Source organism: Pseudomonas rhodesiae, from assembly GCF_007858255.1.
Taxonomy (GTDB): domain Bacteria; phylum Pseudomonadota; class Gammaproteobacteria; order Pseudomonadales; family Pseudomonadaceae; genus Aquipseudomonas; species Aquipseudomonas rhodesiae.
Map to the genome: position 1 here is coordinate 1 of NZ_VFEU01000030.1, position 57,283 is coordinate 57,283.

Below are 57,283 nucleotides of genomic sequence, written 5' to 3' on the forward strand. Positions count from 1 at the left end.
CCGTACGCCTATCTAAAGGATGTTCTCACGCGTCTACCGACGCAGCGGGCGAGTGAAATCGAGCAGCTGCTTCCGCATAAGTGGCAGCCGGTTTAATCACGCAAGACGTGTTGCCCGGACGCATACCGATCAACGTGAATCCTGTAGGAGCTTCTTGCAGCATGCGGTTAAAGTCTCCAGTGAATGCAAGGAGCTTGTTTCTTGCCACTTTAACCTGCGTGTCTAACTGTGGAGTGAAATACTCCGCATGCGACTTGGCTTCTGCAGTGCGAGCAATCAGGTTGGAAAGCGAGTCTTTCTTGAGCTCTAAGCGCTCCAGGTGCTCTGAAACGATTTCAGGTTTTTCTACCAGGAAGCTTTCACGCGTTTTGATTTCGTTATGCATTTGCTCGAGGCAGTGAGCAGTAACGCTCCATGAAATGATCTCTGCGGCGAGGAATTTGCGACGATTGGCTTTTGGCACAAGGCTTTCAGGCGATGCTCCATTCCTTTTAGACTCAGCGATATAGGCCTCCAGCTCGCTACACTCGTCAGTTAGCACACGAATGTGACCGTATATCCTTGGCAGGTGGTCGACAGTTTTGACCGAGTAATAGCAGCCCCCGCACGGCATACTTATCCCAGGAATGGCACCCAGGTCTTTAACGACGTCCGCTGGGCAGCGATTACCAAATGGGCAGATATGAGTGGGCATAAAGGCCAGCGAGTCGATGGGGCGCTGCCTTGTCTCCCTGACACCCGAAACCACATCATCCTTGGTCTCACGGTCAAAAGAGATCGCACCGAAGTCAATCAGAGACTTCTCCTTGTCTCGCCGGAAAGCCTGCTGAAGCTTCGATGCAACGTCTTCTGCTTTGATGTTAGACATTGCTGGGCGGTCAACTAGCCATCCATGCTCAATACTCAATTTTTGATACTGGGCAACCGATTTTAGGTATGCAGGGTCAACTTTTGCGTAATACATTACATGTTCATCACTGGCATGGCCGGTAATAAATGCGCCGATGATGTGTGGCGGCAAAATTGGGATGTATTCAGATACAACTGATACTCGGCAGGAGTGCGGGGTATGTTCGATTAATTTGCAGGCCTGTCCCTCAAGTTTGATCACGGTGAGATAGTCGTGAGGATCATTAATAGATTCCAGATCCCCCACAGCCTCTGGCATTGCGTTCGTCGCCTCAATGCCCAGCTGAAACCTGCAGAACAAGTCAAAAGAATAAATTAGCCTTTTGAAATATTTCGCATAGGCCTCCGGAGTCAGCACGCCAGGACTTGTTCCCTTCGGAAATAGCGTGATGATTTTGCCATGCTCATTTTCTTCATGGTAGTCATACCAGGTTTCGACATCCATTGCGGGATCGTTAAACCAAGGGATCATGGCTTTTTGACGATCCAGCAGTTCAATTACCGTCTTCGAAACAGTAGCGTCCCAGGGGCCGTTTACTTTGTCAGTGTTGATGCGTAACTTGCAAAGCGCAGGCAGGGGTCTTGAACGATCAATTCGCATATCATAGGTTCGCCTCTCTAGCCAACGTATGTGAATACTACGAACCCCTGTCTCCAGTGCGATGATATTATGTCTGATGTAATTGAGCTGAGGATAGAACACCCACTTCCCTTCGCGTTCAACCGAGTGTTCAATAATTGGCACGACAAACCTTGGAAGAAGTCGCAGCGCCTCATACTTCATGGGGCGATTATCTTCGGATTTAGGCTGCGAAGCGTCAAATGATGGGTTCCGGTAGAACACAATTGGAACGTACCCAAGTTTTTCAGTTTGAACGATTTTTTGGGTGTTGTTCCAATCCTTTGTTTCAATATCTGCCCTGAATTGTTTGTCGAATAGGTTTATTTGTTCGTGATATACCCTTTCGGCTAGGTGAGTTGTGAAAGACTCTATCGCGTAGCAGTATTGGAGAAGGTATGGGAAATGCTCAGAATGAAATGCAGGCTTATTAGAGCTATTCCTTCTTCGCACGATGGGGAAATCGAGCTCAAGTATGGGGCAAACAAAACCAGAAAGTTTCTCGTCGGCGCTCGAGTGAGCCGTCAAGTAGTTGAAAAAGCTGGTGATGTGGTACATGATCTGCTGGATCGTTGAGTTTGACCTGCCTCTGCGAAGAAAAGTGAGGAAGCCTATGTATCCATCGCCCTCCATGTGCGTCCGATTAAGCTCACTTGGGTGAGGAGGAAGCAATCCCGTGGCAGTAGGGTATTCGCCAAACAACCAGGTATTCAGAACTGAGAAGCTCTTGCTGTAAGCGTCGAAAGACTTAATACCCCGAGACTTTTGTAAGCCGGTGTATTTGTCCTGATATTTCAACCACGACTCGACACTTTCCTTGTGCTCATCAGGATAGTCATATTCGCCAGAGGCCAGAGCTTTTCTACTGGCGTGCAAATCATTTTTAGGGCGGACGGCGACCTGGCTACATCTGTCAGAATACAGCCTCTGAACATAGTTCCAAAACGCGGCTGGGGCGATGGGGTACTGGAACCAGTCAACGTCATTTCTTCGCATTAAGACCAAGTGGTCGGCGAGGTCAGCGATGTCATCTGGATTGATGTCTTCGATTCTATGCCAGTCTGTGCAACGAATCATGCGCCATGCGTACCATCCAAAGTTTTTGACGGCACTAGGCTTCATTACGGAGGTAATGTCCGGAATGTCTTCGTAGGGAACATGCGAGACAAACGGTTTGCTCACAAATGCAAGCACCTCGGTATAGGATGCTGCAGCAAACTCATAGAAGTTGGTTCCTTCGTCCTGATTGTGAACCGTGGGCTTCCTAAGGTCAGCCGGGAGCAGGACAGCTCGCTCCTGCCAGAGAAAGTGAAGAATTAAGACGCAGTCTTTACTCAGCCTCTCCAAGGAAGACTTGTTGAGCCAGTCAATAGAGGCCTTCGGAACGACCTGCTTCGCAATTTCTATCGGCGCAGTCTTTTTCGTGCAAGCTAAAGCATTACGCACCCACACTTCATCATAAATAGGTGCATTTGACACGTTCAGGTGGTCATCAAACAGGCGCACGATGGACGCGTTGTAATATTCGTTACGAGCGCCGCTTGTTACCTTACTTGGAGAGATATAGTTCGTGCCAAACAGCTCTTTGCAGACGCAAGCCTTGGCTTTCGTGATCGCCTCTTTAATGGAGCTATCAAGAGGCGCTCCAGTTTTGATAATCTGAATATCCTTAGTCAGGTTAATCATGTTGCGTCCCTTGAATGCGATTCGCCTCGTCCTTCAATACTTCGAGCTGGCGCAGATAAAACTCCTCGCGAATTGTGGTAAAGGAGGCATCGCCTCTTTGCATGACGTACTGGTTAGCATGTTGAATGTATGCTTCGATGATGTCGGTGTCGTGCTTCGCGTACTTCATCGTGGATGTAACGCTGGCATGGCCCATCAGGATCTTCACGTAGGTAATGGGTAGACCAGGAAGGGTTTGACCAGGAACTGGCATGTAATTAAGCGTGTAGGTTCCGTACATATGCCTCAGAGAGTGAGTGCTGATGCCTGTGACGTCCGGCAAGCCTGCCTTCAAAGAGTATTTCTTGAAGGTTTTGTCACGGCTGCTCCTGTCGCTTGCGAAGAAGGGCCTGCCGTCAGAGTTCTGAAACAAGAAATCATGTCCAACGCTAGAGTTGTATTCTAGGGTCAGGTACTTCTCAAGGCTCTCCCAGAATATTTTAGCGAATGGTTCAATCATGAAGGTGACCTCGGTCTCCCGACCTTTCCAGGAGAGAAGCTTATGCTCTTCTTCAGTAATACCAGGCGCTTTCCTCGCAAAGGGGTCGCGTAGGAACACTGCAAAATCGTCATCGTCGATGTCGGACATTCGAACTTGTAGCGCCTCGCTTGTACGCGAACCTGTCGCGGCAAGTAGGGCATATAGCGTCATATCCCTGTAAAATGTCGTGGACTTTGCAGGCTTGGCCTGTCTGAGAAAGTCGATGGATCGTTCTATAGGGAATGGAAGGATCTTGAACGGCTGCTTGTCGTGTTTGCTGTTCCTACGCCCTGCTTTAGCAAACAGCTTATCTCTCTTGCGTTTAGGCAAAACTGAGTTCAGCGAGCCACGAATGACTGCTGCCATCCATGAATTAGCTTTTTGGGCCGAAACCTCATATTGACTTCGATATTCGGCCTTGCTCGAGCAGAACCGACTGAACAGATGGTCAGGTGCTGTCATGTTTTTTGACTCGGCTACCTCAAGAAACCATCGAATAGACGACTCTATTGATTCCGCGATTGAGTTTTGACCGGTTAGCCGTGTCTTCCCTAGGCTATGGGCCAGCGTCTTCGCTATCGGGTTCGTGGCGTCCGTACCGAAGAGGAGATAAACCTGGTAGCTGTAGATGACGGTCTCGATAGTGACCTCGACATCTGCAGGAAATTGGGTTTTCGTCGCCTCATATACGTAGTCGATGAAGCGGCCAACGTGCTCCGAGTAGAGCTTATCGGTGTTTCCTGCGTAGCCCTTACGTGCCAGCCACGTCGTGTAGTCGGTGAACGGTTTGAACTCGCGTGCCTCGTCGGGCATGCCAGGGTCGAGATGAAGCAGGATGTAGTTAGCCTCGCTCGTAACGGGCGCTTCGACCAAGATGAAGTTTTTCATGAGCTCTTATTCCAAATACCACACCCTATTAGCTTTGGGTGTCGCACTTGCCTTTGTCAAGGAAAAAGGCTCAAGTGGGTGAATCAGGCCAACGCAGAAAGCTCCGTCAGCATGGCCGTTGGCCGTCTGCGGAGTGCGCTAAGTGTTTGATTGTAAGGGGAGATGGGGCCACCGGCGGGAATCGAACCCGCGACCCACCGATTATGAGTCGGTTGCTCTAACCAATTGAGCTACAGTGGCGCTGAGAAGGTGCAAAGCTATCAAAAATCAGGTTCAAATGCCACACCAACATTCGTACCACATAAGAACCGTGGACCAAAGGATTATGAGTCCTCTGCTCTGACCAACTGAGCTATAGGCCCTTAACAGGTCGCGGATTATAGCGATGGTTTCCTCGCTGTGCTATCCGAAAAGTCCTCAACTGTCATACGAAGGAACGTGGCGGCAAAAAGCTCCGGCGGCAAAGGCAGGCTGACGATGTAGCCTTGCATCTGTTCGCAGCCTTCGTCGGCAAGGAAGGCTTGTTGTGCGGGGTTTTCCACGCCTTCGGCAATGATGGTGAATTGCATGCTGTGGCCCAGGGCGATGATCGCGCGCACGATGGCGGCGTCGTGGGGGTCGTCGGGCAGGCCGCGAACGAAGGATTGGTCGATCTTGAGGAAATCCAGCGGCAGGCGTTTGAGGTAGCTGAGGGAGGAATACCCAGTGCCGAAGTCGTCGATCGCCAATTGAACGCCCAAACGTTTGAGTTCGTGCAGCACATCAAGGGCTTCTTCGGCCTGGCTCATGATGAAGTTTTCGGTGATCTCCAGTTGCAGGCAGCCGGGCTCCAGGCGGTAGTCGTGCAGCAGTTGTTCGATGCGCGGCAGCAGGTTGGGATGACGCAACTGTGCGCCAGCGAGGTTGACCGACAGCGGGCCGAAATCGTCGAACGTGCCTTGCCAGGCGTGAAGCTGGCGACAGGCTTGTTCCAGCACCCAGTCGCCGATCTGCAGGATCATGCCGTTCTCTTCGGCAAGCGGGATGAAGTGTTCGGGCGGCACGTCGCCAAAGGTTGGGTGGTGCCAGCGGATCAAGGCTTCGGCGCCAATCAGGGCGTGGGTCTTCAGGCAGAGTTTGGGTTGGTAGTAGAGACTGCACTCATTGCGCTCGATGGCACGGCGCAGCTCATGTTCCAAGGCTACGCGCTCCTTGGCTTGAACGGTGAGGTCGCGGGTATAGCACTCGACACGATTACGTCCCTTGGCCTTGGAGCGGTACATCGCGGCATCGGCGTTCTTGACCAGGGTGGCGACGTCAGTGCCGTCCTGGGGATAGAGGCTGGTGCCGATGCTGGCGCTGATAAAGAACTCATGCTCGCCGGCCTGGAACGGCGGCGTGAAGCATGCCAGCAGTTTATTGGCCAAGTGCTCGGCATCGCCCTCATGTTGCAGGCCGGGTAACAGGATGATGAATTCGTCGCCGCCCAGACGCGCGACGGTGTCGATGTCGCGCAGTTGCTCCTTGAGGCGCAGCGCGATGCCTTTAAGCAGCAGGTCGCCGACAGGGTGGCCGAGGCTGTCATTGATGTGCTTGAAGCGATCGAGGTCGAGGAACAGCACAGCGCCTTGTTTGCCGGTTTGCTGATGGCCGTTGAGCGCGGCTTGTAGCCGGTTTTCAAACAGCGTGCGGTTGGGCAGGCCGGTGAGGGGGTCATGGTGGGCCTGGTAGTCGAGTCGGGCCTGGGCCAGTTTGAGGCTGGAGATATCGGCGAAAACCGCCACAAAGTGGGTAACGACATTGTCACGGTTACGCACGGCGCTGATGGTCAACCAGCTGGGGTAGAGCTCGCCGCTCTTGCGCCGGTTGGAAATCTCGCCCTGCCAGTGCCCGTGAGTGGTCAACTGATGCCACATCGCCGCATAGAAGGCGCTGTCATGCAGACCGGAGGCCAGCAGGCGTGGTGTCTGGCCCAAGGCTTCGGCCTCGCTGTAGCCGGTGATCTCGCTGAAGGCACGGTTGACGGCGCTGATGTTCTGCCGAGTGTCGGTAATCAGTACGCCTTCGGCGGTGCTCTCGAACACGGTGGCGGCCTGCTGCAGCTTCTCTTGCATCAGCTGGCGTTCAGTGATGTCCCGGGCAATGGTGAGCATGCAGTCCTCGTCGCCGATGGGTAGCGGGCGGCTGGATAGTTCGCACAGGCGTATCAGGCCGTCGGCACGGCGGATATGACAGATGAAATCGCGCACAAACCCGTCGCGGCGCATCAGTTCCAGCAGGTGTTTGCGTTCGTTGAGGTCGACCCAAATCCCCAGTTCCAAGGCGGTCTGATCGATGGACGTGGCAGCGGTGAAGCCGGTGATGCGGCTGAAACCTTCATTGACCTCAATCAGCAGTCCGTCGCGCTGGCGGCTGAGCAGCAAGCCATCGGGCGAGGCATGAAAGGCCTTGGCGAATTTCTCTTCGGAGGTTTGCAGCTGTTGCTGGGTTTCCTTGAGCTGGGTGATGTCGCGCACCACCACGACAATGGCTTCCACTGTGTCGAGCTGGAACGGCTCCGCGGAAATCAGCCCGGTGAAGACTTGGCCGTTGCTACGTCGAAAGGACATTTCCAGGTTGCGAATGCTGGTGGTCTGCACGCGGTGCAGCAAGTCGGGCCCTGCGTCGTCGATACCCCAGATGTTCAATTCAGTGGCGGTTTTGCCCAGTACTTGAGCAGCGCTTAAGCCGATCTGGTCTTCAAACGCTTTATTGACCTCCAGCAGACGTCCATCGCTGAAACGGGCAATCACCAGAATGTCAGGGCATTGCTGGAACACCGAAGCGAACTTCTGCTCGGACAGCTGCAGCGCTTCTTCGGTGCGCTTGGCTTCGCTGATATCAATCATCAAGCCGCGCAGGACGGACTCATGGCCGTGTTCGATCAGGCTAACGATGTCGCGTACCCACAGGCAGCGGCCGTCGGCAGTGATTACGCGGTAGTCAACGCTGTGATCGCGCTTGGCGCGGGTTTCACGATGGCAATAGGCTTCGGTGCGGGTCAGGTCGGCGGGGTGGATGATATTGCGCCAGAATCCTGGAATCAGCCAATGGGCGCGTGGATAGCCCAGCAGTTCCTCGGCGTGGGGGGACACATAGCTGTAGGTGAAATCAGCGATGCTGGCTTCCCAGGCAATGGCCGACAAACTCTCCACCAGGCTGCGGTAGTGGTATTCGCTGCTGCGCAGTTCTTGTTCAAGTGCGACGCGGCGGGAAATCTCCGAGCTGAGCCGGCGATTGATCCGAATCGCGATGATCAATACGGCGCTCATCAATAGCAGTGCGGGCAGGCCGTACAGCAGCAGATCGTTCCAGAAAGTGCGGTTATCCGAGAAGTTACCCACCCAATGGTGTTGGATTGCGCTGGTTTCGTCAGGGCTGAGGTCCGCCAGTACTTTATCGAGGATGCTTACCAGCATTTTGTCGTTACGGGGTACGCCCATCGCCAGTTGATAGCGGTAGGGCGTTTCACCACTGACATACAAGCCTTCGAGTTTGAGTTCGCGCAGGCTCCAGACGCTGGAGGCCAGGTCGCTGACTACGGCGTCCACCTTCCCGGTGGCCAGCGCCTGTAGCGTGGAGCTGACATTGGGCAAGGCGACCAGATTGATATCGGGATGATGGGTACGCAGTAATTCATGAGGGGCGTAGTTTTCCACTACGGCAATTTTCAACCCATAGAGCTCCTTGAGCGTGCGCGGGCGCGCCCCACCTTCGTGGGCAAGGATAACCATCGGAAAGTCGATGTAAGGTCGAGTAAAGGCCAGATAGTTCTGGCGCTCCGGTGTGGACATAACACCCGGTATGAGATCGAGTTGACTGTTTCGAGCCTGCTCCAACACCTGGCCCCAGCTTGCTGGTTCGATCAGTTTTATCTTGATGCCCAGGCGATCCTGAATCAGGCGGACATAGTCCGCAGCCAGGCCCTGGTAGCGGCCATTCTCGTCACGGTATTCAAAGGGCGGCCACGAAGTGTCCACCCCCAGGCGCAGCTCCTGATGGTCCGCCAACCAGCCACGCTCATCATCAGTGAGAGTCAACGCGCCAGCCGTTGCGGTCCAGGTCAGCAGCGACAGCAGTATCACGGTCGGCAAACTGGGCATAACGGTCTCGTTATGGCACGGGGAATGTTTCGAGTGTAGACGGGCATTTCGCAGGAGGGGTGAAGCGGGAATTTTTATCTAGGCAAAACAAAACCCCCGGCCTGGGCCGGGGGTTTTGGTATCACTCGTCGAGGAAGGAGCGCAGATGCTCGCTTCGCGTCGGGTGGCGCAACTTGCGCAACGCCTTGGCTTCGATTTGACGGATCCGCTCGCGGGTCACGTCAAACTGCTTACCGACTTCCTCAAGGGTGTGGTCGGTATTCATGTCGATGCCGAAACGCATGCGCAGTACCTTGGCTTCACGAGCAGTGAGGCCGGACAGTACATCGCGAGTCGCTTCTTTAAGGCTCTCAACGGTGGCGACATCGATTGGCGACTGCATGGTCGAGTCTTCGATGAAGTCACCCAGGTGGGAGTCTTCGTCATCACCAATCGGGGTTTCCATGGAGATCGGCTCTTTAGCGATCTTCAATACCTTGCGGATTTTATCCTCAGGCATTTCCATGCGTTCGCCCAGCTCTTCCGGGGTCGGTTCGCGACCCATTTCCTGCAGCATCTGCCGGGAAATGCGGTTGAGCTTGTTGATGGTCTCGATCATGTGCACCGGAATACGGATGGTGCGGGCCTGGTCGGCGATCGAGCGAGTGATCGCCTGACGGATCCACCAGGTGGCATAAGTCGAGAACTTGTAGCCGCGACGGTATTCGAACTTGTCCACAGCCTTCATTAAGCCGATGTTGCCTTCCTGGATCAGGTCGAGGAATTGCAGGCCACGGTTGGTGTACTTCTTGGCGATGGAGATCACCAGACGCAAGTTGGCTTCAACCATCTCTTTCTTCGCGCGGCGGGCCTTGGCCTCACCGATCGACATGCGACGGTTGATGTCTTTGATTTCGGCAATCGTCAGACCGGTTTCGGCCTCGAGCGCGCTCAGCTTCTGCTGGCAGCGAATGATGTCCGGTTGCAGGCGACCGATGGCTTCAGCGTACTTCGCCTTGCCTTTGGCCAGTGCGTCGGTCCAGCTTTCGTCCACTTCGTTGCCCGGGAACTGGCGCAGGAAGTCTGTACGTGGCATGCGTGCATCACGGACACAGAGCTGCATGATTGCACGCTCTTGTGCACGCAGGCGCTCAAGGGCGCTGCGAACGCGTTCAACCAAGCCTTCGAATTGCTTCGGTACCAGCTTGATTGGCATGAACAGCTCAGCCAGTGCCAGCAACTCGGCAATGGCCTGCTTGTTGGCGCGACCGTGCTTTTTCAGGGCCTTGCGGGTGATTTCCATTTGATCGGAAACCGCACCGAAGCGCTGGGCAGCGATGATCGGGTCCGGACCGCTTTCGACTTCTTCTTCATCGTCGCTGCTGGCTTCAGCATCGTCGTCATCGGAATCGTCGTCGGCTTTCGCGGCTTTCGCATCGACAGGCGGTGGCACTTCGGCGGCAGGCGGCGCAATGCCGTCGTCCGGGTCGATATAACCGCTCAGGACGTCGGAGAGGCGGCCACCTTCGGTGGTCACACGGGTGTACTCGGAGAGAATGTGGTCAACCGTGCCTGGGAAGTGCGCGATTGCGCCCATCACTTCACGGATGCCCTCTTCGATACGTTTGGCGATTTCAATTTCGCCTTCACGTGTCAGCAGCTCGACCGTACCCATTTCACGCATATACATGCGCACAGGGTCCGTCGTGCGACCGATATCGGTCTCCACCGCAGCCAACGCGGCGGCAGCTTCTTCAGCGGCGGCTTCGTCGGTATCGGCGTCGGCCAGCATAAGGGAATCCTTATCTGGCGCAGTTTCGAATACGTTGATCCCCATGTCGTTAATCATGCGGATGATGTCTTCCACCTGCTCTGGATCTGAAATATCCTCAGGCAGGTGGTCGTTGACCTCCGCGTAAGTCAGGTAACCCTGCTCACGACCCAGTGTGATCAACTCTTTGATACGAGACTGCTGTTGCGCTTTTCCGGACATAACACCCTATCCACTGAAGGTCTTGGCGGGCAAAAAACAAGCCGAGGATTATACCCGAGCTATGACCTCACACGCCAGCTGAGGTCGGGTTTGATGCGGAAACATTCTGTTTTAAGAGGTCGCGCATCTGTTTTGCTATCTGAATTTGCTCTTCAGCCGATAATCCAGGCTGCCTTGCTCTCTTGATAAGTTCATCGAGGGTCTGCGTATGCTGACCCGCGGATAACCTAGTAATGGTGTCTAAAAACTGTTGTTCAAGGTTATCGCCGTCAATTAGCCACTCCTTTTCCGCGAGCGCTTTCAACAGTCGGCCTTGTTCGGTGCCATGCCAACGAGCCATCAGCTGAATAGAGTTTAGCTTAGGATTTTTCTGCATCGCCTCGATCAGTGCGATCAGTACCTGGGCGTAAGTGTTGCTCTCGTTGGCAAAATGATCCGCACTTTCAACCTTGCCCGCCAATTGCGGGTGGTGAATAAGAGTGCGCAGGGCAATCAGCGTTGGCGCTTCTACAGCGACCGGTGTGCGTGGGGCATATGCCTCATCGCGATCACCGCGTTTACCGTTCTTGTTCCAGGGTTTCTTGTTGTCCCACTTCTTGCCGCCGGTGCCGGGTTTTTTCGGTGTCCATTCCTGCTGCGGGGCGTAAGCCTCCTGCTGTGGATGGAAGTCGGCATAGTCCGGCATGGCGTCATAGTCCATGCCGGGGTCGTAGGCGGGCGGGGCGTCCTGCGGTGCGCTATGGACCAGTTGGCTTACGGCTTCGCCGCTGAGTCCGGTGATTTCCAAAAGGCGCTGGCGCATCAAGGTGCGCAGGTTAGCGCCAGGCACTTTGTCGATCAGCGGCGCTGCGAGGGTGGCCATGTGGGCCTTGCCTTCGAGGGAGCGCGGGTCAGCTTCTTCGGTCAGTTGCTGGAAGAAATAGTCCGCCAGCGGCTGCGCATGTTGATTAATGCGCGCGCGGAAGGCGTCGGTGCCTTCGGAGCGCACCAGGGTGTCCGGGTCTTCGCCTTCGGGCAAGAACAGGAAGCGTGCGCGTCGGCCATCTTGCAGGCTCGACAGTGTGGCTTCGAGTGCGCGCCAAGCGGCATTGCGGCCAGCCTGATCGCCATCGAAGCAGAACAATACGCTGGGCACCACGCGAAACAGGCGTTTCATGTGTTCTTCGCTGGTGGCAGTACCCAAGGTGGCGACGGCATTGCGCAGGCCCTGTTGGGCGAGGGCGATCACGTCCATGTAACCTTCAACCACGATGATTTCGTCAAGATTGCGGTTGTTTTTGCGCGCCTCGAATAGCCCGTACAACTCCTGGCCTTTGTGGAAGACCGGCGTTTCCGGGGAGTTCAGGTACTTGGGTTTATCGTCGCCGAGTACGCGGCCGCCGAAAGCGATGATTCGTCCGCGGCTGTCGCGGATCGGGAACATCACTCGATCGCGAAAACGGTCATAGCGCTTGCCGGTCTCGGCGTTTTCCACCAGTAGGCCGGCGTCGATCATGGCTTTCTGCTGCAGGGTGTCGCTGCTCAGGTGTTTGTACAGGTTGTCCCACCCCGGTGGGGCGAAGCCAAGCCCGAAGTCGCGGGCGATTTCACCGGTGAGGCCGCGCCCCTTGAGGTAGTCAACGGCCGCTTTACGCTGTGGGTGGCTTTTAAGCGCCTGACGATAAAAGTCGGCAGCGGCCGTCAGCAGCGGGTACAGCGGTGAATCGGTGGGCTGTCGCGGTTTGTGCGGGCGGCCACTTTCTTCGCGGGGGATTTCCATGCCGGCGGCTTTGGCCAGCTCCTCGACGGCCTGGGGGAAGTCCAGGTTGTCGTGGTCCATGATAAAGCCGAGGGCATTGCCGCCTGCGCCGCAGCCGAAGCAGTAGTAGAACTGCTTGTCGGGGCTGACGCTGAAGGATGGGGTCTTTTCTTTGTGAAATGGGCAGCAGGCGGTGTAGTTCTTGCCGGCTTTCTTCATTTGCAGGCGCGAGCTGACAACATCGACGATGTCGGTGCGGTTCAGAAGGTCGTCAATAAAGCTCTGGGGAATTAGCCCGGCCATGGCGTTCTCGTCATCACTGCGTGTAAATGAGGGCCCATGAAGTATTCAAGCGCACGTCGGGTGGCTTGATCATCAATTCTCTGTTTGGACTGTCAGGAAGTGTATCTGCCGAACATTCGCTGACGTTAGTGTCTATCAGTCTTCGGCTTGGAAATGTCGCCCTGGCATCCGGTCTCGGCCAATGGTGGGCCTCGGAAGCTCGGTGATGGGCACAGCCGACACGGTTGATCGCCTGTTTGTAAAAAATAAGTGTGCTCGTCAGTAGCCTTGTTAGGCTCGTCAGAAGAGACGTGCACCGCTGGCAGAAGAGCCAGTCCTGACGTGTGAAGCAGTGTCTCGGTCGCATGTGCGGCGTCGACGATGAAGCATCAAGCGTTATCCGCAAATGCCATTAGCCCGGCTGAGGGCCGGGCTTGGCAGAAGCTTGCTACGATCGTCTGTGTATTAGTACAGACGAACGGCGCGGCGCTGTTCGCGCTGAACTTTCTTGGCGTGACGCTTAACAGCGGCTGCTGCTTTACGCTTACGCTCAGAAGTTGGCTTCTCGTAAAATTCGCGGCTACGAACTTCAGCCAGTACACCGGCTTTTTCGCAGGAGCGCTTGAAACGACGCAGAGCTACGTCGAAGGGTTCGTTCTCTTTAACTTTGACGGCTGGCATCCAGAGCTACCTTCTTTCATTACCGGGATCAACGTTCTCGTCGCAAACAATTCACGGCTGAGGTCGTCGGTTTTTAAGGGTTGCGGATGTTAACCCCTCATTGCCCGGAATGCAAAGCCTCTGATCGAAAACCGCTAGTCGGGAAGTGGAGCGGCGACTATTATGCGCGCCTTCGAATTCAGCCTCTACAAGGCGCAAACCCATGCTAGTACTGGGACTTGAAACCTCCTGCGACGAAACCGGTGTCGCACTTTACGACAGTGAACGCGGGCTTTTGGCCGACGCACTGTTCAGTCAGATCGACTTGCATCGCGCCTATGGCGGCGTGGTGCCGGAGCTGGCCAGTCGTGATCATGTCAAGCGCATGCTGCCGCTGATTCGCCAGGTGTTGGCCGAGGCCGGTTGTGTGCCGACCGAGATTGACGCGATTGCCTACACCGCCGGCCCTGGATTGGTCGGAGCCCTGCTGGTTGGGGCCTCTTGCGCTCAGGCGTTGGCTTTCGCCTGGGGCATTCCGGCCCTCGGAGTGCACCATATGGAAGGCCATTTATTGGCCCCCATGCTGGAAAAAACACCGCCACAGTTCCCGTTCGTCGCTTTGTTGGTATCCGGCGGTCATACGCAGCTGGTTCAGGTGGACGGCATCGGCCAATACACCCTCCTCGGCGAGTCCTTGGATGATGCGGCCGGCGAAGCTTTCGACAAGACCGCCAAGATGATGGGCCTCAATTACCCCGGTGGACCGGAAATCGCCCGCCTCGCCGAAAAGGGCGTCGCCGGTCGCTACACGTTCCCGCGGCCCATGTGCGATCGCCCGGGTCTGATGTTCAGCTTCAGCGGCTTGAAAACCTCCGCGCTCAATACCTGGCAGCAAAGCATCAGCGCCGGGGACGACAGCGAACAAGCCCGTTGCGACATCGCGCTGGCGTTCCAGCAGGCCGTGGTGGAGACTTTGACCATCAAGTGCAAGCGCGCCCTCAAGCAGGCGGGCATGAAACGTCTGGTGATCGCCGGCGGCGTCAGCGCCAACAAGGCGTTGCGCAGTTCTCTGGAAAAAATGCTCGGCGATATGAAGGGCGATGTGTTCTACGCCCGCCCTGAATTCTGCACCGATAATGGCGCGATGATTGCCTATGCCGGTTGCCAGCGTTTGCAGGCGGGGCAGCATGAAAGCCTGGCGATCAGCGTGCAGGCGCGCTGGCCGATGGAGCAGTTGTCGCCTTTGTAACGGGGGTGTGAGCCGGTATTTAAAAATGCCGTTCGCGCCCAGCAAACAGGTCGCGTAAATTGCCGCGATGGCGCCAGACGATCAGCAGCGTCAACACGCTCATCGGTAATAGCGCCGCCGGTTCCTGCCAGGCCAGCAGCGGCAAGGTCAGGGGCGTGGCGATCAGCGCTGCCAGCGAGCTGGTGCGGGTCAGGTAGAACGTCAGCAGCCAGGCCAGTACGGCCAGCAGCGCCGCCGGCGGGTAGATCCCCAGCAGCATGCCGGCCGCCGTAGCGACACCTTTGCCGCCGCGAAAGCGAAAGTACAAGGGAAACAGATGGCCGAGTACGGCGCATACGCCCACCCAGGCCTGTTGTTGCAGGGTCAGGCCGGCAAGGCTGGCGATCAGCACGGGCAACAGGCCTTTGCACACATCGCCTAGTAATGTCAGGACCGCAAGTTTCTTGCCGGCCAGACGCAGCATATTGGTAGCGCCGGCATTGCCGGAGCCACCCATTCGCGGATCGGGATTTCCCGTCAGGCGGCTGAGCAAAATGGCGAAGGACAGCGAGCCGAGCAGGTAGGCGAGAATCGCCAGTGACCAAAACATGCTAACTATTCCGGGCGAGGACGCCCTGATTCTAACGGGGCATCGCGCCCTTGTCGTGCTGCGGAGAAAAGTGCTTGGACAGAGTGTTTATCGAAGGCCTGGAAGTCGACACCGTGATCGGGGCCTACGACTGGGAGCGCGGCATCCGACAATGCCTGCGTCTGGACCTGAGCTTCGCCTGGGACAATCGCCCGGCCGCGGCCGGTGACGACCTGACCCTGGCGCTGGACTACGCGAGCGTATCCGCACGGATCCAGGCGTTCGCCGAGCAATCCCAGTTCCAGTTGGTGGAAACCTTTGCCGAGCGTCTGGCCGAAGTCTTGATGGGCGAATTCCAGATTCCCTGGCTGCACCTCAAATTGACCAAGCCCGGAGCCGTCCCGGCCGCCAAGGGTGTCGGCGTGGAGATCGAGCGCGGATGTCGCTAACTCAGATTTACCTTGGCCTTGGCAGCAATATCGAGCGCGAACGCCACTTGCGCGCGGGGCTGGATGCGCTGGCGGGCTTTCTGGTGGATGTACGCTGTTCGGCAGTGTTCGAGAGCCAGCCGGTCGGTATCAAGAGCGGGCCGTTCTTCAACTTGGTGGTGTCGGCGTATACCGACCTGCCGTTGATGGAGCTGGATCGCCGGTTGAAGTCGATTGAAGCGGATAACGGTCGCTATGCGCCGGATCGCAAAGGTTTGCCCCTGGATATCGATGTGCTGTTGTACGGCGAACTGGTCGGCAACTTTGACGGTTTGGTGCTGCCGCGAGCGGAAATCCTGAAAAACGCCTTTGTGTTATGGCCGCTGTCTTTGATGGCGCCGGATCGCCTACACCCCGAAGCGGGCAAGACGATGGCGCATTTATGGCGTGATTCGCACATCGATCAGGTGCTGGCGCCGGTTGCATTTGAATGGCGGGGCCAGCCATTGACGCCGAGCGCGCTGTTATAAAGCGCGCTGTTCCTTGTAAGCCTTGAGTGTCTTGAGTCTTTCCCGCTTGAGCGCTTCACCCAGTTCAGGGCCCTTGAAACCTTTCTCCAGCAGCGGCGCCACCGCAACGCTGCGTGCCGCTTGCGCCGCACCGCGCAGATAATCCGCCTGTGGATAACTGCGTTGCTCAAGGCCTTTGCGACCACGGGCGTCCATTTCGCAGGCGACCACGAATTCTTCGAAACGCTGCGGCCGGCGATACACATCAAAACTCTGCAATAACTCCAGTAATGTCGAGGCTTTCAGCTCCAGGGCGCGATGGCCGTGGGTGTGATATTGGCCAACCAGCAGCGCCAGCTCCTGGCAGTCCCGCGGCACTTTGAAGCGTTCATTGACCGCCTTGATCAGCTTCAGCCCCCTATGTTCGTGGGCAATGTGTTGCGGCAACTTATCCACAGGTGTCAGGCCTTTACCCAGATCGTGGAGCAAGCAGGCCCAGCGAACGGTCAACGTTTGCCGATGCAGAGCGGCCTGTTCCAGCACGCTGAGGGTATGCACGCCGGTGTCGATTTCAGGATGGTGTGCCTCGGGCTGCGGTACGCCGAATAGGGCGTCGACTTCAGGCATCAGGGTCTTCAGCGCGTTGCAGTCGCGCAGTACCTGAATAAACACCTGAGGTTGATCTTCCATTAATGCGCGGGAGATTTCCTTCCAACTGCGTTCAGGGGTCAGGGCTTCCAGTTCTCCGGACTCGCTGAGTTGGCGCATCAATACGAGGGTTTGCGGTGCGACTTTGAAACCCAAATGTGCATAACGCGCGGCGAATCGTGCTACGCGGAGCACTCGCAGAGGATCTTCGGCGAACGTCGGGGAAACATGACGCAGGACGCGGGCTTTCAGGTCTTGCTGGCCGTTGTAAGGGTCGATCAGGTTGCCGTCATCGTCCTCCGCCATGGCATTGATGGTCAGGTCGCGGCGAATCAGGTCTTCTTCCAGCGTAACTTCTGGGCTTGCATGGAACACAAAGCCGCCATAACCCCGGCCACTCTTGCGTTCGGTGCGGGCGAGGGCGTACTCGTCGCCGTTCTTCGGGTCCAGAAATACCGGAAAATCAGCGCCGACAGGCTTGAACCCCTTGGCCAGCATCTCTTCAGTGGTCGCGCCCACAACGACGCGGTCAATGTCTGTGACGTCGATGCCTAGCAAGCGGTCGCGCACTGCGCCGCCAACCTTGTAGATTTTCATGAAAAAGCCTCCATTAGCAGTACAGGATACCGTCTGTGCCTGACCGATGGAGGCTTTGCTGCTTCAGAGATGCACGACGGCCATGTCCAGGCGGCCATAGTCGTTGTCATTGTGATCGCTGCGCGGCGGGACATGGTGGGTCTTCATGACCTGATCGCCTTGTAAGGTTTCCAGATGGATGTCGAAACCCCATAGTCGATGCAGGTGCTTGAGGACTTCATCGGTGGAATCGCCCAACGGTTTACGATCGTGCTGTTGATGGCGCAACGTCAGCGAGCGGTCGCCGCGTACATCGATGCTGTAGATCTGCACATTGGGTTCGCGATTGCCCAGGTTATATTGCGCGGCCAGGGTTTCGCGGATGATGCGGTAGCCCGGCTCGTCATGGATGGCCGGTACCACCAGATCGTCCTTGAGATCGTCATCCAGAATGCTGAATAGCTTGAGGTCGCGGATCACCTTGGGTGACAGGTACTGCAGGATAAAACTCTCATCCTTGAAGCTACTCATGGCGAACTTGATCGTGGACAGCCAGTCACTGCCCGCGATTTCCGGGAACCAACGGCGATCCTCCTCGGTGGGGTTTTCGCACATGCGCCGAATATCACGGTACATGGCAAAGCCCAGCGCATAGGGGTTGATGCCGCTGTAATAGGGGCTGTCGAAACCCGGCTGGAACACCACGCTGGTGTGGGAAGTGAGGAACTCCATCATAAAGCCGTCGGTAACCAGGCCTTCATCATAAAGGTCGTTCATCAGCGTGTAGTGCCAGAAGGTTGCCCAGCCCTCATTCATTACCTGGGTCTGGCGTTGAGGGTAGAAGTACTGGGCGATCTTGCGCACGATACGCACGATTTCTCTTTGCCAGGGCTCCAGCAGCGGCGCGTGTTTTTCTAGGAAATACAGAATGTTTTCCTGGGGTTCGGCGGGGAAGCGAGCATTATCCTTATCGTTATTTTTGCCGGCGCGTTTCGGAATCGTGCGCCACAGGTCATTGATCTGTTTTTGCAGATGCTCTTCGCGCTCCTTCTGACGCAGGCGTTCTTCTTCGGCGGAAATCGGATAAGGGCGTTTGTAGCGGTCGACCCCGTAGTTCATCAGGGCATGGCAGGAGTCGAGCAGATCCTCCACCGCGTCGATGCCGTGGCGCTCTTCGCATTGCATGATGTACTGCTTGGCGAACACCAGGTAATCAATGATTGAACTGGCATCGGTCCAGGTGCGGAACAGGTAATTACCCTTGAAAAAACTGTTGTGCCCATAGCAGGCGTGGGCCACGACCAGCGCCTGCATGCAGATGGTGTTTTCTTCCATCAGGTAAGCGATGCAGGGGTCGGAGTTGATGACGATTTCGTACGCCAGGCCCATCTGGCCGCGGCTGTAGGACTTTTCGGTGCTGAGAAAGTGTTTACCATATGACCAATGGTGGTAACCCAGGGGCATGCCGACCGAGGCATAGGCGTCCATCATTTGTTCGGCGGTGATCACCTCGATCTGGTTGGGGTATGTGTCCAGGGCATAACCCGCCGCAATACGGCTTATTTCCCGGTCATAGGCCTGGATCAGTTCAAAGGTCCATTCGGACCCGGTGGAGAGGGGTTGGCGCTTAGTCTCTTTTTTGGCGGTCATGTCACTAACCTGCGCTGGAAGAGTTCACGGAAGACCGGGTAGATATCGCCGGCCGAGACCAATTGCTGCTGGGCGAACGTGTCGGCAAACGCTTCGCCGATACGCTCGTATTCGAACCACAGGGCCTGGTGCTCACGGGGGGTAATTTCGACGTAAGTGTAGTACTGCACGAACGGCATGATCTGGTTGATCAGAATGTCACGGCAGATTGGCGAGTCGTCGTTCCAGTTATCGCCGTCCGAGGCCTGGGCGGCGTAGATATTCCATTCGTTGGCCGGGTAGCGCTCGGCCATGATCTCCTGCATCAGCTTCAAGGCACTGGAAACAATGGTGCCGCCGGTTTCACGCGAGTAGAAAAACTCCTCTTCGTCGACTTCCCGCGCGCTGGTGTGATGGCGGATAAACACCACGTCGATCTTGTCGTAGTTCCGCTTGAGAAACAGGTACAGCAGGATAAAGAAACGTTTGGCGATGTCCTTGGTGGCCTGGGTCATGGAGCCGGACACGTCCATCAGGCAGAACATCACGGCCTTGGAGCTGGGATTGGGTTGTTTGACCAGCAAGTTGTATTTCAAATCGAATGTATCGAGAAACGGCACGCGGTGAATGCGCGCACTGAGTTTTTCGATTTCCGCCTCTACCTCCTGGATATCACCGAAGTTGTCCGGTTCATCCCGCTTCAAGCGCGCCAGTTCCTCTTTGGCCTGCTTCAGCTTGGCGCGGCTACTGCCTGACAAGGCAATCCGCCGTGCATGAGCTGAGCGCAGGGTGCGGATGATATTGATCCGTGAGGGGTTGCCTTCGTTGCTGATGCCGGCGCGCACGGTTTTGAAGGTGTCGGTGCCGGTCAGGTTGCGTTTGACCAGGTTAGGCAGTTCCAAATCCTCGAACATGAATTCGAGGAATTCCTCCTGAGTGATCTGGAACACGAACTCGTCCATGCCCTCACCGGAGTTGCCGGCTTTACCCGGGCCCTTGCCGCCGCCACCGCCTGGGGGACGTTGGATATGCTCACCCGTGGTGAACTCCTTATTGCCAGGATGCACGACGGTCTGTTTGCCGCCTCTGCCGTGGTGCAGGACGGGTTCGTCGATGTCGCGTCCGGGGATGCTGATTTGTTCGCCGTGCTCCATGTCCGTGATGGAACGGCGGCTGACGGCTTCTTCAACCGCCTTTTTGATGTGGTCACGGTAACGCCGCAGGAAACGCTGGCGGTTAACCGTGCTCTTGTTCTTGCCATTGAGGCGTCGGTCGATCACATAGCTCATGGGGCCCCTCCGGGGAGCTTCAAGTCGTGAGCTTCAAGCCGCAAGGCAGAGCCCACTGACGGGCTCTGTCGCTTTTCCCTTGCCGCTTGTCGCTAGAAGCTTACAGCTGCTTCTCTCACTGCGATTTCCGGACCCGCAGGTACCATTCCGAAAGAAGGCGTACCTGTTTGTCGGTATAGCCACGCTCGACCATTCGAGTAACGAAGTCGTTGTGTTTTTGCTGATCCTCCTTGCTGGCCTTGGCATTGAAACTGATGACCGGCAGCAGATCCTCGGTGTTGGAGAACATTTTCTTCTCGATAACCACCCGCAGCTTCTCGTAGCTGAGCCAGGTAGGGTTCTTGCCGTTGTTGTTGGCACGGGCGCGCAGTACGAAATTGACGATTTCGTTGCGGAAATCCTTCGGATTGCTGATGCCGGCAGGTTTTTCGATTTTTTCCAGTTCTTCGTTGAGCGCTACACGGTTGAGAATTTCGCCGGTCTCGGGGTCGCGGTACTCCTGATCCTGGATCCAGAAGTCCGCATACAGCACGTAGCGGTCGAAGATGTTCTGGCCGTACTCGCTGTAGGACTCCAGGTACGCAGTCTGGATTTCCTTGCCGATAAACTCGATATAGCGCGGTGCCAGGTATTCCTTGAGGAACCGCAGGTAACGTTCGCGGGTTTCTGCCTGGAACTGCTCCTGTTCGATCTGTTGTTCCAGCACATACAGCAAATGTACCGGGTTGGCGGCAATCTCGTGGGGATCGAAGTTGAACACTTTGGACAGGATCTTGAACGCGAAGCGGGTCGACAGGCCGTTCATGCCCTCGTCCACGCCAGCGGAGTCGCGATATTCCTGAATCGACTTGGCCTTGGGATCGGTGTCCTTGAGGTTCTCGCCGTCGTACACCCGCATTTTTGAGTAGATGTTGGAGTTTTCCGGTTCTTTGAGCCGCGACAGCACGGTGAACTGGGCCAGCATCTTCAGGGTGTCGGGCGCGCAATGAGCCTTGGACAGGGAGCTGTTGAACAGCAGCTTGTCGTAGATCTTGATCTCATCACTGACCCGCAGGCAGTACGGCACCTTGACGATGTAGATCCGATCGATGAACGCCTCGTTGTTCTTGTTATTGCGGAAGGTGTGCCATTCCGATTCGTTGGAGTGGGCCAGCAGGATGCCGGTGAACGGAATGGCGCCCAGGCCTTCGGTACTGTTGTAGTTGCCTTCCTGGGTCGCGGTAAGCAGTGGGTGCAGCACCTTGATCGGTGCCTTGAACATTTCCACGAACTCCATCAGGCCCTGGTTGGCCCGGCACAATGCGCCTGAGTAGCTGTAGGCGTCGGCGTCGTTCTGCGGGAATTCTTCCAGCTTGCGGATATCGACCTTGCCCACCAATGCGGAAATATCCTGGTTGTTCTCGTCCCCCGGTTCAGTCTTGGCCACGCCGATCTGATTGAGGATCGATGGATAAAGCTTCACCACGCGGAACTGGCTGATATCGCCGCCGAACTCGGCCAGGCGTTTGGTGGCCCAGGGTGACATGATGGTATTGAGATAGCGCCGTGGGATTCCGAAGTCTTCTTCGAGGATCGCGCCATCTTCCGTGGCGTTGAACAAGCCCAGGGGCGATTCGAACACCGGCGAGCCCTTGATGGCGTAGAAGGGCACTTTCTCAATCAGTTGTTTGAGTTTTTCGGCCAGGGACGACTTGCCGCCGCCCACGGGGCCGAGCAGGTAGAGGATTTGTTTCTTCTCCTCCAGGCCTTGGGCGGCGTGGCGGAAGTAGGAGACGATCTGATCGATGCATTCTTCCATGCCATGGAAGTCTTCAAAAGCCGGGTAACGGCGGATCACCTTGTTGGAAAATATTCGCGACAGACGCGAATTGTTCGAGGTGTCTACCAGCTCCGGTTCGCCGATGGCCAGCAGCAGGCGCTCGGCGGCGGATGCGTAGGCACTGCGGTCCTGCTTGCACAGCTCGAGATACTCCTGAAGCGTGAGTTCCTCCTGCTGTGTGGATGCGAAGCGTTGTTGGAAGTGGCTAAAAATACTCATGACGTCGTCACCTCGCTCGATACGTGGAGCCGACGCCGGATCAATCAGTCGATGCTGGCAACCATCGACGATCGCCAATGGTTGTTTTCCCCCCAGAACACCCTGAAACGCTACCGATGACCCGCACGCCGGTGTACCGGCTCTCCCCTGATTCGGATGGCCTGCGCTTAAGGATAGTTCGGAATCGGAGAGGTCAAGGCGCGATACGTAATTAGTTTGACCGCGCCGTTCGTCAGAAACGGCGCGAGCCCAAGCGTCACGCGGGGTAGCGGGGTGTGAAAAAAATTATTGCGAATCGACTGATGCGATTTCCGCAGGAAAGGTCGCACGCCACAGCTCAAACCCGCCATCCAGGCTATAGACGTCGGAGAAGCCTTGATTGACCAGATACGCGGCTGCGCTCTGGCTGGAGTTACCGTGGTAGCACGCCACGATCACCGGTGCGTCGAGGTCGGCGTCGCGGATAAAGTCAGCGATGTTGACGTTGTCCAAATGCTTGGCGCCAGCAATGTGCGCAGCGGCGTAGGTCGGCTGGTCACGGATATCGACTACTACCGCGCCTTGCTCGCGCAGAGCCTTGGCTTGTTCGGGAGGGATACGTTTGAATTCGCTCATGGCGGGCTCCTTGGGCGGGCGGCAAGCGGCGTCTAGCGCTTGGCGGCGGCCGGCTGTGTAACGGGAAGAGGGGGTTGGCACTGGCAGCGATGGCGCTCGCCGGTGTCGATATTCATCAGGGTCATGGCGCCGCCCCACACGCAACCGGTGTCGAGGGCAAACACGCCGGGCTCGTCGCACTGGCCTTCCAGGGCCGCCCAGTGGCCGAAGATGATCTTGGTGTCACGGGTCTTGCGTTCTTTATGGGCAAACCAGGGTTTATAGCCGGGCAATGCGGTGTCCGCGCCTTCCTTGCTCTTGAGGTCCAGTTTGCCCTCGGCGGTGCAGAAGCGCATGCGCGTGAAGTAGTTGGTGATGACCCGCAGTCGAGCGACGCCGATGAGGTCGTTATCCCATTTAACCGGCTCGTTGCCGTACATGCCGTCGAGGTAGGCGGTGTACAGGCTATCGTCGGCCAAAGCGTGCTCGACCTCGGCCGCACATTTGAGGGCTTTTTTCAGCGTCCATTGCGGCGCGATGCCGGCATGCACCAGCGCCATGCGGCGGCCTTCGTCGTAATGCATGATCTTTTGCCGACGCAGCCAGTCGAGCAGTTCGTCGCGGTCAGGTGCTTCGAGAATTTCCCGCAGCGTATCGCCTTTTTTCAGACGTTCGATGTTATTCGCCGCTGCCAGCAGGTGCAGGTCGTGATTGCCCAACACGCAAACCAACGAATGTCGCAGGTTATACAGGTAGCGCAGGGTTTCCAGCGACTCGGGGCCACGGTTGACCAAATCACCCACCAGCCACAGGCGATCCTGCGCCGGGTCGAAGGCGACCCGTTGCAGTAGGCATTTGAGGGGCTTCAGGCAACCTTGCAGGTCACCGACCGCATACGTCGCCATCAGTGCAGGGCTCCGGGCACGGCGAGACGGAATGGTTTGATCATGGCGTCGAATAAATGACCGTCGGTGGCTTTCATTTGATAGGAGCCCTGCATGGTTCCGACCTTGGAGGTCATCACCGTGCCGCTGCTGTAAGTGTGGCTGGCGCCGCTGTCGATCAATGGCTGCTGGCCGACAACGCCGGCGCCGCGGACTTCTTCGACCTGGCCGTCACCGTCGGTAATCACCCAGTGGCGAGAGAGGAGTTTAGCCGGCACCAGCCCGTTGTTTTTCACCGTGATGGTGTAGGCAAAGGCGTAGCGGTTTTGTTCAGGTTGCGATTGTTCCGCCAGGAAGCGGGTGACGACGCTGACGTCGATCTGGTAGCGAGGATCGGACATGCAAGAGGCCTTAAAAGCAAAAGCGGAAGACAGCAGATGCGGATCAGTCTAGGCCAAGAGGTGGGCACTAGGCCAGACATGCCGTCTGGCCCATGCACAGCAGGTTTCAGTCTGCGGCTGGTGCAGGCTGGATGGCCAACTGGTCAGCCAGGCGCACGAACGCGGCCAGGTCCAGTTGCTCGGGGCGCAGGCTGCCGTCTACCCCGGCGGCTTCGATTTCGGCGTTGCTCAGCAGCGCTTTGAGCGTGTTGCGCAAAGTTTTGCGGCGCTGGTTGAACGCCTCGCGTACCACGCGCTCCAGTAAGCGATGATCCTTGGCCGGATGAGGCAGCACGGCATGAGGAACCAGGCGTACGATGGCCGAATCAACTTTCGGCGGCGGGTTGAAGGCGCCCGGCCCAACATTGAACAGGTGCTCGACGCGGCAGTGGTACTGAACCATGATCGACAGTCGACCCCAATCGCCGCCTCCAGGGCCAGCGGCCAGGCGTTCCACCACTTCTTTTTGCAGCATGAAGTGCATATCGCGGATGATCCCTGCGTTGTTCAGCAGGTGGAAGATCAGCGGTGTGGAGATGTTGTAAGGCAGATTGCCGACCACGCGCAGGCTATTAGGCGCGGCGTTGAGGCTATTGAAGTCGAACTTCAGCGCATCGCCCTGATGCAGGTTGAAGTTGGACTTGCCAGCGAATTGCTGATTGAGGATCGGGATCAGGTCCTTGTCCAGCTCCACCACGTCCAACTGCCCGCCACTGGCCAGCAAACCTTGGGTCAGAGCGCCCTGGCCCGGGCCGATTTCCAATAGGCGGTCTTCGGGCTTAGCGTGAATGGAGCGCAGGATGCGGTCGATCACGCCTGCGTCGTGCAGGAAATTCTGCCCGAAGCGCTTGCGCGCCCGGTGTTGGTAATGCTCGGTCATATACGGGTCTCGGCCATCTGATAGGCGGTTTCCAGGGCCACGTGCAGGCTGCCGGTATCGATCTTGCCGCTGCCCGCCAAGTCCAGGGCAGTGCCATGGTCGACGGAGGTACGGATGATCGGCAGGCCCAGGGTCACGTTGACGGCGGCGCCGAAGCCTTTGTATTTCAGCACCGGCAGCCCTTGGTCATGGTACATCGCCAGCACTGCGTCGCAGTGCTCCAGATATTTGGGGGTAAACAGAGTGTCCGCCGGCAGTGGGCCGCGCAGGTCCATGCCTTCTTGGCGCAGACGCTCCAGGGTGGGTTCGATGATGTCGATTTCTTCATGGCCCAAGTGGCCGCCTTCGCCGGCGTGGGGGTTGAGCCCGCAGACCAGGATGCGCGGTTGGGCGATGCCGAATTTTTGGCGCAAGTCGGCATGCAAGATGCGCGTCACGCGCTCCAAACGCTCGGCGGTAATGGCGTCGGCAACTTCACGCAGCGGCAGGTGCGTGGTCACCAGGGCCACACGCAAGCCGCGGGTGGCAAGCATCATCACAACTTGTGTGGTGTGGGTCAGCTCGGCAAGGAACTCGGTGTGACCGGAAAACGCGATGCCGGACTCATTGATCACGCCCTTGTGCACCGGCGCGGTGATCATGCCCGCGAAGTCGCCATCGAGGCAGCCTTGCCCGGCGCGAGTCAGGGTTTGCAACACAAACGCCGCATTGGCCGTATCCAGCTGCCCGGCCACGACCTTGGCGTGCAGTGGGGTGTCCCACACATACAGGCTATCTGCCGGTGCCGGCACGTCGGGCCAGTTGCCCGGTGCCACGTCCAGCAAATCCACAGCCACACCCAGCTGCGCGGCCCGCTCAAGGAGCAGGTCGCGGCTGGTAATGGCAATCAGGGGGTGTGGCTGAGGTTGCGAGGCGAGCAGCAGGCACAGGTCTGGACCGATGCCGGCGGGCTCGCCGGGTGTCACCGCGAAACGCTGAGGTTTCACTGAACTGCCTGGTCGGTGCCTGTTTGCTCGGCGCCTGGCAGCTTGATTTCCACATAGGCCTCGTCACGGATCTGACGCAGCCAAGTTTGCAGCTCCTCATCGTACTTGCGGTTGCGCAGTACGTTTAGCGCTTGCTGTTCGCGGGCTTGACTGGTGTTGTCGGTGGCGCGACGGCCAAGGACTTCCAGCACATGCCAGCCATATTGAGTCTTGAACGGCTTGGACAACACACCTTGCGGGGTATCGGCCATGACTTGTTGGAACTCTGGCACCAGTGCTTTCGGGTCGATCCAGTTCAGGTCGCCGCCGTTGAGGGCGGAACCCGGGTCTTCCGAGAAGCTCTTGGCCAGGGTGGCGAAGTCTTCACCGTTCTGGATGCGGTCGTAGATCTTCTCGGCCAATTCCTTGGTTTGCGCTTCGGTGCGGATTTCACTTGGTTTGACCAGGATGTGACGAACATGTACTTCGTCTTTCAACGAGGTTTGGCCACCACGACGCTCCAACAACTTCAGGATGATGAAACCGCCCGGCGTGCGCGCTGGTTGGGTAATGCCGCCCACTTCCATCGCACTCAGTTCACGGTCGAACGGCGGTGGCAATTGAGCGGCCTTACGCCAGCCCATATCACCGCCTTCAAGGGCGTTGTCGCTGCCGGACTCGGCGATGGCCATTTGCGCAAAATCAGCACCGGCCTTGAGGCGATCATAAATCGCTTGGGTCTTGGCGGCGGCTGCGTTGAGCTGTTCGGAGTTGGCGCTGTCCGGTGTCGGAATCAGAATATTGGCCAGGTGCAGTTCTTCGGAAAGCTGCATCTTGCCCAGGTCCGAGGCCAGGAAGTTCTTCACCTCCTGCTCGGACACCTGAACCCGCTCGGCCACACGGCGCTGACGTACACGGCTGATGATCATTTCACGGCGGATCTGATCACGGGCATCTTCATAGGACAGGCCGTCACGCGCCAGGGCGGCGCGGAACTGGTCGATGCTCATGTTATTGCGCTGAGCAATCGTGCCTACCGCCTGGTTCAACTCTTCGTCCGAGATGCGAATGCCGGAACGTTCGCCGATCTGCAGTTGCAGGTTCTCGACGATCAAGCGTTCCAGTACCTGTTGATCCAGGACGCTGGTAGGTGGCACGCCACCGCCACGCTTGGCGATGGTTTGCTGAACTTCCTTGACCCGTTGGTCCAGTTGGCTCTGCATGATCACGTCGTTATCGACAATGGCCACGACCTTGTCCAGCGGCTGGACCGCGGCATGCGCCGCTGCGGTTCCCAGGAACAGCGCGCCCAGCAGGAGCGGGCGCAGACAATCAGAAAGCTTGATCTTCACGTTCACGATAACCTTGAATGCCTTTGTCGAGGAAGCTCTCTACCTTGGCGCCGGTCAGGCCGCCGAGTCCTTTGAGGACGATCTGGAAGAAGAGCCCGTGGTCACCCTTTTCGTTAAGAGGGGCGAGCTGGGTATATTCGTCGTTGGAAACCCAGTAACGGTTGATGACACGCAATTTCCAGCAGCAGTTGTCGTACTCGAAACCACCAAACGCTTCCAGGGTGCGGTTGCGGGCATAGTCATACTGCCAACGGGTAATCAGGTTCCACTGTGGAATGATCGGCCACATCATCGAGAAGTCGTGTTGTTGGATTTTGTAGTAATCCTTCACGAAGTTCGGTTGACCTTCGGTGCCGTAGTCCCCACCGAACTGCCATTTGCCAGTCAGCTGGTTGTAGACCACCTGGTCGTTGCGATAGCGATAACCAAGGTTGACCACCTTGTTGGGGTTGTCTTCCGGCTGGTAGTGGAACATTGCGCTGCCGGAGCGGGCACTGTGCTCTTCTGTGTCCCAGTTGTAATCGGCAGTGGCACGCCAGTCGCGGTTGAAGCGGAACTCATATTCCAAGGCGACAGGGGATACGTCGGACTGTGCATCGGCACGGTCAGCGGCCAGTACGCCTGGAAGTTGAACTTCACGGTCCTTGAAGTAAATCGCCTGGCCGACGCTGACGCGCTGACGCTCGAAACCGTTCTCTTCGATCCAGCGGCTGGTTACGCCCAGGGACAGTTTGTTCTCGTCGCCGATCCGGTCAGAGCCGCTGAAGCGGTTGTCGCGGAACAGCGAGCCGTAGCTGAATGCGTACTCGCTGGTGTCGAAGACAGGAATATCGCTCTGGTCCTTGTTCGGGACGTAGAGGTAGTAAGCACGCGGTTCGAGGGTCTGGTTGTAGGCTTTGCCGAACCAGTTGGTCTGGCGATCGAAGTACAGGCCGCTGTCCACGCTGGCAATGGGCACCGCACGATCTTGAGAGCTTTTGAAGGTTTGACCGGCATTCGCCATCTGCGACTTGCCTGTTCCGTCCAGGTCCAGATCGTATTTGGTATAGACGTACTTGAGCTTCGGTGTAATGAAGCCGTAGGTCCAGTTCATTGGGTAATCAACGGCTGGGGCAACATTAAGTCGAGTGCCATTAGCACGTGTTAGGCCTGTGACGTTTTCATCAAGGCGTCTTTCACCAAAGGTGCCATCTGAATTGGCAGGGCCGCCATCTTTGTCAAGAACCCTACCGCTGCGCAGGTCTCGATCAAATCTTACGGCTTCTGTTTCATAACTGAAGTTCAGTCCGCCTGGATGATAAGGCAGTGCACCATTGAAGGTGATTTGCGGCAGTCTGTCGTACGGCGTTATCTGGGAAATAGTTGCCAGTTGGTAAGCTTGAAGATTCAAGCGAGCCTGATAAGAATCACCGCGATAGGTAACGGATCCCTGCTGATTGAGGAAGTCCTGGGATTCCACGCCGATTTGGTTACTTTTCAAATCTTGAAAGTAGAACGGATCGCTGATCTTGGTGTAATCGACCTGAGTCGACAACCGCGAATCCAACCCACCCTTATGCTGCCAATTGAGCATATAGCGGGTTTTTTCGTAATCGGTCTGCTTGCTGCGCTCGTCGCTGTCGTCGTTCAGGTACGCGCCGCCGAACTGGCCTTCGCTGGACTTGGTGAGGTAGCGGAACTCGCCTTCCATCAACAGGCCGCGCTTGGTCATGTATTGCGGGTACAACGTGGCGTCGTAGTTCGGCGCCAGGTTGAAGTAGTACGGCGTGGTCAGCGCAAAGCCCGTTTCGCCACCAGTGGCGAAGCTCGGCGGCAGGAAGCCGGACTGACGACGATCGTCGATCGGGAAGTAGATATAAGGCGTATACAGGATCGGGATGTTCTTGACCCGCAACGTCGCGTTGGTCGCCGTACCGAAACCGGTGGCCGGGTTCAACGTGATGTTATTGCCTTTGAGCTGCCAGGCGTTGCTGTCCGGCTCACAGGTGGTGTACGTACCGTCCTTGAGACGGATGATCGCGTTTTCGGCACGCTTGGCGTACAGCGCGCTGCCGCGGATGCGCGACTTGTGCATCACATATTCGGCGTTGTCGATCTGGGCGGCGCCGGTGTCCAACTGAACTTGGGCGTGGTCGCCGACGATCAGTGCACCGTTGTCACGCAGACGCACATTGCCGTTCAGCTCGCCACGGTTCTCGGCCTGGTACAGGCTGGCTTCCTGGGATTCGAGCTGCATGCTGCCCTGGCGCATGACGACGTCACCGGCCAAGGTCGCAACTTGCGATTCCTGCTCGTAACGAGAGGCCTTGGCGCCGATGAAGGTCGGCGCGTCGCTCTTGTTGGTCTTGTCGTTCATGCCAGGACGTGTCGGTTCGACGTACGCACCGGCGCAGTAAGGACCGGTTTCGGCCAGTTGGGCCGCGGTCAACTTTTCGCGAGGCACCCAGTCCAAGTGGCTATAGTCGGCGCTGCGCGAGCGCAGGCCGCGGCCCTTGGCTTCGGTGACCAGTGCGGTCTTGGGCTCGGCCTCAGCGCTGCCACCGGCATCGGCTTGCGCCGTGCTGTTGGCCGAGCTAACGGCTGCACCGTCATGCACCGGGCGCGGTGGTAGCGGGGCAGCGGCGGTTTTCGGCGCGCAATCCCAGGCACCCGAAGCAGAGACTGAGCAGTCATACTGTTCCGCGGCGACCACGAATGAGGTGGCGAAAGGTTGCATGGCCAGCAGACTGCCGGTTACCAGCAACGGAAATTTTCTACGAAACGCGGGGGATTTCAATGCCATCTTATTAGTCCGGGCTTCCTGCGTGCCATCTGCCCGCGGTGTGGGCCGCACGCCTCTCGATGGTCTGAAAAAGATGCGTGATAATAAAGCATGACCCGCTTGACGGCTAGCGCCGTCGGAGACCCTTGTAATGCCCGAGCAAGATCTACGTTTACAACAGCTGGAAGTCTGGCTGGATGAGCAGTTGCCGATCCTTTTCAACGCTCACGGCTGGGGTGCCGTACCCCCGGCCACATTGACCGCGGCCAGCAGCGACGCGAGTTTCAGGCGCTATTTCCGTTGGGAGGGAGGTGGCCGAACTTTCGTGGTCATGGATGCGCCACCCCCCCAGGAAAACTGCAAACCTTTCGTCGATATCGCGCATTTACTTGCGAGGTCTGGGATAAATGTTCCGAAAATTTATGCAGAAGATCTGCCGCGAGGCTTTCTTTTGCTCAATGACCTGGGCACAAAAACCTACCTGGACGTGATCGACGAGCACAACGCCGATCAATTATTCGCCGAGGCCATCGATGCCTTGCTGGCTTTTCAGCAATTGCCGATGGATGCGCCGCTGCCCAGTTATGACGTCGCCTTGCTGCGGCGCGAGCTGGAACTGTTTCCCGAGTGGTACGTGCGCCGACACCTGGGCATCGAATTGGATACCCATCAACAAGCCCTCTGGCAGTGCGTCAGCGATCGGTTGATCGACAGCGCCCTGGCGCAGCCCAAAGTGCTGGTGCACCGCGACTATATGCCGCGCAACCTGATGATCAGCGAGCCCAACCCCGGCGTGCTGGATTTCCAGGATGCGGTTTATGGTCCGGTCACCTACGACATCACTTGTCTGTTCAAAGACGCCTTTCTTAGTTGGCCCCAGGCCCGCGTGCGGGAATGGCAGCGTGGTTATTGGGCGCAGGCCATGAAACTTGGCATCCCGGTGCAGGCGGACTTCGATGAATTCCTGCGCGCCAGCGACTTGATGGGCGTGCAGCGCCATCTCAAGGTCATCGGCATTTTTGCGCGTATCTGCCACCGCGACGGCAAGCCTCGCTACCTGGCCGACGTGCCGCGCTTCTTCGCTTATATAGAAGCGGTAGTGGCTGAGCGTCCGCAGTTGAGTGAACTGTCCGAGCTGTTGGTCAGCCTGCGCCAGCCGGCCGAGGCCGTTCTATGAAGGCCATGATCCTGGCCGCGGGCAAAGGCGAGCGGATGCGTCCGCTCACTTTGCACACCCCTAAGCCGCTGGTGCAGGCTGGTGGCAAGCGCCTGATCGAGTATCACCTGGAGGCGCTGGCCAAGGCCGGCTTCACCGACATCGTGATCAACCACGCCTGGCTCGGTCAGCAGATCGAAAGTTATCTGGGCGACGGCGCGCAATTCGGGCTGCGCATCCGTTACTCCCCGGAGGGCGAGCCGCTGGAGACCGGCGGCGGAATTTTCCAGGCACTGCCATTGCTGGGGGATCAACCTTTTCTGGTGGTCAATGGCGATATCTGGACTGACTACGATTTCGCCCAGCTCAAGCAACCGCTCAAGGGGCTGGCGCATCTGGTGATGGTGGATAACCCGGCGCATCACCCTTCGGGCGGTGATTTTTACCTGGATCACGGTCTTCTTCATGATGCGGCGCCCGGTGCCGATAACCTGACCTTCAGTGGCATTTCCGTGCTCGACCCCAAGTTGTTTGAGGGTTGCAGCGCGGGTGCCTTCAAGTTGGCGCCGCTGCTGCGCGCAGCCATGGCGAAAGGTCAGGTAACGGGGGAGCACATGGCAGGACGCTGGATTGATGTCGGTACGCTGGAGCGCCTTGCGCAAGTCGAATCCCTGCTCATAGTGGGGCAGTAACATGTTGTGGCCAGGGACGCTGATTGGCGCCGGGGCTGGCTATGCCATTGCCAGTATTCCGGGGGCTTTGTTGGGGGCACTGCTGGGGCAGGCGCTGGATCGTCGCCTGCAACTGCACAGTTGGGCGCAGTTGCGCGAGCGCCTGGGCGGTCGCCCGGCGTTACGCAATGACGAATTGCTGTTTGTGTTGCTGGGGCGGCTGGCCAAGAGCAATGGCCGCGTGGTGGATGGGCATATTCAGCAGGCGCGGCAGGAAATGCGCGCCCTGGACATGACCGAATCAGCTCAGCGGCGTGCGATTGCGGCATTCAATCGGGGCAAATCCGGGTCCGACCGGGTGCGCAGATACTTGCGTGTGCTCAAGGCTCAGCCCCATGCGGCCGAAGGCGTGCTGCGCGCCTGCTGGCGGATGGTCTGGGCGGACGGCCGTGCGGATGACGCCGAGCGCGACTTGATCGAGCAGTGGGGGCGCTGGCTCGGCTGGACGCCGCAACAGCTCAAGGCGCTGGCCGCTGACTACGCGCCCGAGCGCAAGCCGTTGGTCAATCGCAGCGCAACGTATCAGGACGCCCTGCGGTTGCTGGGGGTGACGGCCACCGCGGACCCGTCAACGATTAAGCGCGCCTACCGTCGCCTGCTCAGCCGTCACCACCCGGATAAAATCGCCGGCACCGGCGCCAGCCCAGCGCAGGTACGCGAGGCCACCGAGCGCACCCGCGAGTTGCACAACGCCTATGCGTTGATTCGCGAACGCCGGGATTTTCGTTAGTCGCCACCGTTGAAGATAGAACTCCTATCAAAATATGGGAGGGGGCTTGCCCCCTCCCACTTCAGTCTTGTGTCGTTTGGGGGCTCAACCAGCCTCTGATCCTGCGATACAGCTGTTCCTGCTCGGCGGCGCTGTTGCCGGGTAGGGTCTTGAGCGACACCTGTTTATAGCCGTCATTCTTCAACCGCTTGGCCGCCTGCAGGCGAGCCATGGCGTTTTTGCTGGACTGTGTGTTGTCTTGATAGAAAACGTCGGCAGTCGGCATTTTCAGGCCGGGGGCCAGTTGCTGCACGTCCGGCTGACGGCCATTGGGTGTCTTGGCGTCGACCATGACGAACTTCTGCACCTGGGACGGTTGCTTCTCGGTCAAGTAGCGCGCCGCCCACCAAGCTCCGGTGCCATGGCCGAGCAGCACTACACTGCGCGCACTCTGGGTTTGCGCGAAGGCCACGGCGGCGTCGATGCGATCAAAAATGCGCGAGGCATCGGTCTTATCCTGCTCGTCGGCGCCCGGAACCACCGACGGGTCGGTGCCCTCGGCTTCGGCGCTGGCGGCTTGTTCGATGGGTTTATCCGCGGTGCTGGCTTCTTTGCTGCTGGTGTCGACCGTGGCTTTGGGCGCTTCCATAACGCGCGGCGGCAGGGTGTCTACGCTCACATCCGGCAACGACAGGCTCAGGCTGCCCCAGTCGGCATCCGGCAATTTGCGGCGTAAAGGGCCGATTGCTTGCGGCCAGTCAGCATTTTCCCCGGCGCCCGGTACGATAATCACCACGCCCTCGGGTTCGGCGCTGTTGGCGGGTTTCCACAGGGCCAGGAAGGAATCGCTACCAGCCTGCAATTGCTGCTGCTCTTGTTGTGGGATTGTGCGTTCCAGGGCGCTGGCTTCAGCCTGGCTGCGCTCCGGCAGCGGCTGGCGCTCTACGGGTTTTTCGGCTTCTGGCGCGGGAGCGTCAGCGGCCTGTACAGAAAAGGCACTGGTAAAGAGCAGCGACAGGCACAATGCTGGCAGTGCCGAACGGTGGTGAAAGGGCATCGTTAATTCCCGGCCAGAAGTAATTCCAGCAGCCTAATGGGTTGGTCAGTATTTGTCAGTGATGTGAGACGTGGATCATGGGTTTTCGCTGTCTGCTGCTTATCGGCTGTTTGTGCGTTGCCTTGATGGCAAACGCCGCCCCCGCGCCTGGCATACCGCAGGCGCAACTCACTGCGCAGCAGCGCCAATGGCTGACCGAGCATCCGGAGCTGCGGGTCGGCGTAGTGCTGCAAGCGCCTTACGCGCAGTACGATCGGCGCCTACAGCGTTTGTCGGGGGCCAATGTCGAATTGATGCAGTGGCTGGCCAAAGCGCTGAATATCGAACTGACGTGGCGCAACTTTCCCACCCAGGAGCAGTTGGAAGAGGCCGTACGCGAGGGCGAGGTGGACATGGCTCCCGGCCTGCAGCAGACCCCGGCCGGCCTGCGTCTGTGGTTGTTCACCGACCCCTATATGCGCGTGCCCCAGCGTGTGGTGGGCATTCGTGAGGGCGGCGCTGCCGTGGAGCTTGAAAAACTCGATGATCAATCCCGCGTTGCGGTGCGCATGCCCAGTGCCGTGGCCGATTACCTACGCAGCACATACCCCAATCTCAATCTGCAAGGCGTGCCCATGGAGCGCCAGGCCCTGCAATTGCTGGTCAGCCAACAGGCCCGCTATGCGGTGGTGGATGAAGCGCAACTGAGTCGTCTGTCCGCCGAAGCGGAATTCGCCGGGCTGGCGGTGGTGGGGGATATCGGCCTACCGCAACTCTTGCGTGTAGCCACCCGCCGCGAATGGCCGGAACTGGCCGGCATCATGGAAAGCGCGCTGCGTGCCATTCCCGCCCGTGACCTGGACCAACTGCACAACCGCTGGCTGCAACCCCAATATCCCCGGCTGACGCAATCCCCGGGGCTGTGGCAGAACCTGAGCCTGTTGCTGTGCCTGCTGCTGCTCGCCAGCCTGGCGGTGGTGTTCTGGCAGCGTCGCCACCAACGCCAACTGGAACACGACCTGCTGGCCGCCCGCGAAGAAAGCGCCGCCCGTGCGGCCGGTGCCCAGGCGCTGCGGTTGACGCAGTTTTCCATCGATCAAAGCACCGTTGGCATTCTCTGGGTGAACTGGGACAGTCATGTGCGCTACGCCAACCGTGCGGCCGAAAACATGCTCGGTTATGGCCCCGGCACTTTGATCGAGCGGCCGCTGGTCGACCTCGACCCCACGCTGGACATGGACCGCTGGCTCAATCTGTGGAAACGCGCACGGGCCAGCGAAGAAGGACCGCAGAATTTCGCCACCGATTGTTTGCGCGCCGATGGCAGCATCCTGCCGGCCAACGTTTCCTTGAGTTTTGTGCGTTTTGCCGATGCCGAGTACCTGGTGGTGTACCTCAACGACGTCACCGAACTGCGCCGCACCCTGGCCGCCTTGTTGCAAAGCGAGGCGCAATTGCGCGAGCTGTCGGCCCACCTGGAAACCGTGCGCGAAGAAGAAAAGGCCCGCATTGCCCGTGAAGTGCACGATGAACTCGGCCAGATGCTCACCGTGCTCAAGCTGGAAACCTCCATGTGCGAGCTGGCCTACGCGCAGTTGGACCCCGGCCTGCATGAGCGCCTGAACAGCATGAAGCGCCTGATCGCCCAGCTTTTCCAATTGGTGCGCGACGTGGCCACCGCGCTGCGCCCGCCGATTCTCGACGCGGGCATTGCCTCGGCCATCGAGTGGCAGGCCCGGCGCTTTGAAGCGCGCACGCACATTCCTTGCCTGGTGCAGGTGCCGGATAACCTGCCGGCCCTGAGCGACGCCAAGGCCGTCGGCCTGTTTCGTATCTTGCAAGAGGCGCTGACCAATGTGATGCGCCATGCCCAGGCGCATACTGTGGAACTTAGCCTGGCGATTGAAGGCACCGACCTGCGCCTGACCATCAGCGACGACGGCGTCGGCTTCGTTCAGGCACAAGGCCGTGCGACCTCGTTCGGCCTGGTGGGCATGCGCGAGCGGGTGTTGATAATGGGCGGGCAACTGAGCCTGCACAGCGAGCTGGGGGAGGGCACCACCCTGAGCGTGACGGTGCCATTGGATGCCTGACAATAAGAGGAAAGCCTTGTGATCCGTGTACTGGTAGCCGAAGACCACACCATCGTCCGTGAAGGCATCAAGCAATTGATCGGCCTGGCCAAAGACCTGCAGGTGGTGGGAGAGGCGAGCAATGGCGAGCAGTTATTGGAGACGTTGCGCCACGTCGCCTGTGAGGTGGTGCTGCTGGACATCTCCATGCCGGGCGTCAATGGCCTGGAAGCGATTGCGCGGATTCGGGCATTGAACAACCCGCCGGCGATCCTGGTGCTGTCGATGCATGACGAAGCGCAGATGGCCGCGCGGGCCTTGAAGGTCGGCGCCGCCGGCTACGCCACCAAGGACAGTGATCCGGCGTTGCTGCTGACGGCGATTCGCAAGGTAGCGGCCGGTGGGCGCTATATCGACCCGGACCTGGCCGACCGGATGGTCTTCGAAGTCGGCCTCACCGATGCCCGCCCACTGCATTCATTGCTTTCGGAGCGCGAGTTCTCGGTGTTCGAACGCCTGGCGCAGGGCGCCAATGTCAATGACATCGCCCAGCAACTGGCCCTCAGCAGCAAGACCATCAGTACCCACAAGGCGCGCCTGATGCAGAAGCTTAATATCACCTCCCTGGCCGAGCTGGTGCGGTACGCCATGGAACACAAGCTTCTGTAGCGGCATATCTATTTGCGACACCCCGCAAAACCGCGCCGCACCCATTCTTGCCGCTTGCAGCGAGGGTCTTGCCGCCGCACTGTCCAGTGCCCGCCATCGGTGTAGGGCGATCCCTACCCCCAACCTTCCAACCGGCTGATGAGATTCTCTCCTGGCCCCCGATTTCCGGGGCCTCGCCCCTGGACTACGCTTGTGCCACAGCAGTCCAAATAAAAGGTGCGGGTATGAGCGAGGTGGATTCAAATGATGTGCTGGTCAGCTTTCGTGGCGTGCAGAAGAGCTACGACGGCGAGAACCTGATCGTCAAAGACCTCAACCTGGAGATCCGCAAGGGCGAGTTCCTCACCTTGCTCGGGCCTTCAGGGTCGGGCAAGACCACCAGCCTGATGATGCTCGCCGGCTTCGAAACCCCGACCGCCGGTGAGATCCAGCTGGCCGGGCGCTCTATCAACAACGTGCCGCCGCATAAGCGCGATATCGGCATGGTGTTCCAGAACTACGCGTTGTTCCCGCACATGACCGTCGCCGAGAACCTAGCGTTCCCGCTGTCGGTGCGCGGTTTGAGCAAGACCGATATCAGCGAGCGCGTCAAACGCGTGCTCAGCATGGTCCAGCTCGACGCCTTCGCCCAGCGCTACCCGGCGCAGCTCTCCGGCGGTCAGCAACAGCGCGTGGCCTTGGCCCGAGCACTGGTGTTCGAACCGCAACTGGTGCTGATGGACGAACCCCTCGGCGCCCTCGACAAACAACTGCGCGAACACATGCAGATGGAGATCAAGCACCTACACCAGCGCCTCGGCGTGACCGTGGTGTACGTGACCCACGACCAGGGCGAAGCCTTGACCATGTCCGACCGCGTTGCGGTGTTCCACCAGGGCGAGATCCAGCAGATCGCCGCGCCGCGCACCCTGTATGAAGAGCCGAAGAACACCTTCGTCGCCAACTTCATCGGCGAAAACAACCGTCTCAACGGTCGCCTGCACAGCCGCAGCGGCGAACGCTGCGTGGTGGAGCTGGCGCGGGGCGAGAAGGTCGAGGCGCTGGCGGTGAACGTCGGCCAGGTCGGCGGCCCGGTGACGTTGTCGGTGCGCCCGGAGCGCGTCAGCCTCAATGGCTCCAGCGAAAGCTGCGTCAACCGCTTCTCGGGGCGTGTGGCGGAATTTATCTACCTGGGCGACCACGTGCGGGTGCGCCTGGAAGTCTGCGGTAAGGCCGATTTTTTTGTGAAACAACCGATCGCCGAGCTGGACCCAGCCCTGGCAGTCGGCGACGTGGTACCGATTGGCTGGCAAGTCGAGCACGTTCGCGCACTCGACCCACTTCTAGAGGCGAATTGATCGCCCCCCATGGCTTCACCAACCCTGCACGTGGAGAGAACAACAATGTTGAGATCCCTGAAGTATTCGGCCCTGGCAATTGGCTTGATGGGCGCAACACAGGCCATGGCCGGCCCGGATTTGACCGTCGTGTCGTTCGGCGGCGCGAACAAGGCGGCACAGGTCAAGGCCTTCTATGCACCGTGGGAAAGCGCGGGCAACGGCAAGATCGTCGCCGGTGAGTACAACGGTGAGATGGCCAAGGTCAAAGCCATGGTCGACACCAAGAGCGTGTCCTGGGACCTGGTGGAAGTGGAGTCGCCGGAACTGTCCCGCGGTTGCGACGAAGACATGTTCGAGCCCCTGGACCCGAAACTGTTCGGCGACAGCGCGAACTACGTGAAGGGCGCGATCCAGCCATGCGGCGTGGGCTTCTTTGTTTGGTCGACCGTGCTGGCCTACAACGCTGACAAACTGGCCTCCGCGCCAACCAGCTGGGCGGATTTCTGGGACACCAAGAAATTCCCGGGCAAGCGCGGCCTGCGCAAAGGCGCCAAGTACACCTTGGAGTTTGCATTGATGGCCGACGGCGTCGCACCCAAAGACGTCTACAAAGTGCTGGCCGGCAAAGATGGCCAGGACCGTGCGTTCAAAAAGCTCGATGAACTCAAACCGTCGATCCAATGGTGGGAAGCCGGCGCGCAACCGCCGCAGTACCTGGCCTCTGGTGACGTAGTGATGAGCTCGGCCTACAACGGTCGTATCGCCGCCGTGCAGAAAGAAAGCAACCTGAAAGTGGTGTGGAACGGCGGTATCTACGACTTCGACGCCTGGGCCATTCCAAAAGGCCTGGCCAAGGACCGCGCCGAAGCGGCGAAGAAATTCATCGCCTTCTCGGTTGCGCCGCAGCAGCAGAAGACCTACTCGGAAAACATTGCCTACGGCCCAGCCAACACCCAAGCCGTACCGCTGCTGGCCAAGGACATCCTCAAGGACATGCCGACCACCCCGGAGAACATCGCCAATCAGGTGCAGATCGATGTGAGCTTCTGGGCTGATAACGGTGAGCAGCTCGAACAGCGCTTCAACTCCTGGGCTGCGAAGTAACACCGCATAACCCTGTGGGAGGGGGCAAGCCCCTCCCACAAGGGATTTCTTGTGTGTGAAAGATTGCATTCATTTTCAAGATTCGGAGTCAGCCATGGCCATCGCCGTTCCCTCGAACGAGGTCAACAGCCCCACCCTCAAGCAGCGCCTGGCGCGTGCCGAGCGGCTCAATCGCTGGAAAGCCCAAGCGTTGATTGCGCCGCTGGTGCTGTTCCTGCTGTTGGTGTTTCTGGTGCCAATCGTCGCATTGCTCTACAAAAGCGTCGGTAACCCAGAAGTGGTAGGCGGTTTGCCGCGGACCGTGGTGGCGGTGAAAACCTGGGATGGGCGAGGTCTGCCGGGCGAACCTGTATACCAGGCGCTCAGCGAAGATTTGGGCGAAGCGCGCAAAAATCAGACCCTGGGCGATCTGTCCAAACGCTTGAACATGGAACTGGCCGGCTATCGCAGCCTGCTGACCAAAACCGCTCGGGCGCTGCCGTTTACCGAAGTGCCCGGCTCTTATAAAGAAGCGTTGGAAAACCTCGACGAGCGCTGGGGCGACCCGGCGTACTGGCAGGCGATCCGGCGCAATACCAACAGCTTTACGCCGTTCTACCTGCTGGCGGCGGTGGATCACCGCATCGACGACCTCGGCGAAGTGGCGCCGGCCACCCCGGATCAGGCGATCTATCTGGATATCTTCGCCCGTACGTTCTGGATGGGCCTGGTGATCACTGCCATTTGCTTGCTGCTGGCGTACCCGTTGGCGTACCTGCTGGCCAATCTGCCAGCGCGCAAAAGTAACTTGTTGATGATCCTGGTGCTGTTGCCTTTCTGGACCTCGATCCTGGTGCGGGTGGCGGCGTGGATCGTGCTGCTGCAATCCGGCGGGCTGATCAACAGCGCGCTGCTGAGCATGGGGCTGATCGATAAACCCCTGGAGTTGGTGTTCAACCGCACTGGGGTCTACATCTCCATGGTGCACATTCTGCTGCCGTTCATGATCCTGCCGATCTACAGCGTGATGAAGGGTATCTCGCCAACCTACATGCGCGCGGCGATTTCCCTGGGCTGCCACCCGTTCACCAGTTTCTGGCGCGTGTACTTCCCGCAGACCTACGCCGGCGTTGGCGCTGGTTGCCTGCTGGTGTTCATTCTGGCGATTGGTTACTACATCACCCCGGCGCTGCTGGGCAGCCCGAACGACCAGATGGTCAGCTACTTCGTGGCCTTCTACACCAACACCAGCATCAACTGGGGGATGGCCACGGCACTGGGCGGCTTGCTGCTGTTGGCGACCGTATTGCTGTACCTGATCTACAACCGGCTGGTCGGCGCCAGCCGCCTGCGCCTGAGCTAAGGAGACCTTGCGATGCTGAGCCCTTATATGTCACCGGTGGAGCGGGTGTGGTTTTACAGCTTGCGGATTCTCTGCGGCCTGATCCTGCTGTTTCTGATACTGCCAGTGCTGGTGATCATCCCCCTGTCGTTCAACAGCGGCAGCTTTCTGGTGTACCCGCTGCAAGGCTTCTCTCTGCACTGGTACCAAGACTTCTTCGCCTCGGCCGAATGGATGCGTGCCCTGAAAAACAGCATCATCGTCGCCCCGGCGGCCACGGTGCTGGCGATGGTCTTCGGCACCTTGGCGGCCATCGGCCTGACCCGCGGCGACTTCCCCGGTAAGGCGCTGGTGATGGCTTTGGTGATTTCGCCGATGGTCGTGCCGGTGGTGATCATCGGCGTGGCCAGCTACCTGTTCTTCGCGCCGCTGGGCCTGGGCAACAGCTTCTTCTCGCTGATCGTGGTGCATGCGGTGTTGGGTGTGCCGTTCGTGATCATCACCGTGTCGGCCACTTTGCAGGGCTTCAACCATAACCTGGTGCGGGCGGCGGCCAGCCTGGGGGCGTCGCCGTTGACCGCATTCCGTCGGGTGACGTTGCCGCTGATTGCGCCGGGGGTAATTTCGGGAGCGCTGTTCGCGTTCGCCACCTCGTTCGATGAGGTGGTGGTGACGCTGTTCCTCGCCGGCCCCGAGCAAGCGACCTTGCCGCGCCAGATGTTCAGCGGCATCCGCGAAAACCTCAGCCCCACCATTGCCGCGGCGGCGACGTTGTTGATTGCGTTCTCGGTGCTGCTATTGCTGACCCTGGAGTGGCTGCGCGGGCGCAGTGAAAAACTGCGTACTGCTCAGGTGTAAAGTCCAGTGCAGAACCTATTGGGGAAGGGGAAAGCCTCATCCCACATAGGTTCTGTGACCATTCAGCCGCTGAATGAAAGACAACCTGTTTCAGTCAGCTACTCTTGTGCCAGCCCATCCATCAAAAAGAGGCCGCGCACATGAGTTCTTCCTCATTCAAGATCGCCCACAAACTGCTGACCGGCGCCGGTGCCATCGAGCAACTGGCCGCCGAGCTGACGCGCCTGGATGTGGATAACCCACTGATTGTCACCGATGCCGCACTGGTTCAGTCCGGCACGGTGGCGCTGGCTCTGGAGCATTTGGGCGGGCGCAGCTATGAGATTTTCGACCGCGTAAAACCCGACCCGGAAATCGCCATTGTCGAAGACTGCATGCAGGCGTACCGCGACGGCGGGCACGACGGTTTGATTGGCGTGGGCGGTGGCAGCGCCATCGACATTGCCAAAAGCGTGGCTGCCTACGCCGGATATCACGGTGCGTTGGCGGATTTGTTCGGCGTCGACCAGGTGCCGCGCAAGGGCCCGCCGCTGATCGCGATTCCCACCACCGCCGGCACCGGCTCGGAGGTGACCAATGTGGCGATCCTCTCCGACAAGGCTGCCCAGTTGAAAAAAGGCATCGTCAGCGATTACCTGTTGCCGGATGTCGCACTGATCAGCCCGCAAATGACCCTGACCTGCCCGCGCAGCGTCACCGCCGCCAGTGGCGTGGACGCGCTGGTGCACGCGATCGAATCCTACTTGTCGCTCAATGCCTCGCCGATTACCGATGCGCTTGCCATTGGCGCGATCAAGCTGATCGTCAACGCGCTGCCCAAGGCCTACGCCAACCCGGTTGACCTGAAGGCTCGTGACGACATGGCCACCGCCAGCCTGATGGCCGGCATGGCCTTCGGTAATGCCGGCGTGGGCGCGGTGCATGCCTTGGCGTACCCGCTGGGCGGGCGCTACAACGTCGGTCACGGCGTGAGTAACTCGTTGCTGCTGCCCTACGTGATGCAGTGGAATAAGTTGGCATGCGTCGAACGCATGCGCGACATTGCCGAGGCCATGGGCGTGAATGTGGCCGGCTTGAGTGTCAACGCTGCCGCCGATCAGGCCGTCGAGGCGATGACGCGCCTGTGCGCCGATGTGGAGATCCCCTCCGGGCTGCGCAGTTTCGGGGTAACCGAAGATGCCATCCCCGCCATGGCTGCGGAGGCGGCAGGTATTGAGCGCTTGATGCGCAACAACCCGCGCAAGCTCAGCGCGGCTGATATCGAGAAAATCTACCGGGCCGCCTACTAGCCATTGAGCCAGGTCACGGTGCGCGGGACAAAGCATGAGGTATACAATGCGCGCCATCGTGATTTAGCTCAGAAAAGGTGCGTCATGCAGCCCTTCGTCATTGCTCCATCGATTCTCTCCGCCGACTTCGCCCGCCTGGGCGAAGAAGTGGACAAGGTACTGGCCGCCGGCGCCGACTTCGTCCACTTCGATGTTATGGACAACCACTATGTGCCCAACCTGACCATCGGCCCGATGGTCTGCGCGGCGCTGCGCAAGTACGGCATCACCGCGCCTATCGACGCGCACCTGATGGTCAGCCCGGTGGATCGCATCATCGGCGACTTCGTTGAAGCCGGCGCCACTTACATCACCTTTCACCCGGAAGCCTCGCTGCACGTCGACCGCACCTTGCAACTGATCCGCGAAGGCGGCTGCAAGGCCGGCCTGGTGTTCAACCCGGCGACGCCGCTGGACGTGCTCAAGTACGTGATGGACAAGGTCGATATGGTGTTGCTGATGAGCGTCAACCCAGGCTTCGGCGGGCAGAAGTTCATCCCCGGCACCCTCGACAAGCTGCGCGAAGCCCGTGCACTGATCGACGCCTCCGGCCGTGATATCCGCCTGGAAATCGACGGTGGGGTGAACGTCAACAACATTCGCGAAATCGCCGCTGCCGGCGCTGACACCTTTGTGGCCGGCTCGGCGATCTTCAATGCCCCGGACTATCAGGAAGTTATCGCCAAGATGCGCGCTGAACTGGCGCTGGCGCGTCCATGAGCGGCTTTGAGCAGTTGTTCCCCGGCAAATTGCCACGGCTGGTGATGTTCGATCTGGACGGTACGTTGATCGATTCGGTGCCCGACCTGGCAGCGGCGGTGGACCACATGCTGCTCAAACTGGGGCGCAAGCCGGTGGGCATCGAAGCGGTGCGCGAATGGGTTGGTAACGGCGCGCAGATGCTGGTGCGTCGGGCCCTGGCCAATCACATCGATGCCCAGGGTGTCGATGAGGTCGAGGCCGAGCGGGCACTGGAATTGTTCAACGAAGCCTATGAAGGCAGCCACGAACTTACGGTGGTCTACCCCGGCGTGCGAGACACCCTCAAATGGTTGAGCAAACAGGGCGTGGAAATGGCCCTGATCACCAACAAGCCGGAGCGCTTTGTTGCGCCATTGCTGGACCAGATGAAAATCGGTCGTTATTTCCGCTGGATCATCGGCGGCGATACCTTGCCACAGAAAAAACCCGACCCAGCGGCGCTGTTTTTCGTGATGAAAATGGCCAATATCCCAGCCTCCCAGTCATTGTTCGTTGGCGATTCGCGCAATGACGTGCTGGCGGCCAAGGCGGCCGGCGTGCAGTGTGTGGCGCTCAGTTACGGCTATAACCATGGTCGGCCGATTGCAGAAGAGTCGCCGACATTGGTGATCGATGACCTGCGACTGCTAATCCCCGGTTGCTTGGGAGCGGGCGCTGAGATAACGTTGCCCGACACCGATCCGTCCCCTTCTGGAAATTCCATCGTGGTGGTCACTCGCAAACTCTGGATGAAAGTCATCAAGGCCCTGGCCCGCTGGCGTTGGCGCGCCTGACTGATCCTGGCCGCACCTGTGCGGCACGTTTGCCTACCTGACTGTTAGACCCTCACACCACGAGGCACCTCATGATCCGTGAAGAATTCCTGCGTTTGGCCGCTGCCGGCTACAACCGCATCCCCCTGGCCTGCGAAACCCTGGCCGACTTCGATACGCCGCTGTCGATCTACCTGAAACTGGCCGACGCCCCCAACTCCTACCTGTTGGAGTCGGTGCAGGGCGGCGAGAAATGGGGCCGTTACTCGATCATCGGCCTGCCGTGCCGCACCGTGCTGCGGGTTTACGACCATCACATCAGCATTACCCACGATGGCGTCGAGATCGAAAGTCACGACGTCGAAGACCCGTTGGCCTTCGTCGAAGCGTTCAAGGCGCGCTATAACGTGCCGACCATCGCCGGCTTGCCGCGTTTCAACGGTGGCCTGGTGGGGTATTTCGGCTACGACTGCGTGCGCTATGTGGAGCAACGCCTGGGCAAGTGCCCGAACCCCGATCCTTTGGGCGTGCCGGACATTCTGCTGATGGTCTCCGACGCAGTGGTGGTGTTCGATAACCTCGCCGGCAAGATGCACGCCATTGTCCTCGCCGACCCGGCCCAGGCGGACGCGTTCGAGCAAGGCCTGGCCAGCCTCGAAGCGCTGCTGGAAAAGCTGCGCCAGCCAATCACTCCGCGTCGCGGCCTGGACCTCAGCCGGCCGCCGGCGGCCGACCCGGTGTTCCGCTCCAGTTTCACCCAGGATGACTACGAGCGTGCGGTCGACACCATCAAGGAATACATCCTCGCCGGTGACTGCATGCAGGTAGTGCCGTCGCAGCGCATGTCCATCGACTTCAAGGCGGCGCCGATTGACCTGTATCGCGCGCTGCGCTGCTTCAACCCGACGCCGTACATGTACTTCTTCAACTTCGGTGACTTCCACGTGGTGGGCAGTTCGCCGGAGGTGCTGGTGCGCGTCGAAGACAACCTGATCACCGTGCGCCCGATTGCCGGCACGCGCCCGCGCGGCGCAACCGAAGAAGCGGATCTGGCCCTGGAAGAGGACCTGCTGAGCGACGACAAGGAAATCGCCGAGCACCTGATGCTGATCGACCTGGGCCGCAACGACACCGGGCGCGTCTCGGAAATCGGTTCGGTCAAACTCACCGAGAAGATGGTGATCGAGCGCTATTCCAACGTGATGCACATCGTGTCCAACGTTACCGGCGAGTTGAAAGCCGGGCTGACCGCGATGGACGCACTGCGGGCGATTCTGCCGGCAGGTACGTTATCGGGGGCGCCGAAGATCCGTGCGATGGAAATCATCGATGAGCTGGAACCGGTCAAACGCGGCGTGTACGGCGGCGCGGTCGGCTATTTCGCCTGGAACGGCAACATGGACACCGCGATTGCGATCCGCACCGCGGTGATCAAGGACGGGGAGCTGCATGTACAGGCCGGTGGCGGAATCGTCGCCGACTCGGTGCCGGCCCTCGAATGGGAAGAAACCTTGAACAAGCGCCGCGCAATGTTCCGCGCTGTGGCGCTGGCCGAACAGACCCCCAATTCCTGAGGTTCCCCCATGTTGCTGATGATTGATAACTACGACTCCTTTACCTACAACGTGGTGCAGTACCTGGGCGAGCTGGGTGCCGAGGTCAAGGTGGTGCGCAACGACGAACTGACCGTGGCTGAAATTGCCGCGCTGAACCCCGAACGCATCGTGGTTTCGCCAGGCCCTTGCACGCCGACCGAGGCGGGTATTTCCCTCGATGCGATCAAGTATTTCGCCGGCAAGCTGCCGATCCTGGGCGTGTGCCTGGGGCACCAGTCCATCGGGCAGGCCTTTGGCGGTGATGTGGTGCGCGCGCGCCAGGTAATGCATGGCAAGACCAGCCCGGTGTTTCATAACAATGTGGGGGTTTTCCAGGGCCTGAACCTGCCGGTGACGGTCACCCGCTACCATTCGCTGGTAGTCAAACGCGAGACTTTGCCGGAGTGCCTGGAACTGACCGCCTGGACTCAGCTGGAAGACGGCTCCGTCGACGAGATCATGGGGCTGCGCCACAAAACACTGAATGTCGAAGGGGTGCAATTCCATCCCGAGTCGATCCTCACCGAGCAGGGCTACGAGCTGTTCGCTAACTTTCTCAAGCAGAGCGGCGGCACGCGCTAAGGACTTTCCATGGATATCAAGACTGCCCTGAGCCGTATCGTCGGCCATCTGGACCTGAGCACCGCTGAAATGAGCGATGTGATGCGTGAGATCATGACCGGTCAATGCACCGACGCGCAGATCGGCGCCTTTATGATGGCCATGCGCATGAAGAGCGAGAGCATCGACGAGATCGTCGGTGCCGTGTCGGTGATGCGCGAGCTGGCGGACAAGGTCGAACTCAAGACCCTCGACGGCGTGGTGGATGTGGTCGGCACCGGTGGTGACGGCGCGAATATTTTCAACGTATCGACGGCTTCGTCTTTTGTCGTGGCGGCGGCGGGTTGCACTGTGGCCAAGCACGGCAACCGTGCGGTGTCCGGCAAGAGCGGCAGCGCCGACTTGCTCGAAGCGGCCGGGATCTACCTGAACCTGACCCCAGTACAAGTGGCGCGCTGCATCGACAACGTCGGCATCGGCTTTATGTTTGCCCAGTCCCACCACGGTGCGATGAAGCACGCTGCGGGCCCACGTAAGGACCTGGGCCTGCGCACACTCTTCAACATGCTCGGCCCGCTTACGAATCCGGCCGGTGTAAAGCATCAGGTGGTTGGGGTGTTCAGCCAAGCGTTGTGCCGGCCATTGGCCGAAGTGCTGCAGCGCTTGGGCAGCAAGCATGTGCTGGTGGTGCATTCCAAGGATGGCCTGGACGAGTTCAGCCTGGCGGCGCCGACCTTTGTCGCCGAGCTCAAGAATGATCAAGTCACCGAATATTGGGTCGAGCCTGAAGACTTGGGCATGAAGAGCCAGAGCCTGCACGGCCTGGCGGTGGAAAGCCCGGCGGCATCGTTGGAACTGATTCGTGATGCTTTGGGGCGTCGTAAGACCGAAAACGGCCAAAAGGCTGCGGAGATGATTGTTCTGAATGCTGGCGCGGCACTTTACGCAGCAGACCATGCCTATAGTCTTAAGGAAGGTGTCGAATTGGCCCACGATGCACTGCACACCGGTCTGGCTCGCGAGAAGCTCGAAGAGCTGGGAGCATTCACTGCCGTATTCAAGATGGAGAATGAAGGATGAGCGTGCCGACCGTTCTGGAAAAGATCCTGGCCCGCAAGGCAGAAGAAGCCGCCGAGCGCCGCGCCCGTGTCAGCCTGGCTGAACTGGAGACCCAAGCGAAAGCTGCGGATGCGCCGCGCGGGTTCGCGAAGGCTTTGATCGATCAGGCCAAAAAGAAGCAGCCGGCGGTGATCGCTGAGATCAAAAAAGCCTCGCCGAGCAAAGGCGTGATCCGTGAGCACTTCGTGCCTGCCGAGATCGCCGTCAGCTACGAAAAGGGCGGGGCGACATGCCTGTCCGTGCTCACCGATATCGACTACTTCCAAGGCGCCGACCTGTTCCTGCAACAGGCTCGCGCCGCGTGCAAGTTGCCAGTGATCCGCAAGGATTTCATGGTCGACCCGTACCAGATCGTCGAAGCCCGTGCCTTGGGCGCCGACTGTGTGCTGTTGATCGTTTCCGCGCTGGATGACGTGAAGATGGCCGAACTGGCTGCCGTGGCCAAAAGCGTCGGCCTGGATGTGCTGGTGGAAGTGCACGATGGCGATGAGCTGGAACGCGCGTTGAAAACCCTCGACACACCGCTGGTGGGGGTCAACAACCGTAACCTGCATACCTTTGAAGTCAGCCTGGAAACCACCCTCGACCTGCTGCCGCGTATTCCGCGCGACCGTTTGGTGGTGACCGAAAGCGGCATCCTCAACCGCGCCGACGTGGAACTGATGGAAATCAGCAATGTGTACTCGTTCCTGGTCGGCGAGGCGTTCATGCGCGCTGAGAATCCAGGGGCGGAATTGCAGCGCTTGTTCTTCCCGGAGCGTGGTGTACCGGTCAGCGGTTCCACCCTCGATTGATTTGAAACGCGATCAAAGTGGGGGAGGGGGCTTGCCCCCGATGGCGGCGATTCAGTGGGAGCATCCTTGACTGACATCCCGCTATCGGGGGCAAGCCCCCTCTCACATTTGAGTTTGTGTTTGTTCAGATAGGTAGGTGCTCGTTGATCCAGCCAGTGTCGATGCGTGTTGAAGCAGGTCTTGCCGCGGAGCAAGCCTTATTGGCCGCCGTTTGCGCGGGTGAGCAGGCGTTTGGGTTGTTGTTCTGGCAGCCCAGCGATCAGGCATTGGTGATGCCACGCCGCTTGAGCAGATTGCCGGCATTCGATGTCGCCAGTCGCGTGTCTGCGGATGCCGGTTGGCCGGTGCTCTTGCGCGAAACTGGCGGCGAACCGGTGCCCCAGTCCAGCGCTACGATCAACATTGCGCTGGTCTATGCACCGCCACGCAGCGAAGGCGATCAGAATCGCATCGAGACCGGTTACCAGCGTTTGTGCCAGCCGATCTGCGATCTGTTGATCGAGCTGGGCGGCGACGCCTCCGTCGGGGAAATCGAAGGTGCCTTCTGTGACGGTCGTTACAACGTCAACCTCAATGGCCGCAAAATGGTCGGCACTGCCCAGCGCTGGCGCCAGAGCGGCGGCCGCCCGGTGGGGCTGGTGCATGGGGCGCTGTTGCTGGAAAACGATCGCGAAGAACTGATCGCGGCGGTCAATCGCTTCAACCAAACCTGTGGTCTGGAGCAGCGAGTCCGTGCCGACCGTCACATCGCATTGCATGAGGCGTTCCCTGCGCCGGATGCCATCAGTCGATTGGATACGCTGTACCGCCAGATGCTGGCCAGCTTCATGCCGGTCTAGCGAGTGCCGAACACCACCATCGTCTTGCCTTTAACGTGCACCAGGTTGCGTTCTTCCAAGTCCTTGAGTACGCGACCGACCATTTCCCTCGAACAACCGACAATGCGCCCGATTTCCTGGCGCGTGACTTTAATCTGCATGCCATCGGGGTGGGTCATGGCATCCGGCTGCTTGCACAACTCCAGCAGGCAACGGGCCACGCGCCCCGTGACGTCGAAAAACGCCAAGTCGCCGACCTTGCGCGTGGTGTCGCGCAGGCGTTGGGCAATCTGGCCGCTGAGAGCGTAAAGAATATCGGGATCGTGTTGCGCCAGTTCGCGGAATTTGGCGTAACTGATCTCGGCCACGTCGCATTCCACCTTCGCGCGCACCCAGGCGCTGCGTTCCTGTTCCTTGCCGGCTTGTTCGAACAGGCCCAGTTCGCCGAAAAAGTCCCCGGTGTTGAGGTAGGCGATGATCATTTCCCGGCCATCTTCATCCTCGATCAGGATGGTGACGGAACCCTTGACGATAAAGAACAGCGTTTCGGAACGCTCGCCGGCACAGATGATGTTGTGCTTGGCCGGATAACGTCGGCGTTGGCAGTGCATCAGCAACTTGTCTATGTTCTTGATCTTGGGTATGGGAGTAAGGGCAACCATGGTTGTATCCCGAAAAGGCGTCGCAAAGGGGTTGGCGTTGTTGTATGCAGCGTATCGGCACAGAGACAAGCTGGATAAAGTGTGGCAATGAGCCATCGATTTGACGCCAGCTTAACAGACACATTCTGACTCGATTAGGGAATTTACCGAGCAAACCCTGTTATCGATTCACTTTGTTGGGATGCACTGCCGTGAACGGGCCCTGTGCTAAGCTGGCGACCCTTTTTAAGCAGTGGAGTCTGGGCGATGAAGGCACGCATCCAATGGGCGGGCGAAGCCATGTTCCTCGGTGAGTCGGGCAGTGGCCATGTGGTGGTCATGGATGGCCCGCCGGAAGCCGGTGGCCGTAACCTGGGTGTACGCCCGATGGAAATGCTCCTGCTGGGTGTAGGTGGTTGCAGCAATTTCGATGTGGTCAGCATCCTGAAAAAATCCCGTCAGGCCGTGGAAAGCTGCGAAGCCTTCCTGGACGCCGAGCGCGCCAGCGAAGATCCGAAGGTCTTCACCAAGATCCATATGCACTTCGTGGTGAAAGGCCGGGGGTTGAAAGAGGCTCAGGTCAAACGTGCCATCGAATTGTCGGCCGAAAAATACTGCTCGGCGTCGATCATGTTGGGCGCGGCCGGCGTGGCCATTACCCATGATTACGAGATCGTCGAGTTGGGTTGATAACCCGTCGACCAAAGAAACGGGCGCTTTGAAAGCGCCCTTTTTTGCGTCTGCCGTTTGGGTCAGATGCGGTACGTGCTTTTGGTCATGACCTTGGCCAGCAGGCTCATGCCGAAGCGTACCGGTGCCGGGAAGCGGAAGCCGCCGGCGTCCAGTGCGCTTTCGGCGTGGTGTTCTTCGTCGACGCGCATCTGTTCAAGAATGGCGCGGGACTTGTCGTCTTCACTTGGCAGTTGTTCCAGATGCTCGTCCAGATGCTTGCACACCTGATGTTCCGTGGCCGCGACGAAACCCAGGCTGACCTTGTCGCTGACCAGGCCCGCCACGGCGCCGATGCCAAACGATAAGCCGTAGAACAGCGGGTTCAGCACGCTAGGGTGGCTGCCCAATTGACGGATGCGCTGTTCGCACCACGCCAGGTGGTCGATTTCTTCCTCTGCCGCATGTTCCATGGCCGCGCGCACTTGCGGCAGCTTGGCGGTCAGGGCCTGGCCCTGATACAGCGCCTGGGCACACACTTCGCCGGTATGGTTGATGCGCATCAAACCGGCGACGTGACGGGTGTCGGCCTCGTTCATCTGCACATCGGGCTGCAGCAGGGCGGGAGATGGGCGGTAAGGTTGGCCGCTGAAGGGCAGCAGCGTGCGCATGGCCGTATCGGCTTGCAGCAACAGACGGTCAATCGGCGAGTAGTGACGTTGGGTAGTCATGCTGACCTCCGGGAAGAATCTCGGCGGCCAGTTTACCGCAAGAGAGAGGGGCGCGTTTGCGCTGCGTCAAGGGCATGGGGTCGCAGCCTTGAGACTTGACCCCGGCTTATAGGGCGATCAGCCCGGCGGCCAGTTCATCTGGCGCTGACCCAGGACGTGCATATGGATGTGATAAACGGTTTGTCCGCCCAGCTCATTGCAATTCATGACCACGCGGAAACCTTCTTCGCAACCCTGCTCCAGGGCCAGGCGCTGGGCAGTGAACAGGATATGGCCGGCCAGACCTTTATCGGCCTCGGTGAGGTCGTTCAACGTACGGATAGGCTTTTTCGGAATCACTAGAAAATGCACCGGTGCCTGCGGGGCGATGTCGTGGAAAGCGAGGACTTGATCATCTTCGTAGATGATCTTCGCGGGTATTTCTCTGTTGATGATCTTGGTGAACAGAGTATCCACAGCGGTTTCTCCATGATGAAAGGGCAGGTTGAGTGTACTCAGGCGCTCAGCGGGGGCAATAGGCCTTATTGATTGCGCCGGCGATCTTGCGGGCCAGCCAGCGCGGGCTGAAACGAGGGCTGAATGCCAGCCAGCGGTTGCGTCGCCCGGGAATAATGATGGCTTTGTTCTTTTCCAGCGCGCGTACGGTGTAGAGCGCCACTTCCTCCGGGCTCATCAACTGGTCACTGCGTTCGAGCTTGGCGGCGTCCATGTTTGCCGTGCCGAAAAACGCGGTGCGCGTCGGCCCTGGGCACAGCACCGAGACCCTGATGCCGCAGCTTTTCAGCTCTTCGCGCAGGCCCTCGGAAAAATGCAGCACATACGCCTTGCTGGCGTAATAACTGCTCATCCACGGGCCCGGCTGAAAAGCCGCAATCGAGGCGACGTTGAGAATCTGCCCGCCGCCCTGCAACGCCATGGCATTCCCCAGGGCGTGACACATGCGGGTCAGGGCGAGGATGTTGACTTCGATCAGATCCTGCTCGGTCATCCAGTCCTGAGCCAGAAACGGCCCGCTGGTACCGATGCCGGCGCAGTTCACCAACAGATCGATCTGCCGCTCGCCTTCTTCAAGCTCCAGCAGAAACCCGGATAAACGTAGCGGCTCGCCCAGGTCACAGGCGCGAAACAGCACCTCTACGCCAAAGCGTTGAGTCAATTCGATTGCAATGCTTTCCAACTGATCACGCTGGCGGGCCACCAGAATCAAGCTGCGACCGCGACGGGCCAATGCTTCGGCCAAAGCCAGGCCAATGCCACTGGAGGCACCGGTGATCAGAGCGTAACGGGTCATGCGTTTCTCCATCGCAACGTCCCGTGCCGATGATGGGGGCATCATCGACACGGGGCGTTTCTTTACTGATCTGGAGAGTCTACAGGGTCGGCCGCTTCGTCAGCACTTTGCGTGTCTTCTTCCTCGACGGTACCGCTCTGGTCGGCGTCCTCGTCGTATGTCATGGAGCTGCTTTCGTAGCTGCTGTCCACGTTGCTTTCGAGTTGATCGAGATAGCCGTTCATCCCAAGGCCGACCACGATGATCAACATCAAAGGGATAAATGCCAGCCACAGCGAAGCCAGGACTTTGACCGCGGTGGAGTTGCGCGGCGGAGGCGCGCCGTACTGGTTGGCGCCTGTGTTACCCGGCAATACCAGCAGTAATAGCGGGAAAACGCTGTTGACCAGCGGAACGAGGTTTAGCAAATACAACCAGCCGGACCAGCCCAGGTCGTGCAAGCGCTGCACGCCGATCTGCACGCTCACGACGACTAGCGCCACGAACAGTGCGAAACCCAGCAGCGAGCCGAGGATGATGGCGATAGTCGGCGAGGCAGTCGCCACGGCAAAACCCACGGTGCTCAGGATGCCGGCTGCCACAAGCATTGCGACGGTCAGTACCAGCGTCCATGCCAGGTACCGCAGGCGACCGATGCGCCCATTGATGGTGAACACTTTGAGGGTGGCATATTCCGGCAGGTTGTCACCCACGGCAGCCCGTGGCGGCGCGTACAGTGATGCGGCGGGGCTGGAGAAATCGGTGGAGCCGGAATCCGTTTCGTGAGTTTCGGCGAGACTGAAGGCCACCGGCTGCTCGGCTTCGATGCGTGCATCGACCCCGGCGTTTTTCAGCGCGGTCAGGTAGGTTTCGGCGTCCGGCCGGGACAGGTCGCGTTTGAGCGCGACGGTGCGGCCGGTGAAGAGTTTTTCGATGGCCTCGACGTCACTTTTGAACAGTTCGGCCAGGTTCAGCTTGGCCGTGGTGCTTTCGACACCCGGGAGCAAGGCTCCATCAAACACAATCTTGAAACGGTTGTCGCTCATGCGGGCATCCTTGTCATTCAAACATTAGGGGAGTGCAGGCCCGTGCCAATGCGCGGGCCTTGCAGGGTTGTTCAGCGTGGCCAGTGTAACTGTGTCGCCTGTGTTTGCGCCTCGCGGTATTCGGCATTCAGGCGGGCAACGAGTTCATCGACGCTGGGTAAATCATCAATCTCACCGACACCTTGGCCGGCGGACCAAACAGTCTTCCAGGCCTTGGCTTCGTCGTTCAACGGTTTGAGCTTGGAGCCAAAGTTGACTTCACCTTTGCCTTGCAACGCATTTAAGTCGAAACCGGCGTTTTCCAGGCTCTGGCGCATAAAGCTTGCAGGCACGCCGGAGACAGCGGGAGTGTGCACGATGTCAGCGGCGCGCGATGTGAGCAGCATCTCTTTATACGCATCCGGAGCGTGGCTTTCTGTGGTGCCGATAAAACGGGTGCCCAGATAGGCCAGGTCTGCGCCCATGATTTGAGCAGCGAGAACCTCATGCCCGTGGTTGAGGCAGCCTGCCAGCAGTACGGTTTTATCGAAGAATTGACGGATCTCGGCGATCAGCGCGAACGGGCTCCAGGTCCCGGCATGACCACCGGCGCCGGCGGCCACGGCGATCAAGCCATCCACGCCGGCTTCGGCAGCTTTTTCGGCGTGCCGCCGGGTAGTGACGTCATGAAACACCAGGCCGCCGTAGCTGTGCACCGCGTCCACCACCTCTTTGACCGCGCCAAGGCTAGTGATGACGATCGGCACTTTGTGCTCGACGCAGATCGCCAAGTCGGCCTCAAGGCGTGGGTTGCTGCCATGCACGATCAGGTTGACGGCATAGGGCGCGGGGCTATCCAACTGCGCCAGACCCGCTTCGATTTCTTCCAGCCAGGCTTTGAAACCGCTGCTTTCACGCTGGTTGAGCGCCGGAAAGCTGCCGACGATCCCGTTGCGGCAACACGCCAGGACCAGCTGTGGGTTGGAAATCAGAAACATCGGCGCAGCCACCACGGGTAGGCGCAGACGTTGTTGGAGCAGAGCGGGCAGCGACATTGGATGTACCCCGATTGATTGACGTTAGAACGGTTTGACCACCACCAAAATTACGACAGCCAGCAATATCAGAACTGGAACTTCATTGAACCAGCGATAAAAGACATGGCTGCGGGTGTTTTCGCCACGGGCAAAACGTTTTACCTGAGCGCCGCACATATGGTGGTAACCGATCAGCAGCACGACCAGGGTCAGCTTGGCGTGAATCCAGCCGCCCGTGCTGAAGATGCCGGGGTTCAGCGCGATCAGCCAGATACCGAAGACAAGGCTGGCAAGCATCGCCGGATTCATGATGCCGCGGTACAGCTTGCGCTCCATGATGCTGAAGCGTTCCTTGCTGATGGTGTCCTCGCTTTGAGCGTGGTAGACGAACAGGCGTGGCAGGTAGAACAGCGCTGCAAACCAGCAGACGATGCTGACGATGTGGAAGGCTTTGACCCATAGATAGAGCATTTTTAGTTATTCCCAGGTTCACGGTAGCGAGGATAGTAGTGGCAGATGCGTCCATACGTCACGTTGGCGGTTGTCGCAGATCGATGCGGCCCCTATTATCGACGGCTTTCCAGTGGGTTCGTTGAGGGCAGGTTTATGGTCAAGGTCGGTATCGTCGGCGGCACGGGTTACACCGGTGTCGAATTGCTGCGTCTGTTGGCTCAGCATCCGCAAGCTGAGGTGGTGGTCATCACCTCCCGATCCGAGGCCGGCCTGGCTGTGGCGGATATGTACCCGAACCTGCGCGGCCATTACGACGGCCTGGCGTTCAGCGTCCCGGACACCCAAACCTTGGGCGCCTGCGATGTGGTTTTCTTCGCCACACCCCATGGCGTCGCCCATGCACTGGCTGGCGAGTTGCTGGCTGCGGGAACCAAGGTCATCGATCTGTCGGCGGACTTCCGCCTGCAGGACGCCGACGAATGGGCCAAGTGGTACGGTCAGCCTCACGGCGCACCGCAGTTGTTGGAAGAGGCGGTATACGGTCTGCCGGAGGTCAATCGTGAGCAGATCAAGCATGCGCGCCTGATCGCCGTGCCGGGTTGCTATCCAACCGCGACTCAATTGGGGTTCCTGCCGTTGCTCGAAGCCGGCCTGGCGGATACGTCGCGTCTGATCGCTGATTGCAAATCAGGTGTCAGTGGCGCGGGGCGCGGCGCCGCGGTGGGTTCTTTGTACTCCGAAACGTCGGAAAGCATGAAGGCCTACGCGGTAAAAGGGCATCGTCACTTGCCGGAAATCCGTCAGGGTCTGCGTCGCGCCGCCGGTAAGGAGGTTGGGCTGACCTTCGTGCCGCACTTGACCCCCATGATCCGTGGTATCCACTCCACGCTCTACGCGACCGTGACCGATCGTTCAGTAGACCTGCAGGCACTGTTTGAAAAACGCTATGCCAACGAGCCGTTCGTCGACGTAATGCCAGCCGGCAGCCATCCGGAAACCCGCAGCGTACGTGGTGCCAATGTGTGCCGGATCGCCGTGCATCGCCCGCAGGACGGTGACTTGGTCGTGGTGTTGTCGGTGATTGATAACTTGGTCAAAGGCGCGTCAGGCCAGGCAGTACAGAACATGAACATCCTGTTTGGCCTAGATGAGAAGCTGGGCTTGTCCCATGCGGGCATGTTGCCGTAAGGGCGTCTGTTACTTTGCAAAAGGCCCGTTGATCGGGCCTTTTGTGTTTTTAAGCCCTGCCGAGCAGATTGATATACCGTAACAATAGTTGACCGCTTTTCTAGGAGAAGCGGATAATGCCCGCCATTACGCATATGGCGGCGCGACGCCGGGAGATTATCAGCATGAGCGTTGAATCCTTCACCCCCACGGCTTTGCAATTCACCCACGGTGCTGCGCACAAGGTGAAGAGCCTGGTCGATGAAGAGGGTAATGATCGCTTGAAGCTGCGCGTATTCGTTACGGGCGGCGGTTGTTCAGGGTTTCAATACGGTTTTACCTTCGATGAAGAAGTGGCCGATGACGACACCATCGTTGAGCGCGAGGGTGTAAGCCTGGTCGTCGATCCGATGAGCTTCCAGTACCTGGCTGGCGCTGAGGTGGACTATCAGGAAGGTCTGGAAGGCTCGCGTTTTGTGATCAAAAACCCTAATGCCACCACCACCTGTGGTTGCGGGTCTTCGTTCTCGATCTAATCGATAGCGCATACAAAAACGCCGCTTGGCTTTGATCGGCCAAGCGGCGTTTTGCTGTCTGGGGTTCAGGCGGGATAGATCGCGCCGAGTATTCTCAGCCCGCGCGCGCCGGTGACGCTTGGGCGGTTAGCGGGGATACCTTCCAGGCAGCAGTGTGCCAGCCACGCAAATGCCATGGCCTCTACCCAGTCCGGGTCAACGCCGTATGGAGCGGTCGTACTGACGTGAGTGGAGGGCAGTAGATCGGCCAGGCGGTTCATCAGCGTGGTGTTATGGGCGCCACCACCACACACCAGCAGGGTTTCAGTGTGGCTTTGTGCTGCTCGCAGGGACTCGACGATGGTCAGCGACGTCAGTTCCAGCAAGGTTGCCTGGACATCTTGGGGAGCGAACGTAGGTAGGCGGGCAAGGTGCCGTTGCAGCCAATCCAGGTTGAACACTTCACGGCCGGTGCTTTTCGGGCCCTTGGTCAAGAAGAATGGATCGCTGAGCAGTGTGCTGAGCAACTGCTGCTCAACGTTACCGCTGGCGGCCCACTGACCATCACGGTCAAAGTGCTCGCCCCGTTGCCAATGGATCCACGCATCCAGCAGTACGTTGCCTGGTCCGCAGTCGAAGCCCGCGACGGGCTTGTCGGTCTCGATCAGGCTGAGGTTGCTGAACCCGCCCACATTCAAAACCGCGCGGCTGCCAGTGCGCTCGCCAAATAGTGCCTCATGAAAGGCCGGTACCAGCGGCGCGCCTTGGCCGCCCGCAGCCACATCGCGGCTACGGAAATCGCTGACGACGGTGATTCCGGTCAATTCAGTGAGCAGTGCGGGGTTGCCGATCTGGACCGTAAAGCC

Annotated in this window: 50 protein-coding genes and 1 tRNA gene (1 of these 51 cut by a window edge); 24 read left to right on the forward strand and 27 right to left on the reverse strand. The window is 58.9% G+C overall.

Translation table 11 applies throughout. The features are described 5' to 3' along the window. On the forward strand, positions 1–96 hold a 96-nt coding region (locus FIV35_RS25630), incomplete at its 5' end, for a transposase domain-containing protein (protein WP_146374934.1). A 3,110-nt stretch (positions 97–3,206) separates the two neighbouring features. Here the strand turns inward: FIV35_RS25630 and FIV35_RS25635 are convergent. The 6 genes from FIV35_RS25635 to rpsU form a co-directional block, all read right to left on the reverse strand. Further along, positions 3,207–4,622, reverse strand: coding sequence for a tyrosine-type recombinase/integrase (locus tag FIV35_RS25635; RefSeq protein ID WP_034139553.1), 1,416 nt, complete (start codon positions 4,620–4,622; stop codon positions 3,207–3,209). 163 nt (positions 4,623–4,785) lie between these two features. Next, a tRNA-Ile gene (locus FIV35_RS25640) sits at positions 4,786–4,862 on the reverse strand. A gap of 137 nt (positions 4,863–4,999) precedes the next feature. After that, entirely contained in the window at positions 5,000–8,743 is a 3,744-nt protein-coding gene (locus FIV35_RS25645; protein WP_034139552.1) for a bifunctional diguanylate cyclase/phosphodiesterase, read from the reverse strand. 121 nt (positions 8,744–8,864) lie between these two features. Next, positions 8,865–10,715 (reverse strand): RNA polymerase sigma factor RpoD, encoded by a 1,851-nt coding sequence (gene rpoD, locus FIV35_RS25650; RefSeq protein WP_034101087.1) that lies wholly within the window; start codon positions 10,713–10,715, stop codon positions 8,865–8,867. Positions 10,716–10,782: 67 nt separating this feature from the next. After that, a complete protein-coding gene (gene dnaG / locus FIV35_RS25655) occupies positions 10,783–12,756 on the reverse strand; it encodes a DNA primase (RefSeq protein WP_034139551.1) in 1,974 nt (657 codons plus the stop codon). A gap of 444 nt (positions 12,757–13,200) precedes the next feature. Beyond that, complete coding sequence (gene rpsU, locus FIV35_RS25660; RefSeq protein WP_002551877.1) at positions 13,201–13,416, reverse strand: 30S ribosomal protein S21; 216 nt, start codon at positions 13,414–13,416, stop codon at positions 13,201–13,203. A gap of 202 nt (positions 13,417–13,618) precedes the next feature. Here rpsU and tsaD point away from each other — a divergent pair, with 202 nt between their 5' ends. After that, positions 13,619–14,644, forward strand: coding sequence for a tRNA (adenosine(37)-N6)-threonylcarbamoyltransferase complex transferase subunit TsaD (gene tsaD / locus FIV35_RS25665; RefSeq protein ID WP_034139550.1), 1,026 nt, complete (start codon positions 13,619–13,621; stop codon positions 14,642–14,644). A gap of 19 nt (positions 14,645–14,663) precedes the next feature. On the opposite strand, the gene plsY is transcribed toward tsaD, so the two are convergent. Then, a complete protein-coding gene (gene plsY, locus FIV35_RS25670) occupies positions 14,664–15,233 on the reverse strand; it encodes a glycerol-3-phosphate 1-O-acyltransferase PlsY (protein WP_034101082.1) in 570 nt (189 codons plus the stop codon). A 74-nt stretch (positions 15,234–15,307) separates the two neighbouring features. Here plsY and folB point away from each other — a divergent pair, with 74 nt between their 5' ends. Continuing rightward, positions 15,308–15,661 carry a dihydroneopterin aldolase gene (gene folB, locus FIV35_RS25675; RefSeq protein WP_034101080.1) on the forward strand — a complete coding sequence of 118 codons (354 nt, stop codon included), beginning with the start codon at positions 15,308–15,310 and terminating at the stop codon, positions 15,659–15,661. Next, on the forward strand, positions 15,652–16,170 hold the full coding sequence (gene folK / locus FIV35_RS25680; protein WP_034101079.1) for a 2-amino-4-hydroxy-6-hydroxymethyldihydropteridine diphosphokinase: 519 nt from the start codon (positions 15,652–15,654) through the stop codon (positions 16,168–16,170). The genes folB and folK overlap by 10 nt, the downstream gene beginning before the upstream one ends. Here folK and FIV35_RS25685 read toward each other — a convergent pair. From FIV35_RS25685 to FIV35_RS25735, 11 genes are all read right to left on the reverse strand, one after another. Continuing rightward, positions 16,165–17,394 (reverse strand): multifunctional CCA addition/repair protein, encoded by a 1,230-nt coding sequence (locus tag FIV35_RS25685; RefSeq protein WP_034139549.1) that lies wholly within the window; start codon positions 17,392–17,394, stop codon positions 16,165–16,167. The genes folK and FIV35_RS25685 overlap by 6 nt on opposite strands. A 63-nt stretch (positions 17,395–17,457) precedes the next feature. Then, entirely contained in the window at positions 17,458–19,023 is a 1,566-nt protein-coding gene (locus tag FIV35_RS25690; RefSeq protein ID WP_034101076.1) for a SpoVR family protein, read from the reverse strand. After that, positions 19,020–20,291, reverse strand: a complete 1,272-nt coding sequence (locus tag FIV35_RS25695) for a YeaH/YhbH family protein (protein ID WP_034139548.1) — start codon at positions 20,289–20,291, stop codon at positions 19,020–19,022. The genes FIV35_RS25690 and FIV35_RS25695 overlap by 4 nt, the downstream gene beginning before the upstream one ends. 115 nt (positions 20,292–20,406) lie before the next feature. After that, entirely contained in the window at positions 20,407–22,329 is a 1,923-nt protein-coding gene (locus FIV35_RS25700) for a PrkA family serine protein kinase (RefSeq protein WP_034101074.1), read from the reverse strand. A 285-nt stretch (positions 22,330–22,614) separates the two neighbouring features. Beyond that, a complete protein-coding gene (glpE, locus tag FIV35_RS25705) occupies positions 22,615–22,944 on the reverse strand; it encodes a thiosulfate sulfurtransferase GlpE (protein ID WP_034139547.1) in 330 nt (109 codons plus the stop codon). A gap of 32 nt (positions 22,945–22,976) precedes the next feature. Next, the gene (locus FIV35_RS25710; protein ID WP_034139546.1) at positions 22,977–23,828 is read right to left on the reverse strand and encodes a symmetrical bis(5'-nucleosyl)-tetraphosphatase; all 852 of its coding nucleotides are present in this window, start codon (positions 23,826–23,828) and stop codon (positions 22,977–22,979) included. Then, a complete protein-coding gene (gene apaG / locus FIV35_RS25715; RefSeq protein ID WP_034101069.1) occupies positions 23,828–24,208 on the reverse strand; it encodes a Co2+/Mg2+ efflux protein ApaG in 381 nt (126 codons plus the stop codon). The genes FIV35_RS25710 and apaG overlap by 1 nt, the downstream gene beginning before the upstream one ends. A gap of 106 nt (positions 24,209–24,314) precedes the next feature. Continuing rightward, complete coding sequence (gene rsmA, locus FIV35_RS25720; RefSeq protein ID WP_034101068.1) at positions 24,315–25,127, reverse strand: 16S rRNA (adenine(1518)-N(6)/adenine(1519)-N(6))-dimethyltransferase RsmA; 813 nt, start codon at positions 25,125–25,127, stop codon at positions 24,315–24,317. Beyond that, entirely contained in the window at positions 25,124–26,113 is a 990-nt protein-coding gene (gene pdxA, locus FIV35_RS25725; RefSeq protein ID WP_034139545.1) for a 4-hydroxythreonine-4-phosphate dehydrogenase PdxA, read from the reverse strand. The genes rsmA and pdxA overlap by 4 nt, the downstream gene beginning before the upstream one ends. Continuing rightward, a complete protein-coding gene (locus FIV35_RS25730) occupies positions 26,110–27,450 on the reverse strand; it encodes a peptidylprolyl isomerase (protein WP_034139544.1) in 1,341 nt (446 codons plus the stop codon). Before FIV35_RS25730 ends, pdxA begins: the two co-directional genes overlap by 4 nt. Beyond that, positions 27,425–30,226, reverse strand: coding sequence for an LPS-assembly protein LptD (locus tag FIV35_RS25735; RefSeq protein ID WP_034139543.1), 2,802 nt, complete (start codon positions 30,224–30,226; stop codon positions 27,425–27,427). The genes FIV35_RS25730 and FIV35_RS25735 overlap by 26 nt, the downstream gene beginning before the upstream one ends. A gap of 130 nt (positions 30,227–30,356) precedes the next feature. On the opposite strand from FIV35_RS25735, the gene FIV35_RS25740 reads away from it, so the two are divergent. Genes FIV35_RS25740 through FIV35_RS25750 form a run of 3 tightly spaced genes read left to right on the forward strand, consistent with a single transcriptional unit; the run spans position 30,357 to position 32,822 of the window. After that, positions 30,357–31,382 (forward strand): aminoglycoside phosphotransferase family protein, encoded by a 1,026-nt coding sequence (locus FIV35_RS25740; protein ID WP_034139542.1) that lies wholly within the window; start codon positions 30,357–30,359, stop codon positions 31,380–31,382. Continuing rightward, the gene (murU, locus tag FIV35_RS25745; RefSeq protein WP_034139541.1) at positions 31,379–32,053 is read left to right on the forward strand and encodes an N-acetylmuramate alpha-1-phosphate uridylyltransferase MurU; all 675 of its coding nucleotides are present in this window, start codon (positions 31,379–31,381) and stop codon (positions 32,051–32,053) included. Before FIV35_RS25740 ends, murU begins: the two co-directional genes overlap by 4 nt. A 1-nt stretch (position 32,054) precedes the next feature. Next, positions 32,055–32,822, forward strand: a complete 768-nt coding sequence (locus FIV35_RS25750) for a TerB family tellurite resistance protein (protein WP_034139540.1) — start codon at positions 32,055–32,057, stop codon at positions 32,820–32,822. A gap of 61 nt (positions 32,823–32,883) precedes the next feature. Here the strand turns inward: FIV35_RS25750 and FIV35_RS25755 are convergent, their stop codons facing one another. Further along, positions 32,884–33,858, reverse strand: coding sequence for an alpha/beta hydrolase family protein (locus tag FIV35_RS25755; protein WP_034139539.1), 975 nt, complete (start codon positions 33,856–33,858; stop codon positions 32,884–32,886). 77 nt (positions 33,859–33,935) lie between these two features. On the opposite strand from FIV35_RS25755, the gene FIV35_RS25760 reads away from it, so the two are divergent. The 14 genes from FIV35_RS25760 (at position 33,936) to FIV35_RS25825 (ending at position 48,930) form a co-directional block, all read left to right on the forward strand. Next, positions 33,936–35,930, forward strand: coding sequence for a PAS domain-containing sensor histidine kinase (locus tag FIV35_RS25760; protein WP_034139538.1), 1,995 nt, complete (start codon positions 33,936–33,938; stop codon positions 35,928–35,930). 18 nt (positions 35,931–35,948) lie between these two features. Next, positions 35,949–36,578: a response regulator gene (locus FIV35_RS25765; protein ID WP_034101058.1), complete on the forward strand. Its 630-nt coding sequence runs from the start codon at positions 35,949–35,951 to the stop codon at positions 36,576–36,578. Positions 36,579–36,802: 224 nt separating this feature from the next. Next, entirely contained in the window at positions 36,803–37,915 is a 1,113-nt protein-coding gene (locus FIV35_RS25770; protein ID WP_034139537.1) for an ABC transporter ATP-binding protein, read from the forward strand. Between the two features lie 45 nt (positions 37,916–37,960). Beyond that, positions 37,961–39,001, forward strand: a complete 1,041-nt coding sequence (locus FIV35_RS25775) for an ABC transporter substrate-binding protein (RefSeq protein ID WP_034139536.1) — start codon at positions 37,961–37,963, stop codon at positions 38,999–39,001. 94 nt (positions 39,002–39,095) lie between these two features. Next, complete coding sequence (locus FIV35_RS25780; RefSeq protein WP_034101053.1) at positions 39,096–40,343, forward strand: ABC transporter permease; 1,248 nt, start codon at positions 39,096–39,098, stop codon at positions 40,341–40,343. A 12-nt stretch (positions 40,344–40,355) separates the two neighbouring features. After that, positions 40,356–41,180 (forward strand): ABC transporter permease, encoded by an 825-nt coding sequence (locus FIV35_RS25785; protein WP_034115270.1) that lies wholly within the window; start codon positions 40,356–40,358, stop codon positions 41,178–41,180. Positions 41,181–41,320: 140 nt separating this feature from the next. Next, positions 41,321–42,469: an iron-containing alcohol dehydrogenase gene (locus FIV35_RS25790; protein ID WP_034139535.1), complete on the forward strand. Its 1,149-nt coding sequence runs from the start codon at positions 41,321–41,323 to the stop codon at positions 42,467–42,469. 84 nt (positions 42,470–42,553) lie between these two features. Then, on the forward strand, positions 42,554–43,228 hold the full coding sequence (gene rpe / locus FIV35_RS25795) for a ribulose-phosphate 3-epimerase (RefSeq protein WP_034101050.1): 675 nt from the start codon (positions 42,554–42,556) through the stop codon (positions 43,226–43,228). Continuing rightward, positions 43,225–44,043, forward strand: coding sequence for a phosphoglycolate phosphatase (locus FIV35_RS25800; protein WP_034139534.1), 819 nt, complete (start codon positions 43,225–43,227; stop codon positions 44,041–44,043). The genes rpe and FIV35_RS25800 overlap by 4 nt, the downstream gene beginning before the upstream one ends. A gap of 71 nt (positions 44,044–44,114) precedes the next feature. Beyond that, on the forward strand, positions 44,115–45,596 hold the full coding sequence (gene trpE, locus FIV35_RS25805; protein ID WP_034139533.1) for an anthranilate synthase component I: 1,482 nt from the start codon (positions 44,115–44,117) through the stop codon (positions 45,594–45,596). Between the two features lie 9 nt (positions 45,597–45,605). Next, the gene (locus tag FIV35_RS25810) at positions 45,606–46,199 is read left to right on the forward strand and encodes an aminodeoxychorismate/anthranilate synthase component II (RefSeq protein ID WP_034139532.1); all 594 of its coding nucleotides are present in this window, start codon (positions 45,606–45,608) and stop codon (positions 46,197–46,199) included. Between the two features lie 9 nt (positions 46,200–46,208). Next, positions 46,209–47,258 carry an anthranilate phosphoribosyltransferase gene (gene trpD / locus FIV35_RS25815; protein ID WP_034101045.1) on the forward strand — a complete coding sequence of 350 codons (1,050 nt, stop codon included), beginning with the start codon at positions 46,209–46,211 and terminating at the stop codon, positions 47,256–47,258. Then, complete coding sequence (gene trpC, locus FIV35_RS25820; protein WP_034139531.1) at positions 47,255–48,091, forward strand: indole-3-glycerol phosphate synthase TrpC; 837 nt, start codon at positions 47,255–47,257, stop codon at positions 48,089–48,091. The genes trpD and trpC overlap by 4 nt, the downstream gene beginning before the upstream one ends. Positions 48,092–48,234: 143 nt before the next feature. Then, positions 48,235–48,930 (forward strand): lipoate--protein ligase family protein, encoded by a 696-nt coding sequence (locus tag FIV35_RS25825; RefSeq protein WP_034139530.1) that lies wholly within the window; start codon positions 48,235–48,237, stop codon positions 48,928–48,930. Here FIV35_RS25825 and crp read toward each other — a convergent pair. Further along, positions 48,927–49,571: a cAMP-activated global transcriptional regulator CRP gene (gene crp, locus FIV35_RS25830; RefSeq protein WP_034101041.1), complete on the reverse strand. Its 645-nt coding sequence runs from the start codon at positions 49,569–49,571 to the stop codon at positions 48,927–48,929. The genes FIV35_RS25825 and crp overlap by 4 nt on opposite strands. 246 nt (positions 49,572–49,817) lie before the next feature. Between crp and FIV35_RS25835 the strand changes: the two genes are divergently transcribed. Beyond that, entirely contained in the window at positions 49,818–50,240 is a 423-nt protein-coding gene (locus FIV35_RS25835) for an OsmC family protein (protein WP_034101039.1), read from the forward strand. A 62-nt stretch (positions 50,241–50,302) separates the two neighbouring features. Here the strand turns inward: FIV35_RS25835 and coq7 are convergent, their stop codons facing one another. The 6 genes from coq7 to hemJ all read right to left on the reverse strand — a co-directional run bounded on the left by coq7 (position 50,303) and on the right by hemJ (position 54,753). Then, positions 50,303–50,950 carry a 2-polyprenyl-3-methyl-6-methoxy-1,4-benzoquinone monooxygenase gene (gene coq7, locus FIV35_RS25840; RefSeq protein ID WP_083377941.1) on the reverse strand — a complete coding sequence of 216 codons (648 nt, stop codon included), beginning with the start codon at positions 50,948–50,950 and terminating at the stop codon, positions 50,303–50,305. 117 nt (positions 50,951–51,067) lie between these two features. Next, positions 51,068–51,406, reverse strand: a complete 339-nt coding sequence (locus FIV35_RS25845; RefSeq protein WP_034139528.1) for a histidine triad nucleotide-binding protein — start codon at positions 51,404–51,406, stop codon at positions 51,068–51,070. A 46-nt stretch (positions 51,407–51,452) separates the two neighbouring features. Continuing rightward, positions 51,453–52,241, reverse strand: a complete 789-nt coding sequence (locus FIV35_RS25850) for an SDR family NAD(P)-dependent oxidoreductase (protein WP_034139527.1) — start codon at positions 52,239–52,241, stop codon at positions 51,453–51,455. A 62-nt stretch (positions 52,242–52,303) separates the two neighbouring features. Then, on the reverse strand, positions 52,304–53,266 hold the full coding sequence (locus FIV35_RS25855; protein ID WP_034139526.1) for a DUF805 domain-containing protein: 963 nt from the start codon (positions 53,264–53,266) through the stop codon (positions 52,304–52,306). A 71-nt stretch (positions 53,267–53,337) separates the two neighbouring features. Continuing rightward, positions 53,338–54,300: an NAD(P)H-dependent flavin oxidoreductase gene (locus tag FIV35_RS25860; protein ID WP_034139525.1), complete on the reverse strand. Its 963-nt coding sequence runs from the start codon at positions 54,298–54,300 to the stop codon at positions 53,338–53,340. A gap of 24 nt (positions 54,301–54,324) precedes the next feature. After that, positions 54,325–54,753 (reverse strand): protoporphyrinogen oxidase HemJ, encoded by a 429-nt coding sequence (gene hemJ / locus FIV35_RS25865; protein WP_034101032.1) that lies wholly within the window; start codon positions 54,751–54,753, stop codon positions 54,325–54,327. A 135-nt stretch (positions 54,754–54,888) separates the two neighbouring features. Here hemJ and argC point away from each other — a divergent pair, with 135 nt between their 5' ends. Both argC and erpA read left to right on the forward strand, forming a co-directional pair. Beyond that, positions 54,889–55,923, forward strand: coding sequence for an N-acetyl-gamma-glutamyl-phosphate reductase (argC, locus tag FIV35_RS25870; protein WP_034139524.1), 1,035 nt, complete (start codon positions 54,889–54,891; stop codon positions 55,921–55,923). Between the two features lie 164 nt (positions 55,924–56,087). After that, positions 56,088–56,438: an iron-sulfur cluster insertion protein ErpA gene (gene erpA / locus FIV35_RS25875; protein ID WP_007906865.1), complete on the forward strand. Its 351-nt coding sequence runs from the start codon at positions 56,088–56,090 to the stop codon at positions 56,436–56,438. 65 nt (positions 56,439–56,503) lie between these two features. Here erpA and FIV35_RS25880 read toward each other — a convergent pair whose 3' ends face one another. Next, positions 56,504–57,283 carry the 3' portion of an anhydro-N-acetylmuramic acid kinase gene (locus FIV35_RS25880; RefSeq protein ID WP_034139523.1) on the reverse strand. 312 nt of this gene lie beyond the right edge of the window, so 780 of the gene's 1,092 nt are visible here — the last part of the coding sequence; its start codon lies beyond the right edge, outside the window; the stop codon is at positions 56,504–56,506.

What these genes read in the sequence shown, in the direction of transcription:
- hemJ (WP_034101032.1), bottom strand. Translation starts at nt 54,753, where the DNA reads ATGCTCTATCTATGGGTCAAAGCCTTCCACATCGTCAGCATCGTCTGC.
- FIV35_RS25850 (WP_034139527.1), bottom strand. Translation starts at nt 52,241, where the DNA reads ATGACCCGTTACGCTCTGATCACCGGTGCCTCCAGTGGCATTGGCCTG.
- FIV35_RS25645 (WP_034139552.1), bottom strand. Translation starts at nt 8,743, where the DNA reads ATGCCCAGTTTGCCGACCGTGATACTGCTGTCGCTGCTGACCTGGACC.
- FIV35_RS25785 (WP_034115270.1), top strand. Translation starts at nt 40,356, where the DNA reads ATGCTGAGCCCTTATATGTCACCGGTGGAGCGGGTGTGGTTTTACAGC.
- FIV35_RS25770 (WP_034139537.1), top strand. Translation starts at nt 36,803, where the DNA reads ATGAGCGAGGTGGATTCAAATGATGTGCTGGTCAGCTTTCGTGGCGTG.
- folK (WP_034101079.1), top strand. Translation starts at nt 15,652, where the DNA reads ATGTCGCTAACTCAGATTTACCTTGGCCTTGGCAGCAATATCGAGCGC.
- coq7 (WP_083377941.1), bottom strand. Translation starts at nt 50,950, where the DNA reads ATGACTACCCAACGTCACTACTCGCCGATTGACCGTCTGTTGCTGCAA.
- FIV35_RS25780 (WP_034101053.1), top strand. Translation starts at nt 39,096, where the DNA reads ATGGCCATCGCCGTTCCCTCGAACGAGGTCAACAGCCCCACCCTCAAG.
- rpe (WP_034101050.1), top strand. Translation starts at nt 42,554, where the DNA reads ATGCAGCCCTTCGTCATTGCTCCATCGATTCTCTCCGCCGACTTCGCC.
- rsmA (WP_034101068.1), bottom strand. Translation starts at nt 25,127, where the DNA reads ATGACCGAGCATTACCAACACCGGGCGCGCAAGCGCTTCGGGCAGAAT.
- FIV35_RS25710 (WP_034139546.1), bottom strand. Translation starts at nt 23,828, where the DNA reads ATGGCGACGTATGCGGTCGGTGACCTGCAAGGTTGCCTGAAGCCCCTC.
- FIV35_RS25695 (WP_034139548.1), bottom strand. Translation starts at nt 20,291, where the DNA reads ATGAGCTATGTGATCGACCGACGCCTCAATGGCAAGAACAAGAGCACG.
- FIV35_RS25755 (WP_034139539.1), bottom strand. Translation starts at nt 33,858, where the DNA reads ATGCCCTTTCACCACCGTTCGGCACTGCCAGCATTGTGCCTGTCGCTG.
- FIV35_RS25790 (WP_034139535.1), top strand. Translation starts at nt 41,321, where the DNA reads ATGAGTTCTTCCTCATTCAAGATCGCCCACAAACTGCTGACCGGCGCC.
- plsY (WP_034101082.1), bottom strand. Translation starts at nt 15,233, where the DNA reads ATGTTTTGGTCACTGGCGATTCTCGCCTACCTGCTCGGCTCGCTGTCC.
- FIV35_RS25750 (WP_034139540.1), top strand. Translation starts at nt 32,055, where the DNA reads ATGTTGTGGCCAGGGACGCTGATTGGCGCCGGGGCTGGCTATGCCATT.
- trpE (WP_034139533.1), top strand. Translation starts at nt 44,115, where the DNA reads ATGATCCGTGAAGAATTCCTGCGTTTGGCCGCTGCCGGCTACAACCGC.
- FIV35_RS25685 (WP_034139549.1), bottom strand. Translation starts at nt 17,394, where the DNA reads ATGAAAATCTACAAGGTTGGCGGCGCAGTGCGCGACCGCTTGCTAGGC.
- trpC (WP_034139531.1), top strand. Translation starts at nt 47,255, where the DNA reads ATGAGCGTGCCGACCGTTCTGGAAAAGATCCTGGCCCGCAAGGCAGAA.
- crp (WP_034101041.1), bottom strand. Translation starts at nt 49,571, where the DNA reads ATGGTTGCCCTTACTCCCATACCCAAGATCAAGAACATAGACAAGTTG.
- apaG (WP_034101069.1), bottom strand. Translation starts at nt 24,208, where the DNA reads ATGTCCGATCCTCGCTACCAGATCGACGTCAGCGTCGTCACCCGCTTC.
- trpD (WP_034101045.1), top strand. Translation starts at nt 46,209, where the DNA reads ATGGATATCAAGACTGCCCTGAGCCGTATCGTCGGCCATCTGGACCTG.
- FIV35_RS25835 (WP_034101039.1), top strand. Translation starts at nt 49,818, where the DNA reads ATGAAGGCACGCATCCAATGGGCGGGCGAAGCCATGTTCCTCGGTGAG.
- erpA (WP_007906865.1), top strand. Translation starts at nt 56,088, where the DNA reads ATGAGCGTTGAATCCTTCACCCCCACGGCTTTGCAATTCACCCACGGT.
- tsaD (WP_034139550.1), top strand. Translation starts at nt 13,619, where the DNA reads ATGCTAGTACTGGGACTTGAAACCTCCTGCGACGAAACCGGTGTCGCA.
- FIV35_RS25735 (WP_034139543.1), bottom strand. Translation starts at nt 30,226, where the DNA reads ATGGCATTGAAATCCCCCGCGTTTCGTAGAAAATTTCCGTTGCTGGTA.
- dnaG (WP_034139551.1), bottom strand. Translation starts at nt 12,756, where the DNA reads ATGGCCGGGCTAATTCCCCAGAGCTTTATTGACGACCTTCTGAACCGC.
- FIV35_RS25800 (WP_034139534.1), top strand. Translation starts at nt 43,225, where the DNA reads ATGAGCGGCTTTGAGCAGTTGTTCCCCGGCAAATTGCCACGGCTGGTG.
- FIV35_RS25860 (WP_034139525.1), bottom strand. Translation starts at nt 54,300, where the DNA reads ATGTCGCTGCCCGCTCTGCTCCAACAACGTCTGCGCCTACCCGTGGTG.
- FIV35_RS25690 (WP_034101076.1), bottom strand. Translation starts at nt 19,023, where the DNA reads ATGACCGCCAAAAAAGAGACTAAGCGCCAACCCCTCTCCACCGGGTCC.
- rpoD (WP_034101087.1), bottom strand. Translation starts at nt 10,715, where the DNA reads ATGTCCGGAAAAGCGCAACAGCAGTCTCGTATCAAAGAGTTGATCACA.
- argC (WP_034139524.1), top strand. Translation starts at nt 54,889, where the DNA reads ATGGTCAAGGTCGGTATCGTCGGCGGCACGGGTTACACCGGTGTCGAA.
- FIV35_RS25700 (WP_034101074.1), bottom strand. Translation starts at nt 22,329, where the DNA reads ATGAGTATTTTTAGCCACTTCCAACAACGCTTCGCATCCACACAGCAG.
- FIV35_RS25740 (WP_034139542.1), top strand. Translation starts at nt 30,357, where the DNA reads ATGCCCGAGCAAGATCTACGTTTACAACAGCTGGAAGTCTGGCTGGAT.
- glpE (WP_034139547.1), bottom strand. Translation starts at nt 22,944, where the DNA reads ATGAGCGAATTCAAACGTATCCCTCCCGAACAAGCCAAGGCTCTGCGC.
- FIV35_RS25855 (WP_034139526.1), bottom strand. Translation starts at nt 53,266, where the DNA reads ATGAGCGACAACCGTTTCAAGATTGTGTTTGATGGAGCCTTGCTCCCG.
- FIV35_RS25775 (WP_034139536.1), top strand. Translation starts at nt 37,961, where the DNA reads ATGTTGAGATCCCTGAAGTATTCGGCCCTGGCAATTGGCTTGATGGGC.
- FIV35_RS25810 (WP_034139532.1), top strand. Translation starts at nt 45,606, where the DNA reads ATGTTGCTGATGATTGATAACTACGACTCCTTTACCTACAACGTGGTG.
- FIV35_RS25635 (WP_034139553.1), bottom strand. Translation starts at nt 4,622, where the DNA reads ATGAAAAACTTCATCTTGGTCGAAGCGCCCGTTACGAGCGAGGCTAAC.
- murU (WP_034139541.1), top strand. Translation starts at nt 31,379, where the DNA reads ATGAAGGCCATGATCCTGGCCGCGGGCAAAGGCGAGCGGATGCGTCCG.
- rpsU (WP_002551877.1), bottom strand. Translation starts at nt 13,416, where the DNA reads ATGCCAGCCGTCAAAGTTAAAGAGAACGAACCCTTCGACGTAGCTCTG.
- FIV35_RS25760 (WP_034139538.1), top strand. Translation starts at nt 33,936, where the DNA reads ATGGGTTTTCGCTGTCTGCTGCTTATCGGCTGTTTGTGCGTTGCCTTG.